The organism is Spongorhabdus nitratireducens, from assembly GCA_947387575.1.
In the GTDB taxonomy this organism is placed as follows: domain Bacteria; phylum Pseudomonadota; class Gammaproteobacteria; order Pseudomonadales; family Endozoicomonadaceae; genus CANDOC01.
Map to the genome: position 1 here is coordinate 115,344 of CANDOC010000010.1, position 57,671 is coordinate 173,014.

Genomic DNA, 57,671 nt, shown 5'->3' on the forward strand with positions numbered 1-57,671 from the left:
AAACGTACCCTGCCCGGCGTGCCCGCACGTTCGGCATTTACCAAAGATTCCATGACTTGGAAGCTGGTCACGCTATTGCCAACCCTGCTTGATCAGGAGGCTTTTGCGCCATTACGCCATTACCTTGAAGATGACCCGGATGGTATCCGCTGCTACCAGCTGGCTGGCAAGATAGCTGACACCTACGACCAATATCTGGTTTACCGTCCTGACTGGGTTCTGGACTGGGAAGCCGGAGACGACAGAACGGATATAACAGCCGACCAGCCCTGGCAACCCATACTCTGGCGCGCACTGGTCAAACATACGGCTGATTTAGGACAGTCTCACTGGCACCGGGCCAACCTGTACGAACAGTTCACTCAACAGCTACAAAAGAAGACAGCAACAGGCGTGCTGCCAAAACGGCTGTTTGTATTTGGTATTTCCGCGCTCCCGCCCAACTATGTCGAAGCATTAAAAGCTCTGGGGGAACATATTGAAGTTCACCTGATGATTACCAACCCCTGTCGTTATTACTGGGGCGATATCAAGGATCCAAAATACCTGGCCCGACTCGATGCACGTCTTTTGCCGTCCAGCCAGAAAACATCAGCCGCTGGTGAAGCTGGTAACCCGTTACTAGCATCAATGGGCAAGTTGGGACGTGATTATCTTCACCAGCTTTATGAACTGCCCGCCGGAGAAATTGACGCTTTTGTTGATATTGACCGGGATAATCTGCTGGCCAATATTCAGGCAGATATTTTAAATCTGGAAGATAACACCGAAGTTTCATCCCCTTTTACCATCAAGGATAATGACCACTCACTTTCACTACACAGCTGTCACAGCCCGATGCGTGAAGTGGAAGTATTGCATGATCACCTGCTGGGGCTGCTGGAGCAAAACCCTGCCCTGACACCTAAAGATATTGTGGTGATGATGCCTGATGTCGACAGCTACAGCCCCTGTGTTCAGGCCGTTTTCGGTAGTGCTCCGGAGCAGCGGTTTATTCCATTTTCAGTATCCGATCTGAGCACCACCACCGAACATCCGGTACTGGAAGGATTACTGCACCTGTTATCCCTCAATACCAGCCGTGCCAGTGCTCCAGAGCTGCTTGAGCTATTGGAAATCCCGGCCATTCTTGACCGTTTTGGACTGACAAGCGGTGACTTTGAGCTACTGCGAGAATGGGTTCCAAGCGCAGGTATTCGCTGGGGCTTGAATGAAGACCACCAGACAAGCTGTGACTTGCCAGCCCGAAACAGTAATACATGGGCATTTGGCCTACGTCGTATGCTACTGGGCTATGCTATGCCGGAAGCCGCCGGACTGTATCAGGATATCTATCCCTTTGAAGCTTCACAGGGAATGGCCGCCGAGCGGATTGGTCGGCTCGCAAGCTTTATTGAACAGATAGAATACTTGTCGGAAACACTGGAACAACCACGGTCTGCACCAGACTGGATTTTGTACATTAACCAGTTACTGGAAAGTTTCTTTACACCAGAAGCACATGAATATCCACTGGATCGAGTACGGCGCCACCTGGAAGAACTGAAACAACAGCTGGAAGATGCCGGTTATACCGATACCCTGCCGCTGCCGGTTTTATTTGATTATCTGAATGAACGACTCAGTAATGAACGAGGCAGTCAGCGTTTTCTGGCAGGACAGGTCAACTTTTGCACCCTGATGCCCATGCGTTCGATTCCTTTCAAGATAGTTTGCCTGCTGGGAATGAATGATGGCGCTTATCCCCGCAGTCTGCCGCCTACCGGTTTTGACCTGATTGCCCGACACACACAGCGGGGTGACCGCTCTCGCAGGGATGATGACCGCTACCTATTCCTCGAGGCTCTGCTGTCTGCCCGACAGCAGCTTTATATCAGCTATGTTGGCCGTAGCATCCGTGATGACTCCGAGCGCACACCTTCGGTTCTGGTAACAGAGCTACTGGATTACTGCTGCCGCTCTTGCACGCTGGAAAGCGATATCGATGCCAGTGACAAGCAGATTTCAGCCAAACTGCTCCAACAGCATACACTGCAGCCCTTTAGCCCCGAGTGTTTTAAACCGGATCATCAAAGTTATGCTGCCGAATGGCTACCTGCTGCTATCAGTCAGAATGCGGAGTCGACTGAATATACAACAGAGTTTTTGAATCAGGAGCTCCCTGCAGCCGAGGTTGTCAAAGAACTGGAGCTCAGTGAACTACTTCGCTTTTACCGCAACCCCTGCAAATACTTTTTCAACCGCCGGCTGAAAGTCTGGTTTGAAGCGGAAGATGAAACGCTGGAAGAACAGGAGCCCTTTAATCTGGACGGTTTACAGAGGTACCAGATTCTGGGAGGTTTACTTGAAAGCCAGCTTAAACACGGTAACACCGACGGTTATGAAGCGGCCCTTCAGGCTTCAGGACAGCTGCCCCACGGCCATTTTGGCGACATCCTGCTGGATGACCAGAAAGAAACCATCACCGAGATGTCAAAGGAGCTTCTGCCAGCAATACAGAACCCCGTTGACGATATAGAAGTCGATTTAGAGTTACAGACTAAACAAGGCTCTGTCCGTCTTACCGGATGGCTACGGGGCTGCTATGAATCAGGTTTGGTGCGCTACCGTACAGCCCAAATCAAGGGCACAGATATTTTGCGTGCCGGTATCGAGCATCTGGCCTGCTGTGCCAGTGGTCACGACCACAAAACCCTACTGGCAGGCACAGAAGATCAGATGATATTTCATCCGGTACCACCAGATGATGCCATTAAACACCTACAGTTGCTTGCTGAATACTATCAGTCAGGGCTTGATCAACCACTGCCGTTTTTCCCCTTAACTATCTGGGCCTGGTTAAAATCCGGTGAGGATGAAGAGACTGCTCACAAAGCATTTTATGACACCTGGAACAAACGGGGGGAATCACTTGATCCATACATTGCCCGTGTCTATCCGGTACTGGAAAGCGATGTTTATTCTCGAATGAAAAATCTCGCCGAAAAACTGATGAAGCCCGTAACACAGCTGACCAGTGACAATAAGTCAGGAGAGGCAGCATGAGCACACCTAAGGAAAATTCTGCTCCTGAGATTCAGGCTTTTCCGCTTAAGCCACTCAGCTTTCCCTTACACGGCCGCCGCCTGATTGAAGCCAGCGCCGGTACTGGTAAAACCTTTACCATTGCCAGCCTCTACCTCCGACTGGTACTGGGACATGGATCATTAGTTGATGGCCTGCCGACAGCCTATCCGGAGCCACTTTCCGTCGACAAAATTCTGGTTGTAACCTTTACCGAAACTGCAACAGCAGAGCTGAGGGAACGGATAAGAGCTCGCCTGCATGAAGCCCGACTGGCATTTTTGCGGGGAAAAAGCGACGACAGTATTATCCAGGAACTGCTGGATTCACTTGATCAGCATCCGGAACGGGCAAGGCTACTGCTGGCTGCCGAGCGTCAGATGGATGAAGCCAGTATCTTTACTATCCACGGTTTCTGCCAACGAATGCTGCGCCAACATGCCTTTGAGAGTGGCACCCTGTTTACCAGTGAGCTGGTGACCGACGAATCAGAGTTACTGCAACAAGCTGCAGCCGATTTCTGGCGTAAATACCTTTACCCTCTGCCTCGCCCTCTGACCGAGCTGGTGCTCGAAATATGGAGTTCTCCGGAAGAATTACTGCGTAGCATCCGCAGCTGGCTCGGTTTGACGGGGTTGGACACTACCGTTGAAGGTCTGCCCGAATCTCTGGATGATTTCCGGGAAAAGCACCTGAAGCCCGTTGAGGAGCTGAAACAACTCTGGTTAAAAGATCAGGATAATATTGAGAAAGCTATCCAGGATGCAGGGCTGCGAGCCAAGTGCAAACCAATTACACGCTTGGAATTAATGCGTGAGTTTGTTAAAAGCGATGATATCAGCCTGTATCTGGGAGGTACCAAAAGCAAGCCGGAAAGCTGGGAGATATACAGCACTCAAAGTTTGCAAAAGGCTCTGAAAAAGAATGCCACACTTCCCGAGCACCCGATATTCAGCAAAATCGACAGCTATTCGCAGCAGCCATTATCACTGAAGAAAGCGTTTTCGGCATTCTTGCAGCATCAAGCTTTATACTTTGTACGACAGTGCCTTGCACAGGCAAAAGATCAGCGGCGTCTTATCTCTTTCGATGACCTGCTGTCAAAACTCGATAAGGCACTGCAACAGCCCAATGGTGAACTACTAGGGCGCAAAATCAGGGAACAGTTTCCTGTTGCCATGATTGATGAGTTTCAGGATACCGACCCTCAGCAGTACAATATTTTCAGTCATATTTATCCTGCTTCTGACAACTCAGAAAACAATAGTACCGATAGTCTCCTGACCGGGCTGTTTATGATCGGAGACCCCAAGCAGGCCATTTATGCTTTCCGTGGTGCAGATATCTTCACCTATATGAAGGCTCGCCACGAAGTGGACGCTCACTACACTCTGAGTACCAACTGGCGTTCATCTTCAAATATGGTGAACGCAGTCAACCATCTGTTTACCACTGCAGCCTCCCCCTTTATTTACGACAGCGACATACCATTTCTGACAGTGGATTCGGCACCCGGAGCCGACACCAAATATCTCGCACTGGATGACCAACCTCTCCCCGCCATGCAGTTCTGGCTGCAGCCATCCGAAATTGCTGTCGGCAAAGGTGAATATGAAGACACCATGGCACTGGCGACAGCCAATGAAATAAACCGGCTGTTAACCGCTGCAGATCAGGGTCATTGTCATGTTTCAGCGGGTGGTCAGTCCAAGCCACTACTGGCAGGTGATATCGCAGTACTGGTTCGCACCGGGGCGCAGGGTAAAAAGGTACGAGATGCCCTTGCAGACCAGGGCATTGCCAGTGTTTATCTGAGTAACAGTGACTCGGTATTTGCAACACAAGAGGCTGTTGACCTGCAGCGTATTCTTGCAGCCTGCCTGACACCAACCAGTGAGCGAGCCCTGCGTGCGGCATTGGCCACACCACTGCTGGATGAATCAGCCTATTCACTGGATCAGTTGAACAGCAACGAACGTGCCTGGGAGCAAGCGGTAGAAGAATTCAGTCACTACAACGAGGTTTGGAACAAGCGGGGCGTACTACCCATGCTTCGGACAGTTATGGCCCGGCGCAAGATTGCAGAGCGCCTGCTACCTCAGCCGTTTGGTGATCGTCGTCTGACAGATTTGCTGCATCTAGGTGAATTACTGGCTACTGCATCTGCCGGCCTCGATAGCCATCATGCACTACTACGCTGGTTGCAGGAACACACCAGCGAACCCAACACCAATGCCGAAGAACAACAACTGCATCTGGAAAGCGACAGAAATCTGGTGCAGATCATTACTATCCACAAGTCCAAAGGGCTTGAATTCAATGCCGTTTTTCTGCCGTTTGCCTGCACCTGGCGCCAGAGCAAGGAAGCCCTGTTCCATGATGATACAGGCCAGCCAGTACTGGACCTGACAGCTTCCTCTACCGCTGTCAGTAAAGCTGACCGGGAACGTCTGGCGGAAGACCTGAGACTGCTCTACGTGGCACTGACTCGCCCGGTTCATACCTGTTACGTGGGTATTGCCCCGGTGAAAGGTGGCCCGGGCAAAAAAGGCCCCAAAACAGATCTGCCACTCAGTGCTTTTGGCTGGCTATTAAATGGTGGTCAGGAAATTAAAGCTCCGGGGCTGACTGAAAAAATGGGAACACTAAGTGAGCACCCGGCAATTACCTGCACCAGACCTCCGCTGCACTCAGCGGCCCCTTACCAACAGCCAGCTTCACCTGAACAGGAATTGCAGGCCAAAAGCTTTACCGGGCGGATTCAACGGGACTGGTGGGTTACCAGCTATTCAGCCCTGAGCCGCAGCGCTCATAGCGCCGGCAACCCGGACGCCAGCCTTGAAATTGCCAGACTGGATACCGAGGTGAGTCAGGAAACAGCAGCCACCGCTGCCGATGAGAAGACAATTTTCTCATTCCCGCGCGGCGCTGCACCCGGAACATTCCTGCACAGTTTATTCGAGCGGTTGGATGGTCAGGAAGGCCGCCCGGATTTCACTTCCGCACACGAACCAGCATTATCACCCTTTGTTCAGGATCAGCTGACTAGCAGCGGTATCAGTGAGGAATGGACAGAGGTGCTGGTACAACTGCTGCATGATGTACTGGATGCACCGCTGGATGATCAGGAGCTCAGTCTTCGCAAGCTTTCATCCAAAGACTGCAAAGTTGAAATGAGCTTTTTTCTGCCGCTTGGTAAGTTATCTGCACCTGATCTGAACCGCACAATTCAGGCTGAAGATCCGTTATCTGCATGTTGTGGAGCACTTGATTTCAGACAGGTGCAGGGAATGCTGAAAGGTTTTATTGATTTAACCTTTGTCCATAACGGACGCTGGTATGTTCTCGATTACAAGTCAAACCATCTGGGTGATGCCATTGAAAGTTATCACCCTGCAGCACTTGAGCAGGCTATGTGCGACCACCGCTATGATCTGCAATACCAGATTTACAGCCTGGCACTGCACCGGCTACTGCAAAGCCGGTTACCGGATTATGACTATGAAAAACACTTCGGCGGTGTCTACTACCTGTTCCTCCGGGGCATGAAAGCCGGTGACAGCAACAAGCCCGGTGTCTTTTATCATCGGCCGGCCATAACCCTGATAGAAAAACTGGATCTGTTGTTTAAAGGCAACCCGGACGATTAACCGGACTACCAGGAAGCTAAAGAATGCTTAACCAACTTGCTACTCTGGCCCGGCAAAATCAGCTGCGCCCAATTGATTACCAGTTTGCCCGGTTTATTCATTCACTGGATCCGGATCCTGTACTGACACTGTGCAGTGCACTGGTCAGTTATGAACTGGGAAGGGGCAATGTCTGCTTGCCTTTGGCCCCTGAATCACAAAAGAATCTGTTCGGTCTGGCCAGTGAACAAAGCAGTGTATTACTGGATATGGCCGGAACGGTTCAGTGGGAAGCTCATCTTGAGTCCAGGCCTCCGGTTGGCTCATCAACAGAGAAAGGTAAGCCTTTCATACTGGATCAGGGACATCTGTATCTGAACCGGTACTGGCGCTATGAGAAAAAAGTGGCTGACATTATCAACCAGCCAGCCGAGGCACCTGATGATCTCGATTCAATCAGGAAAACACTGGATCGGTTATTTGCCCGAAACTATGAGTTTATCTTTTCAAAGCTAGCAGGCGTGGCAACTGACCAGTGGCAACCATTTTTAGTCAACAGCCTTGATATCGAACAACCTGATCCGGTTGACTGGTCACAGGTTGAAAAAATCTGCTCGAAGGCAAAAAAGGGGACCGATCTGGAGGCTTTGGAAAAGCTGATACCACATCAGTATTGCCTGAACTGGCAGAAAGTAGCGGCTGCAGTTGCTGCCAGCCGTCCATTCTCGGTAATCAGCGGTGGCCCCGGTACCGGCAAAACCACGACTGTAACCCGACTGCTGGCGCTTTTGGTTGAAACTGGTATAAACCGGCAGAAATGCCCCGATATTCGTCTTGTTGCACCCACCGGCAAGGCTGCTGCCCGCCTGACAGAATCTATTGGCCAGGCACGCTCACAGCTGAACTGCGATGACAGCATCAAGCAGGCTATTCCCGCACAAGCCAGTACGATTCATCGTTTGCTTGGCGTACTTCCGGGTAAACCGGGTTTTCGTCATAACCGGGATAACCAGCTTCATCTGGACATTCTGGTTGTGGATGAAGCATCCATGATTGATTTGCCATTGATGGCTCGTCTACTGGACGCTCTTCCTGACAAGGCCCGACTGATTTTGTTGGGAGACCGTGATCAACTGGCCTCGGTTGAGGCCGGCAGTGTACTGGGTGATATCTGCGGTTTTGCCGATGAGGGCTATAGTCAGGGGCAAACGGCACAGTTGGAGCAACTGACCGGCTTTAATCTGCAACAATATTCAAAGTCATCCGGTGCTCCGGTTCGGGACAGCTTGTGCCTGCTGCGAAAAAGCTATCGCTTTGATGCCCGTTCAGGTATCGGTCAACTGGCGCGTGCCGTTAATCAGGGACAAACCCGCCTGTGTAACAGTGACGCTGTCAGCACCTATGAAGATGTTCGTATTCATAGCCTGAGCTCGGATAATTATCAAAAACTGTTAAAGCTGGCTGTTAACGGTTACCAGGCTTATCTGGAAGCAATAACCAAAGGTGTGAAAGAGAGGGAGATACTTAAAGCATTTAACGGCTTTCGTCTTCTATGCGCCTTGCGTGAAGGGCCTTTCGGTGTTGACGGATTAAATCAGGCTGTACTGAAATCTCTGAGAAAAGCACAACTACTTCCATCTGATGCCGGTCAGGACAGCAACTGGTATATCGGAAGGCCGGTAATGATCACCCGAAATGATCACGGCGCAGGGCTTTATAATGGTGATATTGGTATTACCCTCCCCGACGATGAGGGTCGGCTTCGGGTTATCTTTGAAATGCCGGACGGTCAGATTCGCAGCTTTCTGCCCAGCCGACTGCCGGAACACAATACCGTCTTCGCCATGACAGTGCATAAGAGCCAGGGCTCTGAATTCAACCACACAGTTATGATACTGCCTGACAAAATGAATCCGGTTCTAACCCGGGAACTGGTTTATACCGGCATTACCCGCGCTCGGGAACAACTTGATATTTATACTCGAGAAGAAGTTATGGCTCAGGCCGTACGCCAGAAAACCCAGCGTTTTTCAGGCCTGCCACATAAAATTCGGGCTATGGAAACTTGAGTCAAAGAACAGGCCTTTCTGACTTAAAGCAAGGCCTGTTCTTAATATAAACCCGCACTGTATCAGGGGATTCAAGCAGGCTCTGCCACCATTTCAGGCAGTTTCCAGTCAATCGGAGTAATTCCGTGTTGCTGCAGATACTGGTTGGTTTTTGAAAACGGCTTGCTACCGAAAAAGCCCCTGTAGGCCGAGAGCGGTGAAGGGTGCGGCGCTTTCAGCACTAGATGGCGGCTGGTATCGACTACTGCGGCCTTGCGCTGGGCATAACTGCCCCAGAGAATAAATACCAGATTTTCACGGTGTTCGTTCAGTTCGGCTATTACCCGGTCCGTAAACTGTTCCCAGCCCTGCCCCTGGTGTGATGCAGCTTGTTTATGCTCCACCGTTAAAACGCTGTTCAGTAGCAGCACACCCTGCTCGGCCCAGTGCTGCAAAAAGCCATGCTGAACCGGCGGAATACCCAGATCTTCCTGCATTTCCTTATACATATTAACCAGAGACGGTGGCGGCTGGATTCCTGGCTGTACTGAAAAGCAGAGGCCGTGCGCCTGACCGGGGCCATGGTATGGATCCTGACCAAGAATAACGACTTTCACCTGTTCAAACGGGGTCAGATCCAGTGCCCGAAAGTATTCACTACCCTTGGGATAAACTGTCTTTCCAGCCTGTTTCTGCTGCAGCAGAAACTGCTTCAGGTGCAGCATATGATCCTTGTTGAATTCATCTGCCAGCACCTGTTTCCAGGAAGGCTCCAGCCGTATCTCTGTCATGGTTATTTGTCCCTGATTCAGAATGTGCAGCGTACCGGACGCATTTTCTTGTCGGCCAACAGGCCACTGGCCTTCACCGCTCCACCACCATGCTTACTGCGCTCTTCCAGCACCAGAAAGCCCTGTTCGCAACGGGCAACTTGGTCAGCAGGACGGGAAGACAGTTTCTGCTCGGTACCCGGTGTCGCTGCCAGCATATTGAACTCGGCCAGATAGATGGCATCGTCTTCTGCAGAGTGACGTAGATAGCCTTTCATATCCAGCATCAGCACAGTGATTACAACAGCGGCGACGACCGCCAGAATCATCTGTTGGGCATGTCCGAGTTTCATAATATCCCCTTCTCAATGTTCTGCCATCTGTCTGTCACCTCCATAGCGACAGCAGGCGGCTATTAACATAACTGATAATTGCAGCTATTCATTGGCAGTTATAAATCGGCGCCTATGATAACGCCTGACAGGGGAAACATGAAAAAAGATCGGGGAAGGTCATCGTACAAGCCGGGTTTTATTTCGCTATAGCTAATTAAACCCGGCTCTCAATACAAACGGCGAGAAAGGTCTGAACTTAGCTTCTACCATCCATCGGCAGGCGCAGCATGCATTGCATCTGGCGTTTCAGCATCGCCATGATAACAGTGTCATCCAGATCGTCAGGGTCCTGCAGCAGCCCTTCATATTCAACCCGGTTAATCACGGCAAACAACAGTTTGGCATCAATATCCGGTTGGTCAGAACCCATACGGGAGAAGAAGGCTTTCAGGTCATTCATCAAAAATTCGTGATGACCAAATGCAATCGATCTCAGGTTATCGTTGCGCAGACATTCAAGGTGGAAAGCCTGTTCGGCCAGCAGGTGGTCACGCTGGTTACGCAGCTGATGCATCACATAATGAACCGCCAGCTCTGCCATCCGGTCAGCAAATTTACGGCGTGCATTTTCATCTTCACTCAATTCTGCCAGCGCTGCCTGCATATGCTGGCGCGACTCTTCCCAGAAAATTCGGTATTTATCAGCCCCCATTTCAACAAACAGGGTAAACATGTCAGTGATCAGGTCAGAAATATCTTTGAAGTAGTAGGTCGTTGCAGACAACGGCACTTCAGCTTCCTTGGCCACGGCACGGTGTCGTACGCCTCGAACACCGTCACGAACAACAATTCTCAGAGCTGCCTCAAGGATATTCCGGCGTCTCTGCTCACTACCGGCACGACTGGTTTTTCGCCCCTGATAGTGAAGTTTGTGATTTGCTGCACTTGCAGAATTTTTTGTACCCGCTGCGGTTGGAGAGCTCATTGTTGCTTCCATAGGGAGTGCCTTATTTGCCAATTCACAGTGACCGGCATTACACCGGAGAATTGTTCAGCTTTGTCAGCAAGCATCAGAAACCTGTCGTTCTGTTGCAGCCAACATCGCACCATAGTTTGAAGCTCGGTTTAAAGCTCGAACCAGCTTAGCCTGTTTCCACCATCCTGCCAGTGAGACAAAACATTCTACCCGGCAGTCTGTGAAAACCCGCACCAAAACTATAGACGACAATAACTTAATAAAAGGAGAGACCTACCCGCTATTTAGCAACAACTGGTTCGCTATAACTCTCGTTGTAGCCAGAGTTGCTGTAACGGGGCCCCTGCCTGTATGAAGGTGGGATCAGCATGATGCACTACAGCCACCCTGCCGTAATAAGACAGGGTAGCTGCAGGCTGCTTACAGATTAAAGCACTGTGTTGCTGTTAAGCTTCTTCAGTCTTTTCTGTATGGCTGTGTTCCGGACGCATGTGCGGGAACAGGATAACGTCACGAATGGACGCAGAGTCGGTAAACAGCATGGCCAGACGATCGATACCAATACCTTCGCCCGCTGTCGGCGGCAGGCCGTATTCCAGCGCACGAATGTAATCAGCATCGTAATGCATGGCTTCGTCGTCACCGGCTTCCATTTCAGCCACTTGCTGGCGGAAGCGTTCAGCCTGGTCTTCAGAGTCATTCAACTCGGAGAAACCATTGGCAATTTCGCGACCACCAACAAAGAACTCAAACCGATCCGTTACAAACGGATTATCATCACTGCGGCGAGCCAGCGGTGATACTTCCGTCGGGTATTCTGTGATAAAGGTCGGCTGGATCAGGCGTGTTTCGACCGTTTCTTCGAAGATTTCGATCTGAATCTTGCCCAGTCCCCAGATATCCTTGACAGTAATACCCAGCCCCTCTGCAACCTTCGTGGCGGACTCGATGTTGTCGATATCAGACGCCTTGAGTTCAGGGTTGAAGTGCAGTATAGACTCGAATACGGACATCCGCGCAAACGGCTTGCCGAATTCAAAGGTATGCCCCTGACATTCAACATCAGTGCTGCCGGTCAGGTCTACCGCCAGCTTGCGCAGCATATCTTCGGTCAGATCCATCAGGTCACGGTAGTCAGCATAACCCCAGTAGAATTCCAGCATGGTGAATTCCGGGTTGTGACGAGTGGACAGGCCTTCGTTACGGAAGTTGCGGTTTATTTCGAACACTTTCTCGAAACCACCGACAACCAGACGCTTCAGGTACAGCTCCGGGGCGATACGCAGATACATATCGATATCCAGGCTGTTGTGGTGGGTAATAAACGGACGTGCAGTCGCACCACCCGGAATCACCTGCAGCATCGGTGTTTCAGCTTCCATAAAGCCACGGTCACTCAGGTAACGGCGAATACCGTCAACCAGACGGGAGCGAATCTGGAAGGTCTTGCGCGCTTCCTGGTTCATGATCAGGTCGACATAACGCTGACGATAGCGCATTTCCATGTCGGTCAGACCCTTGTGCTTTTCCGGCAGCGGACGCAGTGCCTTGGTCAGCAGCTGGAAGCGCTCCATGTCGACGAACAGGTCGCCTTTACCGGAGCGCTGCAGGGTGCCTTCAACACCGACGATGTCACCCAGATCCAGGGTTTTAATCTCTTTCAGAACATCCTTATCCAGCACCTTGCGGTTCACATACAGCTGGATACGGCCACTCATGTCCTGCATTTCCATGAACGCGCCACGGTTCAGCATGATACGACCGGCTACGCTGACACGGATACCGGCTTCGGCCAGTTCTTCCTTAGTGGAATCCTTATGAGCCTGCTGCAGATCATCAGCCAGGTTTTCACGACGAAAATCATTGGGGTAAGCGTTACGCTTTTCCTTGATAGCAGCCAGCTTTTCACGGCGCTGGGCAATCAGGCGGTTTTCATCCTGCTGTTGTTCTTCAACAACCGGGGTGTCGTTACTCATATCAGTTTGTTCCAAAAGGGAGTGATCTAAGAGATCACCTGAAATGTCATTGTATGTGGAGACTTTTCAGATGACCTCTAAAGGACTTCAGAGCGAATGACCCGCGACGGGGCCATTCGGTTCAATCAGTTCGGAGCGGAATTACAGCCCCTGTTTCAGACTGGCTTCAATAAATTTATCCAGATCGCCATCCAGTACTGCATTACAGTTACTGGTTTCCACGTTGGTACGCAGATCCTTGATACGGGAAGCATCCAGTACATAGGAGCGAATCTGGCTGCCCCAGCCGATATCGGACTTGGAATCTTCAAGCGCCTGCTTCTCGGAGTTGCGCTTCATCATTTCCAGCTCATACAACTTGGCTTTCAGCTGCTGCATGGCCTTGTCCTTGTTCTGGTGCTGGGAACGCTGGTTCTGACACTGCACCACAATACCACTTGGCTCGTGGGTAATCCGGATCGCAGAATCGGTGGTGTTAACGTGCTGACCACCGGCGCCACTGGAGCGGTAAGTATCAATCCGCAGGTCGGACGGGTTGATTTCCACATCAAAGTTATCATCCACTTCCGGTGATACAAACACGGAAGAGAATGAGGTGTGACGACGGTTACCGGAGTCGAACGGAGATTTACGCACGAGACGGTGAACACCGGTTTCAGTCCGCAACCAGCCGAAGGCATACTCACCGGTAAACTGTACAGTTGCGGATTTAATACCCGCCACTTCACCGGCAGAAACTTCGATCAGTTCACACTTAAAGCCTTTCTTCTCACCCCAGCGCAGGTACATACGCAACAGGATGTTGGCCCAGTCCTGTGCTTCAGTACCACCGGAGCCAGCCTGAATATCCAGGTAAGCGCTGTTCGGGTCCATTTCACCGGAGAACATGCGGCGGAATTCCAGTTCACCCAGTTTTTCTTCCAGATGACCCAGTTCGGTTTCGACTTCTTCCACGCCGTCGCTGTCGCCTTCTTCAACTGCCATTTCCAGCAGCTCTTCAGCATCTACAGCGCCCTGCTCCAGTTCATCAATCGTCCGGACAATACCTTCCAGCAGCACCCGTTCACGACCCAGAGCCTGAGCATTTTCCGGGTCATTCCAGACGGCAGGATCTTCCAGTTCCCGTTCAACTTCTACCAGTCGCTCACTCTTGTGAGCGTAGTCAAAGATACCCCCTAAGCACGTCAGTACGCGCCTTGATATCCTTGATATTCTGTACGATCAGATTTGTTTCAAGCATGACTTCAACTATCGTCCGGATAATAGCCTGAACACCCCGCCACAACCCGTGAGTTCGAAAGAAATCACTGCGACCGGTACACCAGGATGAGCAAAAATCAGATTAGCCGGTAATCATATCGCATCCGGGTATTTCAAGGGAATAGAGAGAGCAATAGGTATCAGTCCATCAGGGCACCGTGTTTACCCTTGCCGAATTGCGCCTTACTTGATCTACATCATAAGCCTTTGTTACGTCCGCCATAGAATAGTCACCAGATTTCACACAAAACAACACACAAGCAGAAGAACCCCAGACTATGAAAAAGCTCTCTCTTGCTATCCTCGCAGCTACTGCCGTTATGGCTTCCGGTGCTCAGGCTTACCAGACTGGCGATTTTGTTGTGCGTGGTGGTGTTACTCAGGTTTCCCCGAATGTGGACAGTGGTCTGCTGAAGCAGAACAATCAGAAAGTCGCTAACGCCAAAGTTGACGTTGACAGTGACACTCAGTTGAGTCTGTCCCTGACCTACATGCTGACTGATAACCTGGGTGTAGAAGTTCTGGCAGCCACACCTTTCAAGCACAACCTGAAAGGTAAAGGTGCTCTGTCTGGTCTGGGCAACTTTGCAACTGTCAAGCACCTGCCGCCAACTGTCACCCTGCAGTACTACCCGATGGACAGCAATGCAGCATTCCAGCCTTATGTCGGTCTGGGTCTGAACTACACCGTATTCTTCAGTGAAAAGTTCAAGGGTGCTGGCAAAACTTCAAACTTCAAGAGCCTGGATCTCGAAAGCTCTCTGGGTCTGGCTGGCCAGGTAGGCTTTGACTATGAAGTTGCTGAAAACTTCAGCGTTAACGCTTCTGCTCGTTACATCGACATCAACACCACAGCGAAGTTTAAAAACGCTGCCGGTACCAAGTTCAAGATTGATGTTGAACTGGATCCGTGGGTTTACACCCTGGGTGTAGCTTACAAGTTCTAATCGAAAAGATTGGGGCCCAAAAAACGGGGTGCATATTCTGCACCCCGTTTTTTATTTCCGTATAAGATACTTACTCAGACTTTTCTGACTCCACCGCCTTTTCAATCAAAACCGGCTCGTCAATTTCCTTTGCAATCTCTTCAGCTATTCCCTCAGCAACATCACCAGTTTCCAGTTCTGCACTTTCCAGAATACTCTTCGGCAGTTCTTTCTTGACCCGCACCCCGAGATCAGTAAAGCGATTAGCCTGTGCTATCAGATTACCGCGGCCACGTGTCAGGCCATTCATGGCTTTATCGTAAGTAGCGTTAGCGGTATGCAGCTGCTTGCCCAGTTTCTCCATATCTTCAACAAAGATACGTAGCTTGTCGTATACCTTGCCGGCTCGGTCAGCCAGATCACGGGAATAACGATTCTGTCGTTCATGACGCCAGATATTTTCGATCGTACGCAAGGTCGCCAGCAGCGTGGTTGGAGTTACTACGATAATGTTCTGTTCAAACGCATCACTGAACAGTTTTTCATCATGCTGGAAAGCCGCAACAAACGCCGCTTCAATCGGCATAAACATCAGCACAAAGTCCAGAGAACGCAGCCCTTCGAGCTGGCTGTAATCTTTCTCGCTCAATGACTTGATATGGTTGCGCACAGCATCGACATGGGATTTCAGCGCAACCTGCTGCTCTTCTTCGGATTCAGCTGCCGCATAGGCATCATAGGCCACCAGCGATACTTTAGAGTCGACAACAACATCCTTTCCTTCCGGCAGGTGAATAACAACATCCGGCCGCAGACGACGTCCATCTTCTGAAGTAAAGCTACCCTGGGTGACATACTCTTCACCCTTGCGCAGTCCGGAACGTTCCAGCACCCGCTCCAGAATCATTTCACCCCAGTTACCCTGAGCTTTCTTGTCACCCTTGAGCGCCCGGGTCAGGTTAGCCGCTTCTTCATTGATTTTCTGGTTCAGGGAATGCAGCTGCTTGACCTGTGTACGCAGTGATTCACGGTCTTTCATGTCATTGACATGATGCTCATCAATCTTGCGCTGAAAGTCACCTAACTGAGTCTTCAACGGATTCAGCAGCTGATTCAACCCTTCCTTGTTTTGCTCGGTGAACTTACGGCTTTTGTCTTCCAGAATACTCTGCGCCAGATTCTGGAATTCCTGCTTCAGCTGTACCTTGCTTTCTTCCAGCAGCACCAGTTTTTCCTGAGCATTCTGTCGTTCTTTGGTCAGCAGCGTGTCCAGTTTTTCTTTCTCTGACAGCAGTGATGATTTTTCGTCCTGCAGTTTGGTTAACAGCTGCTCCAGCTCCTTCACCCGTTGCTGTCGACCTTCATCATTACCTTTCAGGGATTCCAGCTCGGCCCGAGCCGCCGACAGCATATTGCCCTGCTGCGCCATAGCCCGCTGGCTGTTTTCCACTTTGACTTGCATGTCTTCCAGCTGCTGTCGCGTCAGCTGCAGCTGCTCTTTCTCATGCTCTGCAACCGCCTGCAGGCTTTCCATACGACGCAGGGATTCTTCCTGCAGGTTATAACGATCCTGCAGCGCTTTAAGCTCTCCCCCTCTGCTGGTCACTTGTCGCATGGCTTCAGCCTCAAGTGCCCTCGCTTTCTGCTGCTCTGCATCCAGCAAGCTTATCTGCTTTCCCATTTGAACTCTGGCAATCAAATAACCCAATGCCAGAGCAATCACTGCCACAATGGCCTGTAATATCATGCTCTCAGTCATGCTAATTCCGGTCTAACATATTGATTAATAATGAATGAGTATCAGCCTACCGATTTAACACCGGAGCATCCAGTGACAATGACTAAAGAAGGAGACAGGGAATGATGATATTCAGATGATCTGTCGAAGCTTTACTTTTACCGTAACGTTCAGAGGCTCTTTTTCTGAAATATATGCCTCCGGATTATGCAGAATTTCAAGACCGAAACCTTCCGGATCAAGCTCATACCCTTCCTGCATCATGACATTATAAATAGCGTCCCAAAGCGCAATATAAGCCGTCTCACTGGCAATCTTCACATCGCAGCAGAGAAAGCGTCCGCCGGCAAAAGTCGTTACAGCAGCCCCGCCATGATTTGCCATATACCCGATAACAGCCTGCTGATAATCATACCCTTTACCCAGATCATCAGCCTGAGTCACGATACCAAGGGGACGCTGAGAGTAGTGCAACATCTTTTTTTGGTTGGCAGTAATATAATCTGGCCAGAACTGCTTCACCCCGTCACTGACCAGATGGAATTCATCAAGATCTTCAACCCGAAAATTAATTCGTGCTGCGATTTCTGCCTCCATACATCGTACCGGTTCATTTTCCGGATGCCCCAGCTTTAACAGCAGGTTTTCTACCTCCCCACCTCGTTTCATGGATGCGGATCTTATGTCTTTGGCCGTCATGCCAGTATCCCGCTTCAAGGCTTTGGCCAGCGACTGGGATGACGAAAAGCCACAAGACAGTGCGATTTCCGTTACTGTTTTATCGGGTGCTTCCAGCAGATATGAAATAGCCGTCTGCAGTCGTAAACGCCTGACGTACTGCCCCGGGGTTTCCCTGAAAACCAGCCGGAACATGCGATGAAAATGAAACGGCGAAACGCCGCATTTTTCAGCCACCTCATTCCATGATGGTGCAGGCATATCAGGCAGTGTTTCCCTGATGTAAAGAAATGCCGTCTCCATACGCTTGCGCCAGAGCGGCGCAAGCGTAGACATCAGATGTTCTTCCGGAATCAGGCTGTCAGGTTCAGGTGGGCTAACCATGTGTACTTTTACTATACCTCTTGTACTTATGCCTCTTGAGCTACAGACTGACGGGTACGGGTTTGATAGCGCCCGAATGCCAGTAGCACCGGAATCAGAATAAGGGTTATTGGTGTTGCAAACAGTTCCCCGAACACCAGCGAAACAGCGGCCGGCTTCAGGTACTGAGCTTGTTCGGAAGTTTCGCTCAGCAACGGTAACAGACCAAAAACAGTTGTTACTGTGGTCAGAAAAATCGCCCGCATCCGGCTCTTTCCAGCCTCAATCAATGCGGCCTTGACCGGCATACCCTCACCATAGAGCTGGTTAAATCGGGTCATCAATACCAGCGAGTCATTAATAACAACGCCGGTCATGGCCATCATGCCGAACATTGATAACAGACTGACAGGAAGCCCCATCAAACCATGACCAAATATGGCACCGGCAAAGCCGAAAGGAATAACGGACATGATAATCAACGGCTGCCAGTATGATTTCAACGGTACCGCCATCAGGATATATATCATCAGCAAGGTCAGAATCATGGCTTTACGAAAGCCGCTCTGTACTTCTGACATTTCTTCAAACTCGCCAACCGCACGAATTTTGACACCCGGATAGCGTTTTTCAAGAGCAGGCACCGTTGATTGTGCCAGTTGTGCCCAGATATCTTCCGGTGAACTGATCCGGCGATCATGTCGCCAGTAAACCGTTACGACTTCATCCCGGTTACGCCGGTGAATAACCTCAGGCTCCCGTACAAAACTGAAGTCGGCAATCTCTCCTAACGATACGAAGCTGTCAGCATCGAGATGTACTTTCGTTTCCTTTAGCTGATCCATGGTTCGCCGCAGATTTTCACCGAAGCGAATCAATACCCGGGTTTCCTCTCCCTTGTCCAGCAGTTTGTAAACTTCCAGATTGCCGTAGCCACCACCAATCAGGGTTGCCAGCTGCCTCTGGGTTACCCCAAGTTGACGTCCCCGTTCATTCAACCTGATCTGCAGCTGACGCTGCCCCCCCTTGCCATCATCAAAAACATCATTAACTCCGGGTAGTTTTCCGAGAGCCGCCTTCAAGTCTTTCGCAACCATCCTTGCCAGTTTTCGATCCGGCGCAGTAACCGCAATTGCAGTGCCTCCGGCAATTTGATCTGCCGACGCAAAGCGTGTGGCATAGCTGCCCTCGAGTTCACCTGCCGCCTGCTGCCAACTGTTTAACAGCTCACCACCGGGAATTTTTTCCAGCGCCTCCGGCGTCAACTCTGCGGTAATTTCTATATAAGCCGGACTGGTAACAGCCATCAACTGCTTACTGACCGGCTTTGCACTCATGTCGAACCGGGTCATCAATTCACCATTGACCCGGTTCAGAGCCTGTTCCAGCTGAACTGCATTACGACGAGTCAGCTCCAGCGGTGCGTCCTGATCCATCGTAACCTTCGCCGTCAAATAGCGTCCGGGAATCTCGGGAAAAAAAGCACTACGGATGGTGCCGGTAAATACCAGACCATAAGCCAGCGTTACCAGTGCAATAAACACAATCAAAACCGCCACACGGTTTTGTAATGCTGACTTCAGTACCGGCTGGTAGATTCGCTCGGAAAAACGATCAAGTCCTCTCAGGCAGAACCCTCGAGCTGTAGCCAGCCATTGCTGCAACTTGTTTGGCCTGGTATCACGGCGCTCAAAACATAGATGTGATGGCAGAATAAATTTACTTTCGACCAGTGAGAAAAGCAGCGCCAGAATTACAACAGCGGAAAACCCTGCCAGCAGTCGCGCCAGCTCATTTTCAATCCACAACATGGGCGAAAATGCGGCGATGGTCGTCAGTACACCATAGGTTGTCGCCACTGCTACCTTGTTCACACCATCCAGCGCTGCAGCTTTGGGGTCAGCAATCCGGCTTCTGGCTTCATGAATACTTTCACCAACAACTACCGCATCATCAACCAGGATCCCCAGCACCAGGATCATGCCAAACAACGTGATATCATTAATGCTGTATTCAAGCCCCTGAATCCCCATCAGTGACAAAGCACCTGCCAGTGAAACCGGAATACCCAGCGCGACCCAGAAAGCCAGTTTCACCTCCAGAAACAACCCCAGAATAATCAGCACAATCAACAGCCCCTGCCAGGCATTGGTACCCAACAGATCCAGCTGATCCTTGATATAGGGTGTCATATCGGCCATAACATCCAGCGATACAGTAGTCGGCATCTGTGGTTGAAGGTCTGCCAGCACATCAGCTACCGCAGCATTTACATCAAACAGATTGTCTTTTTTGCTGGTTGAAATCATCAATGAGATTGCAGACTGCCCCTGATAACGAACAATCGAATCGTCATCAGCATACCCCCGCCGGATATTGGCAATATCACCCAGCGTCACACTGCCATTTTCAGTATTAATTATTGGCAGGCCACGTAGCTCCACCAGATTATCGGCATAGCCATCGCCTCTTAAAACAAGATAACCCTGAGCTGTTTTCAGTAATCCGCTGCGGTACTGCAGTGACCAGTCATTAATCAGTGATGACAATTCCGACACGCCGAGACCATAACGTTCCAGCTGTTCGGGAAGCGGCTGAATAATCAACTGAGGTTCTCTTTTTCCCAGATTGGCTACCTGGGAAATGGCTTGATGCCGCTTCAGGCTTTGTTCAACCCTGATCGCCGCCTGCTGCAGGACGTCATCACTGACATCACCGGAAACCATCACAAAGGAAGCCAGATTGGTGAATTCATTACGATAAATCAGCGGCTTCTCGGCCCTGACAGGAAAGCCTGCAATACTGTTAACCTGGTTGCGAACATCTTCCATCAACCGGTCAAGATCTGTACCCGTGCTTTTACGCACAGTGACCGTTGATTCTCCCCGTGAAGACTTGCTGCTGATACGACTAATGCCCGGTACCGAGCTGATCGCATCTTCAATCCGCTGGGTAATACTTTCATCAACCTGTCGTGCAGTGCCTCCCGGGTAATAGACCGTGACCTGAAGTTCAGTCGCCGGCATCTGCGGAAAGCTTTCAACCCTCAGGGTTCCCAGCGACAAAACACCACTGATTAAAATCAGCGCCATCAACAGATTGGCCGCGACAGGGTTATCAAGAAACCATCCGGTTAACCACTTCACAGCACACCACCCTGATCTTCAGCCAGACCGGGCTGTACTTCCTGCCCCTCAAGCATGGAACTTAACGGATACCGTACAACCTGAAGTCGCTGTTCCGAGACATCAGGAATCCTGACCCAGACGGTTTCGGCATCTTCATACAGGGTTTCAACAGCCGTCTGCCGGAGCACGTTTTGCTGATCCACCCGCCAGATTTGTCCATCATCTGTCAGTACCGAGGACGGTAGTTCCAGCACTGATGCATAGCTTTGCCCGGAAAACAGTGCTGTGACCTGTTGATCAGGAAGCAGTTGAACAGTTCCCTGGTATGGCTGGGCAACTTTCAGCACCAGGCTTCGCTGCCGGGTTTTCTGGTCCCGTACCGGGCTGAGATAACGCACCTCAGCCGGCCAGCGCGCTCCAGTCAAAGTAATGACTTGCGCACGTGTCCCGGGCTGAATATCACCAAGCCTTCGCCAGATTTCTCCTGACAGTTCGACCCGCACATCAACCCATTCACTGGAAGCAATCTGAAAAACTTCAGCGCCGGCTTGCAACCACTGCTCAGGAGTAACCCTGCGTGACAGAATAATGGCATCAAATGGCGAGCTAATGCGGGTGTCATCGAGTTTTTGGCGGGCATTTGCCAACGCACTTCTGGCTGCATTTTCCTCCAGTTCAGCGGCGGCAACCTGGGGTTCATGACGCGCATAAGGCGTTTTCAGCCGGGCATTTGCCGTTTTCAAGGCAACAGTCTGTTTGTGTCTGGCAGTCACATAATTCAAATGTGCTGCAGCCAGACGACTGGAAGCCGCATCGACAGCAGCCTGATAGTCAACCTGCTGTTGCTGCACCAGCAAGGTTCCTTTTGCGATCAGTTTTCCCGGCTCAAGATCAGCAGGCAGGTTTTCAACCCGTCCTGACACGGATGTGACAACAGGTGTCGACCAGAACGCTTCGGTGACACCTGTCGCTTTTACAGTAAGCTGCTTTGATTCAGGAACAGCATGAATAACAGTGACTGGCAGTAGCTCCCTGTTTTGTTTTGACACTGAATTCTCGTGACTTTCGCCTGCCAGCAAGAGCCAGCAAATAACAACCACCAGCAAAACAACTGACACGATCAGCCATAAATAATTACGCGTACGCGAAGTCTGTTTCATACTGCTCTATCCCTGTTCAAGCATTGAAGGTTGAGGTTGTGCCTGGGAGCTATTCAGACGAGAGGTAATTTCATGCAGCCTGGTAAGACTTTGAAGCGTTACCGGCAACATAAATGTAGCCTCGGCATATTCCCAGGAGTAACTGATAACAGAAAAGATCTTGCCGGCGCTCATATTCGGCAAGCTGGCACAGAACCAGAGGTTAAAAATAATAAAGCCGGTGGTAAGCAGGAATATCAGGCCATAGACCAGCGCTTCAGTATCCGAAAGACGAATCTCCCACTTGTTCATCATACGGAGGTGAGCAGCCAGTCCCTTTCTTCCACCAGACTCCAGCGTACCGACCTGTCGCTCAACCTGGCTGTTCAACGCACTGTTCAGGTGATAGAAGCAGCCATGGAACAGGCCATATAGCAAAGCCATGCCCACAACCAACGCAATTGCCGCAGCTGCGAGCATAGCGTCAAATTGCCAGAGAATTATCAGCGCAACCCCAATCTGGACAATAGCCGTAATCAGGGATGGCACATTTTCTTCAAGAAAGTCGACAATTTCCCGGGCCATATCCAGTCGTGCATTACGGGTCGATACCTGTTCTGCTTCATGGCGCCGGTCCACCTCACATCCCAGTGCAACCCGAATACGGCCATAGGCTCGGGTGTCATAAAAACGACGAAGAACGACCAGTGCCGTCAGCGCAAGAAGAACCAGCCCCAGGCTGATCAGGGAACTGAAATCACCGGCCTGCAGTCCATCGATAGCCCGGCCGATAAACAGCGGAATCAGGGCCAGCATGATATTTTCAAGCAGCACCAGCAGCCAGGTAATAAAAATCCCGCCTTTGAAAGCTCTGAAGAGAAGAGCCAGATCAAGTCGCCCGGTTAATTGCATAGTCAGCGCAGTCTGTTCAAAATCAGGAGGTTAACCTGCAGCTACGATTGATGCGTGTCCAAGATTGCTATGATGGTTTCGAGCCCTGCTCAAGCCTTTGTTTTTATTCGAAGCATGTTAATCTTTGGAAAAATAAAAATGACTCAGGTTGACCCTAATGAGCTCGCCGCCCCTGATTAGTGATCGTCTATCCGGCCACGTACTGTGGTTAACACTTAATCGCCCCGACGATTGCAATGCATTGTCAAAAGCCATGCTTTGCTCACTATCAGAGTGTATTGAACGGGCGAACACAGATGACAATGTCAGGGTGATCGTAATCACCGGCAAGGGAAAAGTTTTCTCGGCGGGACATAACCTGAAAGAAATGTCCGGACAGATTGCAGGCTGCGAAGTTGATGATGCAAAGCGGATAGACGGTATTCTTGAGCAATGCACCCAGACCATGATGTCACTGATACGCTCACCGAAGCCTGTAATCGCCTGTATTCAGGGTACGGCCAGTGCTGCCGGATGCCAGCTGGTTGCCATGTGTGATCTTGCGATTGCTCAGCGGGAAGCCAGGTTCTGCGCACCTGGAGTTAACATTGGTACTTTCTGTACGACGCCACTGGTCGGTATTGGTCGCAATATTCATCGCAAACATGCAATGGAGCTGGCTCTGACCGGCGATATGTTCAGTGCTGAAGATGCCATGCGATTCGGGTTGATTAACCGCATTGCATCCGCTGAAAATCTGGAACAGGAAGTAGAACTGCTGGCACAGAAAATTGCCTCAAAATCAGCAGTTGGTATTCGCTCCGGGAAACAGGCATTTTACCGACAGATTGAGCAGCCGATGGAAGAAGCTTTTCGTCAGGCCGGCAAAGATATGCTCCAGGCCATGCTGGCCGAAGAATGTAATGAGGGCATAAGTGCCTTTATGGAAAAACGTAATCCGAAGTGGTGGGGACTCGAATAATGGACGTACATAACTGGGACCTGCCCTCACCTTATATTCTCAAGGTCTCCGTCAGCGGCGAGCATCTCGACCGGCTGCAGCATGTTAATAACACAGAATATCTGCGCTGGCTGGAAGAAGTTGGTTGGCATCATATTACTGATCTCGGGGCATCCTGGGAGGTCTGGAAGCAGGCTGAACGGGCAATGGCAACCCATGTTTCCCATATCAATTATCTGGCGGCCGCTGTTGCCGGTGATTTTCTGCGCGTGGGCACCTGGCTGGTAAAATGCGATGGTCTTCGAGCCACACGACGGTTTCAGATTATTCGCGATAGTGACGGTGCAACACTGCTACGGGCCGAGATTCAGTATGTCTGCATTGATATTAAAACCGGCCAGCCCCGGCGCATGCCACCCTCCATGCTCAAGCCTCATCGCAAGGCAATAATCTGGAGCGAAAGCCAGCTACAGGCTCTACCTCTTGTTGAATAATCTGACCGGAAATATTTATGTTACTGGAATCTGTCATCGGCCATCGAGGCTGCGCAGCCCTTGCGCCAGAGAACACTCTTGCCGGTATAAGAAAAGCTCATGAACTGGGTATCTCTGCGGTTGAAATCGATGTTGTGTTAACAGCCGACGGACAGCTGGTTATCCACCATGACCGGACCGTTAAACGCTGTACTGACGGCCGCGGTGAAGTACTATCCCTTACCCTTGAACAGTTGCAACAACTGGATGCCGGTAGCTGGTTTGCGCCGGAATATGCCGGGGAAAAGATACCTACACTAAAAGATGCGCTGCTGTTGATTCAACAACTGAGGCTGAAGCTTAATCTGGAAATCAAGATGCATCGGCATGCTCCGGAGCAGCTGGTTGAGCCTGTAATCGGGCAGCTGCAACAATGCTGGAGCGACACTCGTAACCTGGTGATATCCAGTTTTGATCACCAGGCTCTGAAACTGTGCCACCAGCTTGCCCCCGAATACAACATCGGCCATCTGTTTGAAACACTACCATCAGATTGGGAAGCGATGGCAGCAGCAGTTCATGCCAGAAGCATTCATGTCTGTCACAAAAAACACAAGACTGCTCAGGCAGAGGCGATAAAAAAAGCCGGTTACGAGCTTTATGTCTACACCGTCAACCATACCGATAATGCAGATCACTTCTTCAATATCGGCGTTGATGGATTATTCAGTGATGAGCCACACCTGATTTCTCCACCAGCGGAAACAAAATAACCCAGGTGCATTTCAGCCAATCTGGGCGTCAAGAAAATGGCCATACTCAACACTTTCTGAAGCCATTGTATTGACGCCCTGAACTTCAGCATCCCTGCGGTTTTGGGCATTGTCATCAATCAGCCATACATCCAGCGTGGTAATATCGTAATCCGGTGGTAACAACAAATCCCGATCTTCTAGGCTACGCTGGATTTTTAATCCCTTGTTGCACGACGGATAATAGTTGCGCCACAGGTAATCCCACTGTTCAAAGCTTGCGGCATTATTAAAAAATTTCCCCAACAGCCAACAAGTTTCGTGTTGGCTGTAATTAGCCGCTGTAATGAACGCAACAGAGCATTTATCAGGACTGGTGCACGCATAGGTGAAAAATGCGATATGACGGGCGCGGTAAAGCGGGTAATAGTAATCGCCATTGAAGGCTATACCCGCCTCTTTGCACATCGCCTGAGACTGGGATGCAGACAACATCTCAAGTCGGCTTTCAATGGCCCACAGGGTCTCATCCAGATCAAAGAAATAATGCCTCATCACATATACTCCCTGATCCGGATCGAGCCGAATCACGCAATATAACGCCGGTACGGAGGCAATGAGTCCAGAATAAGCCGCCCGTAACGACGGGTAACCACACGACGATCCAGTAATGTAATATAGCCGCTGTCGGTTTCGGAGCGCAGCAAACGACCACAGGCCTGCACCAAACGCATGGCTGCATCCGGCACACTGATTTCCATAAAGGGATTACGCCCCTGCTCTTCAATCCACTCGGAGAGTGCAGCCTCGACCGGATCATCCGGTACAGAAAACGGCAGCCGGACAATAACCACATGCTCGCAGTACTGCCCGGGCAGATCGACACCTTCAGCCAGACTGGCCAGACCAAACAGAATACTTTGCTGGCCATCATCAATATGTCGACGATGTCGTCTCAGTAGTTCCTGCTTGGAATAGTCATCCTGCAACAGGATTCTGTCCTGCCACTTTTCCGGTAGCAGGGCATAGACATCTTTCAACTGACGACGGGAGGAGAACAGCACCAGTGAACCGGGGGTATTATCCAGCAGCCGAGTTAGCTGTTCTGCAACTTCCTCACTGTGGCCATCACTGGTGGGTTCATGCTCCATCGCCGGAATATTCAGTACAGCCGCCTGATCATGCTGGAACGGGCTTGGTACAACTTCACAGCGTGAGTCTTTGGGAATGCCGGCTCTCATCCGGTAGCGATCAAACTTGCCCAGCGCAGTCAGGGTTGCGGACGTCACAATTGCACCATGGCAGTGGTTCCAGAGCACCTGCCTCAGGGTTTTCGCCGCCAGGATCGGGCTGCTGGCAACTTCCAGATCTTCGCTGCCACCAAAGGTCATATGTTTCAGCCAGCGGGCAACCGGCGGCTCGCCACTCTCTTCATTTTCAACAATGGAATAGGCCATCCAGAGTTCATGGCAATTATCCAGCCGGCGAGCGATGGCACCGACTGCTGGAAACAGGGCTTCAGCTTCCCAGCTGTCAATCCCGTCCAGCTCGCCATCCATTGCATCCTTGAAGTTATCACTGGCCTTGCTGGCCAGATCCAGCGCCTTGCTGAAACCGGCTTTCAGTACTTCAGCCTGAGCGCGGACTTCTTCCGGCACCTTCCCGCCAGGAAAGCGATATTGGACAACTGTCGAGCGTTCGGTTTCAGTCGCATCACCAAATTCAGCGACTGACAGCAACAGGCTTTTCATCAATCCCAGCTGCTCTTTCAAATCGCCAAAAGCCGGTTCCAGTTGTTCCAGCCGCTCACCAATCACTCCGGGTAATGCATGCCGGGTCAACATTTGTTTTACATGCCGGGAGGCAGTCTCCAGCCAGCTCATGGTAGCGTTAATACGGGTATGACTGGCGAAATGGCCGATAGCTTTGTCTGGCAGGTGGTGGCCTTCGTCGAAAACATAAATACTATCTTTGGGCGACGGTAAAATAGCACCACCGCCCAGAGACAGATCAGCCAGCACCAGATCATGATTGGTTACGACAATATCGGCTTTTGTCAGCCCTTCCCGCGCCTTAAAAAAGGCACATTGCGAGTAATGAGAACAGCGTCTGCCAGTACACTGGCTGTGGTCTGTGGTAACTGTTTGCCAATCAAGATCGTCAATGGATTCCGGCCAGCTGTCCCGCTCACCATCCCATTTGGAAGTCGCCAGCTGTTCCAGCATTTTCTGAAACAGTTCCAGCGAGGGTGAATCTTCGGTATCAATTCTGAAGCCTTCTTCGGCAAACAGATCGGCCATAGCCTGGTTTGACTGCTGTGATTCCAGCAGCTGATCCAACTTGCTCAAGCAGATATAGCGGCCACGCCCTTTTGCCAGCAAGGCTCTGAAATCCATTCCGGTACTCTGACGAATATCCGGCAAATCCTTGTAAATCAGCTGTTCCTGCAGTGCGACAGTTGCCGTTGAAATAATCAGCTTCTTTTTCTGATGTTGTGCCACTGCCAGTGCCGGCAGCGCATAACCAACGGTTTTACCGGTACCGGTGCCCGCCTCGATGACGACAACAGCGGGGTCACCGGTTCGCACACCTTCATCGTCAGTTTTGATAGCCGCAAGATTCCGAGCCACCTCCGCAATCATGACTTTCTGACCATTACGGGCCCGCAGTGATTTATTTTCCAGAAATGTCCGGTAAGCCTGCTGGATGGTTTTCTTCAGTTGATCAGTCAGCATTCACAATAAGCCATGATAAAAAACAAATAAGCCTTCAGGTCAGAAGCCCTGCCAGAAAAAGGTTTCAGTTTGCACTCTGTCGAGCATTTCCAGTCTGCAGTTGCAATGTGGCCATATGGAACACTCCAAAAATCAGCACCATAACAACGTTCTTGCCGAGCTCACCACTAGCCATCAGGGCACGGCGCCACAACACGGCCTCAATCCCGAGAATAAAAACAATCGCGAGACCAGCCACCGGAATAATGGTGTTAAAAGGCGACACAAATACACCAAACAGACTGATAACTACCATCAACCAGAACCCGACTGTGACCAGCTTGCCCAGACCGAGCATTTTATTCATTCACGTATTCCTGCTTCATATTTATCGATTATTTTTCTTGTGCCTGTAACAGGCAGACAGCAGCATGCATCACACCTGCAGCTGTGAAAAATCAGTCATCAAGAAAGGCCAGTTTAACAGACAGGAAACCGAAGGCCATGCGTGCCAGCCTCCGGTCTTTGAGGACAAACAACCAAATGAGAGAAGCGATTTACAGCAGATTCACTGCCTGTTCCAGAATACGGGTGACCCGGATCATCCCGGTATTCACTACCTCCATCATACTTTCCAGGGTGATGGACTCATCGTCTCCCAATCCTGCAGCAGGGTTCACAACCAGACTAACACCGGCATAATCAATGTCCAGCTCCCGGGCCAGTGCTGCTTCCGGCATGGCTGTCATACCGACGATATCACAACCATCACGTCCCATCCGGTGAATCTCTGCTGCCGTTTCCAGTCGTGGCCCCTGGGTGCAACCGTAAACCCCGCCATTGCTGACATCAATCCCGGCTTTTTCTGCGCCCTGAATCAATGCTGCACGAGCTGCACCTTCGAACGGCGCCGAGAAATCAATATGCTGGTTACCGGCCAGCGGCTGCTCGGGATGATATTGGGCAAAGGTATGTTCCCGCCCCCAGGTGTAATCAATCACCTGATCAGGAACACAGATATGCCCACCTGCCAGCATGGAGAGACTGATACCACCCACAGCATTCACAGCCATGATATGTTTTACCCCAAGCAGATGCAGGGCATAAATATTGGCGCGATAGTTAATCTGATGGGGTGCCAGCTTATGTGGCTGGCCATGCCGGGCCAGAAACAGCACCTCCTGTCCGGCTACAACACCAAGTTGCAGCTGGCCAGATGGCTGACCAAAGGGTGTTTCCTGAGTTATTGTGTCTTTCAGCTCCAGTGATTCAAGCTGATTGAGACCGGTACCACCAACAATTGCAATTCGAGCCATTTCCGACATCCTGCCCGATCATTTTGACCGTAAAAACAGCCATTATAGTGCGAGATATTTTTGTCGCACAAAATATCAAACACATCCTGATGTTCTTGCCATTCCAGCAGCACCGACGTAGGGTGCGGGCCATGAATATGCCGAATGCTACTGACACCCACCACGACAGTTCAGACAGTGATATGTGTGGTGCTACCGAAGCTGCACCAGAAACGCTGCCGGTACTGTTTCAGGATGATTACCTGATTGCTATTAACAAGCCTTCCGGCCTATTGGTACACCGCTCCATGATTGATCGCAATGAAACCCGCTTTGCCCTGCAGCTGGTCAGGGACCAGATAGGGCAACGGGTTTATCCGGTACATCGTCTGGATAAACCAACTTCCGGTGTATTATTGTTTGCACTGTCCAGCGATATTGCCAGAACAGTTTCAGAACAATTCTCCAACGGTAGTGTATCCAAAACCTATCTGGCTATCGTTCGGGGTTATGCGCCGGAAAAAGGCACGATTGACCACGCACTTAAAGAAAAGCTCGACAAAATGACGGACCGTAAAGCCCGTCAAGATAAACCAGCTCAACCTGCTGTTACCGATTACCGGACACTGGCCAGAGTTGAACTGCCACTGCAGATTGATCGCTATCCCTGCAGCCGTTACTCCCTGGTAGAAGCCTGCCCCCGTACCGGCAGAAAGCACCAGATAAGACGACATATGAAACACATTGCCCACCCGATTATTGGCGATGCCAAACACGGCAAGGGTAATCATAACCGCTATTTTGCTGAACACTTTGATGCTGACAGATTGCTGTTGGCTTGCACCAAAATGTCGCTGCAGCATCCTGTTACTGGTTCGCCACTGACACTGAATGCACCACTGGATGATGTATTTCTGTCGCTGCTTGACCGCTTTGGCTGGAATCAGAGCTTGTCTTTTGAAGAAAACCATCTCTGATTGAAATACAGGTATTTTTAAATGAGCCCAACCGAAACAAATTGTTATTGTGGCAGCAATAACAATTATGAAAACTGCTGCCTTCCCTTCCATAATCAAAGTGCCAAACCGGAAACTGCAGAGCAGCTTATGCGCTCGCGTTACAGTGCCTGCTGTCTGAAGAAAGTAGACTACCTTCTCGCAACAACCTGGCCGCCGCACCAAAACCAGCTGGATGCTTCCGAACTTTCCTCCTGGCTGGATCGCACTCACTGGCATCAGCTGACAATAGTGCAAACAACCCAGGGGCAAAGTAATAACAGCCGTGGCACTGTTCAATTTAAGGCCAGCTTTTCCGAGCCTCCTTCAAAAGTTCAGCAGGAACATGACGAGCACTCGGATTTTATAAAAGAGAAAGAGCAGTGGTACTTTATTCATCCCGGCCTGACACCTCTGCCACCCGCTGTATCAGTAACTGTTGGGCGTAATGACCCTTGTCCCTGTGGCAGCGGCAAAAAATTCAAGAAGTGCTGTATGTAATACTTTATCGGGCCCGGTTGCCGGGTCCCGTGCAGTCGATGAAACTAACTTGTATCCCGCCCAAGAGCCTGATGGCCACCCAATAGTCCACACTTTGTAAGCTGTTATTCACAGAATTGAAAAAACAGTCTAAAACCTTGGTCTAATACTCCTTTTCATTATATAGCGATACACTCCCAGCCAATCATCAATCCAAGCGTCAGGGAGGTCGCCATGATTTCAGGAGCAGGTTCTGGTCCTTTATATCCGGTATTTGACCCCGGCGTATATGCCGGACCGGATCGACAGGATGTCGCCAACTTTGAGGAAGAAAAAGGGGCTTTTCTGGCCCAGCTCATAACCCAGAATGTTCAGGCTATTCCGTACAAGGAAAAGATACTACGTTCGAAACGACGCCTGAAGCGAAAGCGCAAACGGGTGAGCAAAAAAGCAGAAGCCGCAAAGCTGCACTTTCTGCGACACAACATGCCTCAGGGTGAGGCAGATCATGAAGAACGGGTATTTGCCTGAGCCAGAGACAGTTAAAACTGTCTCTGGACGGCAGCAACCGGTATCATTAGAAGGATTTAACTTTAACAGATTTCAGGTTCCAAATGCCTGCAGAGACTCCTTCTGACGCGGACTCCGGATCCGCTCGCAAACAGAAAAGCCGCTCTTCCGGATATCTACATCGTCGGCGGCGTGAAAAAAAATCCCGGGGCCAGGCCCAGGCTCAGGCCTGGGATATTTCCCAGTTCGAAGTACCGGTAGAAGAAGGCAAAACCCGCTTTCATGACTTTCAGCTGCCGGGCTCGCTGATGCGAGCCATTCATGAGTTGGGGTATCAGTACTGTACGCCGATTCAGGCTGAAGTACTGGGTCATACCCTGAAAAGCCATGATGCCATTGGCAAGGCTCAGACCGGCACCGGTAAAACCGCAGCGTTTTTGATCTCGGCGATCAAGCAGCTGCTGGAAATCCCGCCGCCGGATGAGCGTTATCTTGGTGAACCCCGCCTTGTAGTGCTGGCCCCTACCCGGGAGCTGGCACTGCAGATCAGCAAGGATGCCGAAGCCCTGACTCGCCATACCGACCTTCACGTCGTCAGTGTTGTCGGAGGCATGGAATACGACAAACAGCTTGCCCAGATCAGTCGCGACTATGTTGACATCATTGTTGGCACACCGGGCCGTTTGCTGGACTTCTGTGAACGTCGAGACCTCTATCTCGATCTGACCGAAACGCTGGTTATCGATGAAGCTGACCGCATGCTGGATATGGGCTTTATCCCGCAGGTTCGCCGTATTGTGCGCATGACCCCACGTCCGGGTGACCGTCAGACGCTGCTGTTCTCAGCGACCTTTACCGACGAAGTATTGCGTCTTGGTGAGCAGTGGACCTGGCAACCGGTTAAAGTCGAAATCGAGCCGGAGAGCGTGGCAACTGATACTGTTGACCAGAAGTTCTATATGGTTTCCGGTGAAGACAAGTACAAATTGTTATGCAACCTGGTTGAGGGTAAGGCGCAGGAAGACGGAAAACCGCTGGAGCGGGTTATCGTCTTTGCCAATCGTCGTGATCAGACCCGCCGCCTAACCGAAAGGCTGCAACGCAAGGGTATTGTCTGTGACATGCTGTCTGGAGAAGTGCCTCAGAAGAAGCGGGTTCGTACCCTGGAGAACTTCCGGGAAGGCAAGATTCAGGTGCTGGTTGCCACCGATGTTGCGGGTCGGGGCATCCATATTGATGGCATCAGTCATGTGATCAACTTCAATCTGCCGGAAGATCCGGAAGATTATGTTCATCGTATTGGTCGTACCGGGCGGGCTGGTACGACAGGAACATCAGTCAGCTTTGCCTGTGAAGATGATTCCTTCCTGATTCCTGAGCTGGAACAGCTGCTGGGTGACAAGGTTAACCTTGAATATCCGCCTGAAGAGCTGTTAGCTCAATAAAATGTCCTGTCTTCAGCAGGGCCTTTTGACAGGCCTTGCTGATTTCATATTGCTCCTCTTCCCTTCTCTCTGGCCTTACTGGCAGTCCTCCCAAGAAAATAATTCACACTTTGCCTTTTCCCTTTCAAAACAGAACCTTAGATCCAAAAACCATCCCAAAGAGCAAATTTTTCCATCAGCCATCGCTTGCCGCTGCCGATTATCTCGATTAATAATCAGATATAAGTGGTGCATAAAAATATCTGAACAAGATGGCTTGGCCCCGATGACCGTGAAGCTGTCTGTTATCAGAGTCAAACCTGAAGGTCATGGCCTGACGACCCATGAGCATATGCGGTTTTTCTGCAGGAGCGTTTCAGTGAGAAATGCTTTGAAGAACCGGGGTTTAAGCTAAAAAGGAGCTGCCGCCTATGGATGACAACGCAGTCAGACTCGAATCAAACACTGCTTCCCCATCCACCGCTTACGTTCTCGATAGTAATGTCCTTATACACGACCCCAACGCGCTTCTGAACTTTGAAGAGCACAAAGTCATCATCCCCATCACAGTGCTGGAAGAACTGGATAAACTCAAAAACGGAAAACAGACGATTGCTGCAGACTGCCGCCAGGCAATCCGCCAGATAGATCATGTACTGGGCAGCGCCGAACCTTCCGAGATTGAGCACGGTGTCCCGATTCGCCGGGGCGACAAAAGCCCACCATTGGGTACTGTTTCCATTCTGATGCACCATGCACCGGAAAACGTCACTACGCTGCCTTCCCGCAGCAACGACAACCAGATCATCAACGATATCAATCACTACCAGTCGCTGCACCCGGATCAAACCGTGGTACTGGTCACCAAAGATATCAATATGCGCCTCAAGGCCAGAGGCTGCGGTATTTCCAGTGAGGATTATCAGAACGATCAGCTGGTTTCTGATGTCAAACTGTTAAACAAGGGTTATCTGGAAGTACCGGGTAACTTCTGGTCCCAGGTAGAAAAGGTGGAAACCCACCAGTTGGACCGAGGACAGACACTTCATACCCTCCCTCGCGAAGGCCTGCTGGAGGAGCTGCTTCCCAACCAATTTATTATTGATGAACAGGGATTCTGCGGCAGGGTCATCGAGCAGGATAAGGACACCATTACCTTGCTGGATCTGCCCCGTGAGCACTTGATGAATCAGGAAGCCTGGGGTTTGAAGCCACTGGATATTCATCAAGCCGTTGCACTACAACTGTTAATGGATCCGGATATTCATCTGGTAACCCTGACTGGCTCTGCAGGTTCGGGTAAAACCATTCTGGCTCTGGCTGCTGCGATTGAGATGACCGTAGCCAGCAAGCAGTACCGACGCATTATCGCGACCCGCTCAACTCAAGGGCTGGATGAAGATATCGGTTATCTGCCAGGTACAGAAGCCGAAAAAATGGAGCCCTGGCTGGGTGCTATTACCGATAACCTGGAAGCACTCCACAGCGAGGACGAATCAACCAACGGTAGTGTGGACTATATTCTGGGGCAGGTTCCGCTGCACTTTAAGTCCCTTAACTATATTCGGGGCCGCAGCTTCCAGCAGAGTCTGATTATTATCGATGAGGTTCAGAACCTGACACCGCACCAGATAAAGACCATCATCACCCGTGCCGGCCACGGTAGTAAGGTGATCTGCCTGGGTAACCTGGCACAGATCGATACGCCTTATCTAAGTGCTGCGAGTTCTGGTCTGACTTATTTGACCGAGCGTTTCAAGAAGTTTGATCAGGGTGGCATTGTGCAGTTGAAGGGTGTTCCTAGATCACCTCTTGCTGCTTATGCAGAGGAAAACCTGTAATAAAACTAAAGAATCATTTATTACAATATAAAACGTCTGGCTAAAACCAGACGTTTTTTTTATTTCTGAAGATTTATCAACTTTGATCTGTAATTTCTATTCCCAGCTTTTTAATAAGCTCCGGGTGAAGCCAGTCGACCAGAACTGTATTCGATTGAAATCCATTCACGTATTTTAAAAGCAGTCGGTGAGTTCTGCTGTAATCATGCTCCTGAATTGAGCATAACAGCTCATCCAGAACAAACATCAATGTATCCCAGGGAATCATTTCTTCTTTTGCCTGACAGACCTTTGGGTGTTCGGTATAGGAGATTTCCTGACCTATCAGAAGCTCTTCAAACAGCTTTTCACCAGGTCTCAGTCCGGTATAAACAATATCAATATCACCATCCAGATCGAATTCATCCCGAACACTGAATCCGGATAGAGTGATCATTCGCTTGGCAAGCGTATCAATTTTTACAGGATCTCCCATATCCAGCACAAAGACATCCCCTCCTTTACCCATACTACCAGCCTGAATCACCAGAGAAGCAGCTTCCCGAATTGTCATGAAGTAGCGGGTAATATCCTTGTGAGTAACCGTAACAGGACCACCCGACCTGATTTGCTCACGAAATAAAGGAATAACAGATCCACTTGACCCCAGAACATTTCCAAAACGTACCATACTGAAACAAGTGTTATTTTCGACTGTACAGTTCCCACTGTTTGGATAAAACTCCCGAGAGTGAAACAGTTTGACTTCTTTCTGTTCATTCAGTGCCTGCAGTACCATTTCAGCCAACCTTTTTGAAGCCCCCATAACATTTGCAGGCCGAACGGCCTTATCAGTAGAAATCAGAACAAATTTATCGACTTTTGCAATGATGGCAGCTTGGGCAGCATAGAGAGTCCCTATTACATTATTTCGCAGCCCTTGGGACAGATTGTGTTCTACTATAGGCACATGCTTATACGCTGCAGCGTGATAGACTGTTTCAACACAATAAGTAATCATGATATCTAGCAACCGCTGGGCATCATTTACTGAGCCAAGAACGGGAATAATTCGAATTTTAATATTTAAGTGCTGCTCTATAGCAGTAAGCTCTTTTTCAATTTCATAGAGGTTATATTCAGAGTGTTCAAAAAGAACGAGGACTTTAGGTCCAATCTGCAAAATCTGACGGCATAATTCCGACCCTATAGAGCCACCCGCACCAGTCACCATTACAACTTTATTCAAGATACAGGCATCAAGCAGTTCAGGAATAGGGTTGACCTCTTTGCGACCCAGAATATCTGCTGTATCAACCTCCTGAATTGCATCTATTTTTAAGCGACCACTAGCAATATCCATCAAGCAGGGCATACTTCGGATTGGAATTTCATACTGCTCCAGTTCACAAATGACCCTGTGACGTTTGGAGTGGCTGCCTGGAATCGCAAGTAGTATCTCCTGTGCCATTGTCCTTTTTAGTGCATGAAGAACATCGGTGTCTGCAAAGACATGCCGTTTTTCAATAACCTGACCACAAAGTTGAGGATTGGAATCGATGAAGCCAACAGGTCTAAACTCACGTCCTTTATCGAGAGCAGCCATTAACTGTATCCCAGCGTCACCCGCGCCATAAATAAGAACAGGCTTACCCCACTCTTGCTGTGGAATGAACATTTTGCGCACGAAAGCCGGTAACCAGTGAGCATTGATTTGTCCCAACAGCCAGCTTTGAGCCAAAAACCTGACACCGAGCATCGAAATAATCAGAAATACTCCATAAAGAAAGGCAGCCGTACGGGGGAATCTGATCTCAGGAGAAATAAAGAAAACTGCAATCACCAACCCAATTGCAGCAAAAAAGGAAGATTGCACTATAGCTGCAATTGTCCATGAACCAATATATCTCAATACAGCTTGGTACAATCCGAGCTTAATAAATACAGGTATTGCAATGACGGGGGCAAGAAGAAAAAGAACACCATAATCTTGTATTGGTTCAAGAAATCTCTCTGGGTCTAAACGGAGATAGAGCGCTAGCCAAAGACAAAAGAAGACAATGCAGATATCACACAGAAGAGCTATCACTCGCTTTGCGTTTCTTGGCAATGCCTTGAAGTAGTCTCTCATATATATTTTCTATACTCAGTAGCCAGCCACACTAAAATTCTATTGAGTTAAGACTTTAATACACTACAACTATCTTGCCCGTATTTGACAACGGTACTTATACACAATGGCCAACAATACGACTTTGAACACAGGCCAAAACTATAGTTCAAACTAATCCTGTTATCTTTCTGCCACTACCCCGAAAAAGATGAACTTTCCCTTCTAAAAGAAATCCTTTTTCAGCCATAAAGGCAAGTAGAAATTGATTCTTGCTTGCTTCAAATAATATTTCCAGAAGTGTCAATATTTTTTAATATACAGCAGCTATTTCTAGACTATGTCATAGATAGCATTACCGAATGCTTATTTTGAGGTGTTGCATCAGTAAAGAGAAACTATCTAATGAGAGGGAGGTCCTGCACCAGTCAGAATCATCAACATGGTACAGGATTTAAGGCCCAGATTAGTGCTGCAGAATCTGGCTGAGGAAAAGCTTAGTTCGTTCAGACTGGGGATTGTTGAAGAAACTTTCAGGCTCATTTTCCTCAACAATCTGTCCCTCATCCATAAAGATCACCCGGTCAGCCACTGTCTTGGCAAAGCCCATCTCATGGGTCACACAGAGCATTGTCATACCCTCGTTTGCCAACTCAACCATAACATCCAGCACCTCCTTGATCATTTCCGGATCCAGCGCAGATGTCGGCTCATCAAACAGCATCACTTGGGGGTTCATACAGAGACTGCGAGCAATCGCTACCCGCTGCTGCTGCCCACCGGAGAGCTGGCCCGGGTACTTATCAGCCTGGTCGGGAATGCGGACCCGCTCCAGATACTGCATGGCAATGGCTTCAGCTTCCTTGCGAGGCTGTTTTCGAACCCAGATTGGTGCCAGCGTACAGTTCTCCAGCACCGTCAGGTGGGGAAACAGGTTAAAGTGCTGAAAAACCATCCCCACTTCCATTCGAACCTGCTCGATATCCTTCAGGTCATTGGTCATTTCCCGACCATTAATAATAATGTCGCCCTGCTGATGCTCTTCCAGCCGGTTGATACAGCGAATCATGGTTGATTTGCCGGACCCTGAGGGGCCGCAGATAACTATTCTCTCGCCCTTACGAACAGTCAGATCGATATCACGCAGTACATGGAAATCTCCATACCATTTATTCAGCTTGCGCAGCTCAATCATGGCTGAATCTGAACCCGCCATTTCGGCATTATTTACACTTGTCATCATTATGTTCCTTATGCCTTGTGGCCGGTATTAAGCCGCTTCTCCAGCGACTGGCTGTAACGGGACATGCTAAAGCAGAAGAACCAGAATACAAACCCGGCAAACACATAGCCCTCAATCGCAAAGCCCAACCATTTAGGGTCAGCCAAACCAGCCTGAACAATGGCAAGCAAATCAAACAGCCCGATAATAAGCACCAGACTGGTATCCTTGAACAGGGCAATAAAGGTATTCACGATACCGGGGATAACCATTTTCAGTGCCTGAGGCAGGATAACCAAACGCATCATTTTCCAGTATCCCAGCCCCATTGCTGCTGCTGCCTCATACTGCCCTCTGGGAATCGCCTGCAATCCGCCCCTTACAACTTCAGCCATATAGGCAGACTGAAACATTACGATACCGATCAAGGCCCGCACCAGCTTGTCGAATACGACTTCCTCAGGCACAAACAGCGGCAGCATAACCGACGCCATAAACAGTACAGTGATCAGCGGAACGCCACGCCAGACTTCAATAAATGTGGTGCAGAAAAACCGGATCACCGGCATCTCTGAACGCCGCCCCAGCGCCAGCAGCACACCGAAAGGCAAAGCCGCAACAATGCCAACCAGTGCCAGCACCAGAGTCAACATCAGGCCACCCCATTTATGGGTGTCAACCATTTCCAGTCCCAGTCCACCGCTCAGAAGAAAGAAGCTGGAAATCGGGAATATCGACAGGGCATAAATCACCCCCCATTTTTTCCCCGGCATCGACTGAGGCATTAACCACAGCAATAACAGCCCTGTTTGCAGAAACACCAGATCGACCCGCCAGCGCAGATCCTCCGGATAGAAGCCGTAGATAAACTGTTCTATTCGAGCCGTTATAAATACCCAGCAGGCACCACCATCACAGGCACTGCGATCAGAACCAAACCAGTCTGCTTCGATAAAACTCCAACTGATAACCGGTGTCAGACCGATATATAGCAACCACCCAGTCACCACGGTCAGTACGGTATTGGCAGGAGAGGAAAACAACTTCTGCCTCATCCAGCCCCAGATGCCCCTGTTTGAAGCCGGAGCAGGCCGGGCAGCAACAGGATTTTCATTAACAATCATGTCTATCCCCCTTATCGCTCGGCCAGAGCCATTTTCTTGTTAAACATATTCATCAACAGCGATACCAGCAGACTCATCAACAGGTAAACCGACATCGTGATCAGAATGATTTCTACCGCCTGACCAGTCTGGTTCAGCGTGGTGCCGGCAAACACCGCAACCAGATCCGGATAACCGACAGCCGTCGCCAATGAAGAGTTTTTAATCAGGTTCATATACTGGCTGGCCAGCGGCGGAATAATGACTCGCATCGCCTGGGGAATAATAACCAGCTGCATGGTACGGCTTTTGGGAAGGCCCAGTGCAAAAGCGGCTTCCGTCTGACCTTTGTTTACGGCCTCAATACCGGAGCGCACATTCTCTGCAATATATGAAGCGGTATACAGTGTCAGGGCAATCAGCAAGGCACACAGCTCGGGAATAACGGCATAGCCACCGCGGAAGTTAAATCCTTTCAGTGCGGGAACTTCCCAGTGAACCGGTTGCCCCGTCATAAACCAGGCCAGTAATGGCAAGCCAATGACAATAACAGCAGCGGTATAAAATACCGGGAAGGTTTTTCCGCTTGCCAGCTGACGCTGCTCTGCCCAGCGTTTGATTACCCAAACGGAAGCTATGGCCAGCAACAGTGCCACACCAATCCAGATAGCTCCTTCCTGAAATATTGGAGCAGGAATATAAAGGCCACGGATATTCAGAAAGAACGTATCGTACAGATCAAGACTCTGACGGGGTGACGGCAACGTTCTAAGAACAGCAAAGTACCAGAACAGAATCTGTAGCAGCAGCGGGATATTACGGAAGATTTCAACATAGGCACCGCAGACACGGGCCACCAGCCAGTTATTGGACAGTCGCCCGACACCGACCAGAAAGCCAACCACTGTCGCCAGAATAATACCCAGCACTGAAACCAGAATGGTATTCAGCAAACCGACAATAAAGGTTTTGCCAAAACTATGGGTTTCGTCATATTCAACCAGACTCTGGATAATGCCAAAACCTGATTCCTGACTGAGAAAATCAAAACCGGTAGTAATACCGCGCTTCTCAAGATTACTCAGGGTGTTCTCAACCACCACAAAAGCCAGCCCGAGAATGGCAACCGTGACAATAATTTGAAAAACAAGGGCCCGCTTGTCCGGGTCATTCCAGAAATAGTGGCGGGCAGGAGCGGGCATTGTATGCTTTTCCTGCATGACAGACTCCTGTTACCTGTGCTCTATCAGCACAGGTACAGCTAAAGAGGATGTTATTCTAATGTGAAGACAGCCCGGACAAGCTGATTATGTAAGGCTGTCCGGGCTGCAATACCGTATGACTTAGCGAATCGGCGGCGCGTACTGGATACCACCCTGATTCCACAGGGCATTGATGCCGCGTGCAATCTTCAGCGGTGAACCTTCACCAACATTACGCTCAAATATTTCGCCATAGTTACCGACCTGCTTCACAATCTGGTAAGCCCAGTCATCGGCCAGTCCGAGGCCCTTGCCCTTAATACCTTCCTTACCAATAAAGCGGCCTACAGCCGGATTGTCAGACTTTTTCTGGCTGTCGATATTGGCAGAAGTCAGCCCCATTTCCTCAGCATTCAACTGGGCAAACAGGCTCCATTTCACGATATTGAACCACTGGTCATCCCCTTGACGCACAACCGGTCCGAGCGGCTCTTTGGAAATGACTTCAGGCAGTACCATTGCCGAATCCGGCTTTTTCAGTTTGATACGCAGTGCATACAGCTGGGACTGGTCCGAAGTCAGCATGTCGCAGCGACCCGCCTCAAACCCGCTAATGGTCTGATCTGAAGTGTCGAACACCACCGGCTGATACTCCATCTTGTGCTGACGAAAGTAATCCGCCAGGTTCAGCTCGCTGGTTGTACCGGCCTGGATACAAACCGTTGCACCATCCAGCTCAAGCGCGCTCTTCACCCCCAGATTTTTTGATACCAGAAAGCCCTGACCATCGTAATAATTCACACCAGCAAAGTTCAGACCCAGCGATGAATCCCGGGTCAGCGTCCAGGTGGTATTGCGGGACAGCACATCAATTTCCCCCGATTGTAGTGCTGTGAATCGCTCTTTGGCGGTGAGTGGAATGAATTTGACCTTGTCAGCATCCCCCAGTGTTGCTGCAGCAACAGCCCGACAGGTATCTACATCCATACCTTTCCAGTTACCTTTGTCATCAGGGCTGGAAAAGCCGGGTAGACCTGTGTTTACACCACATTGCAGATAGCCGCGCTCCTGCACGGATTCCAGAGTTGAAGCAGCCTGAGCCGAAGAAATCACTGAAAAAGAGGTGGTAAGTGCCAGCGCTGCCGCCAGCCCCGTGGCTTTTCTCATGACTACGATCCTTGAATATTCTTATTTTTATACTGCGTATTTTTATAATTGTTTCAGACAACAGTCGAAGAGAGAGGAGGCAAAATCCAATTAAGACTGCATACCTGAGGCCCTACCTTAACCCGATTATTTTGCTGATTGCAATCAACAAAGAAGCCTTCCAGACCGCATTATTCCTGAGTAGTACTGCTGCTTTATGCACAGATAACAACAGATATTCCGGACAGTAATCACAGGTTGGTTCAGCCCCTTCCCTTTTGTTACACTGCCGCTTTTGCAGTATCCATCGGCTATAAGACGTTGAAACAGATGACCGAAATCCTGACCGGACATTACCGGGGCATTATTGAAACCCTGGGGGAAGACCCGAACCGTGACGGCCTGCGCGGCACTCCGGAGCGGGCCGGCAAGGCAATGGAATTCCTGACCCGAGGCTATCACCAGACTCTGGAAGAGATTGTTAACGGCGCAGTATTTGAATCCGACAATGAAGAAATGGTCGTGGTCAAGGATGTAGAGCTCTACTCCCTGTGCGAACACCATATGCTGCCCTTTATCGGAAAGTGCCACATCGGCTACTTCCCCAGCGGCAAGGTACTGGGGCTGTCCAAATTTGCCCGCATTACCGATATGTTCGCCCGCCGCCTGCAGATTCAGGAAAACCTGACCCGTCAGATTGCCGAAGCGGTTCAGGATGTTACCAATGCCCGTGGTGTCGCCGTTGTGATTGAAGCCAAGCACCTGTGCATGATGATGCGTGGTGTTGAGAAGCAGAACTCTTCCATGACTTCTTCTGTCATGCTGGGCCAGTTCCGGACTTCTCTATCCAGCCGTCAGGAATTCCTGAATTTCATCAGCCGATAAACGGTATCGATCTGCCACACCAGCCTGTGTGGCAGATCATGATTTACCATTCCAGAATAACCTTTCCTGACCGCCCGCCCCGCATCACTTCAAAGGCCTCAGCATAGTCGTCCACGGGAAAACGGTGGGTAATAACCGGATCCAGTTTAAGTCCGGACTGCAACATACTGGTCATCTTGTACCAGGTTTCAAACATTTCCCGGCCATAGATACCCTTGATTTGTAACCCCTTGAAAATCACATGATTCCAGTCGATGGTAGTGTCACTGGAAGGAATACCCAGCAGAGCGACTTTACCGCCATGGTTCATATTGGCCAGCATCTGTTGAAAGGCTTGCCCGTTACCGGACATTTCCAGTCCCACATCAAAACCTTCCTGCATCCCCAGACCGACCATCACATCATCAAGTGATTCACGTGCCACATTAACAACCGCAGTTGCTCCCATCTGTTTAGCCAGGTCCAGCCTGTAGTTGTTCACATCTGTGATCACCACATGGCGGGCACCTACATGGCGGGCAATAGCGACTGCCATAATGCCAATGGGACCAGCACCGGTAATCAGCACATCCTCTCCAACCAGATCAAAGGAAAGCGCGGTATGCACAGCATTACCATAAGGGTCAAAAATAGACGCCTGATCATCACTGATATCATCAGGTATCGGAAATACATTCACTGCAGGAATCGACAAGTACTCAGCAAAGGCTCCCGCTCTGTTCACACCTACGCCAACGGTATGATTACAAAGGTGACGCCGCCCAGCCCGACAATTACGACAGTGGCCGCAGGTAACATGTCCTTCGCCGGACACCCGCTGGCCTTCATTTAATCCTTTTACACCGGCTCCCATCTCGACGATTTCACCGACAAACTCATGACCTGCGGTCATACCGACAGGAAAGGTTTGCTGGGCCCAGTCATCCCAGTTGTAGATATGGATATCAGTGCCACAGATGGCGGTTTTGGTGATTTTTATCAGTACGTCATTATGACCAACTTCCGGTGTTGGCTTGTCATCGATCCAGATACCCATTTCGGGTTTCAGCTTGGCCAGAGTTTTCATTGAATCTTCCAGTCAGTGAACAGAACCCAGACACCCGGCACCGGCAAAAAACAAAGGCTGCCGTCTATCTGATGCCGGAAATATATCGTCAGACCGTGTTACAAAGGTTATTTACAGAGGCCACGGCACAAAATCAGACAGATAATTACTAAGGGTATGAAATGGAGGCTAAAACGCAAACTTGGCTTGGGTATGGGGATAGAGTGAAAGAAGAGCGGAAAGAAGATAAATAAAACCGGACTGTTAAAAGCCCGGCTTTATTGCCTTGGTCTGAATACCTTAGCTGATAATACCCAGCTCGCGGCCAACCTTGGCAAAGGCAGCGATAGCTTTTTCCACATGCTCACGGTCATGTGCAGCAGACATCTGGGTACGGATACGCGCCTGACCCTGCGGTACTACCGGGAAGGAGAAACCGATGACGTAGATACCTTCTTTCAGCATCATGTCAGCAAATTTCTTGGCCAGAGATGCATCACCCAGCATAACCGGAATAATTGCGTGGTCAGCACCTGCCAGTTCAAAGCCCAGCTTGGTCATCTCTTCACGGAAGAACTTGCTGTTTTCACGCAGCTTGGCGCGCATCTCGTCACCTTCTTCCAGCATCTCCAGTACCTTGATGGATGCACCGGCAATGGTCGGAGCCAGAGTATTGGAGAACAGGTACGGACGGGAGCGGTTACGCAGCCAGTCAACAACTTCCTTTTTAGCAGCAGTGAAGCCGCCGGAAGCACCACCCAGCGCCTTACCCAGAGTACCGGTGATGATGTCCACACGGTCCATTACACCACAGTGCTCGTGAGTACCACGGCCTTTATCACCGATAAAGCCAACAGCGTGAGAATCGTCAACCATAACCAGTGCACCGTACTGGTCAGCCAGATCACAGACGCCCTTCAGGTTGGCAATAATACCATCCATGGAGAACACACCATCGGTAACGATCAGTTTGGTGCGAGCTCCGGCTTCATCAGCGGCTTTCAGCTGCTCTTCCAAAGCCGCCATATCATTGTTGGCATAACGGAAACGCTTGGCTTTACACAGACGCACACCGTCGATGATGCTGGCGTGGTTCAGGGCATCACTGATAATCGCATCTTCAGGCCCCAACAGGGTTTCAAACAGACCAGCGTTAGCATCGAAGCAGGAGGAGTACAGAATTGTGTCTTCCATTCCCAGGAAGCTGGAGATTTTTTCTTCCAGCTTCTTGTGTACATCCTGAGTACCACAGATAAAACGTACAGAAGCCATACCGTAGCCGTAGCGATCCAGAGATACCTGACCTTCGCGAATCAGCTCAGGGTGGTTAGCCAGCCCCAGGTAGTTGTTGGCGCAGAAATTCAGTACATGCTCGCCGCTCTGAACCGCAATATCAGCCTGCTGCTGGGAGGTGATTACACGCTCTTCCTTATACAGCCCGTCAACCTTCAGCTGTTCCAGCTTTTCCTGCAGTTCGGTGTAGAAAGACTCTTTCATTTTGCCTCCGGCAAATACAACTAATAGCCTGCCACAACAGCACGGAATGTGCGCCTTGGCTGCCGGAATAGTCAGCAGTTTTCGGGGCTTCGGACAGGCACTTCAAAACGCTGCATAGTGTAATTCAGCCTTGCCCTGTAAATAAATGGACACGGATCATATTTTTTCGACTTCGCAGGTTTATATCACTAAAGACCGTGGAATGAGCATACTAGAAAAGCTGCTGGATGATACTAATGCAGCTATCTTTCACTGTTATAGCTTAAAACTGGCCAATCAAAAATGGCATACGGGATCGAACACCAACAACATCTGGGAAATCTATTAGCTCACCTCTAGGCGAGCTGATTTTGCTTTGTACTTCACGTCGATGACAAAGAGCATATATAACAAAGGTCTGATCAGCCTCCCCGAGAAATTGAAATAAATCTATCTCCAAGGAATTTCATTACGTTATGCAGTGCATCAACTGTATCAGACTTTTTAAAACAATTACCTGTATAATCGACAGTAGAATAATGTTTTACCGAATAATGCTGTGCTTCTATCAATACTTGTTTCACACATGCTTTAAATTTAGTGCTACTACCAGCCTCAGACTGGATTTTAGACAATGCACAAGATAGCTCTCCCGCACTAAACACACAGTTAGCATCCACCAGAAAACTTTCACCTTTCCTAATCAGACCAATCAGAACTTTGTATATAGGAGGCGGCATGCCTTCATCGAAAGCATCAACCATACCCTGCGATAGCAGGCCAATAACTTTCGCTATGTGATGAATATCTCCAGCTGTAGAATCATACATATCTTCTTCGCTAGAAAGCCCGTATGACTGCAGCTTTGCTACACTAGGCGGATACTGAGAGTAGTGTTCTATCTGACGACAAAATACATCCATAAAATACTCACCCAATATCCTTGATATTGAACGACACAATTTCTTAAACTCATCTACCGCTTCATCTGGACGAATAACTGCTGAGTAAACAGTATCCTCCACAGGAGTATTAAACTTTTCCAATGCTCGTCTCACACTATCAAAACGGCTATGCAGCTCAGTGGAGCCTTGATAGGGATAAAGCCAGTAATCTTGACTTATTGATGACATATATGTAGCAACATCAACTACAACTGAAGCATATCCTGGATTAACACACCCCCACCCGCTACCGAGCCTCAAGACAAAGCTCAACGATTCGAATGCTGCAACATGTACAGGGTGATCCCAGTCGTCAAGATGCTGCAAACTAGCGAACATCCTGGACGTGTATGCTCTTGGCATAACACCTCGCCGACACATAACTTTCATTATTGAAGAAATATGTTCTAGACAGCGATCGAATTCTTCCTCACTCATTCGCCTTACATGCCGGTGAATTATTTTTGGCAAATACACTCTGAGATCTGTTCTGCACTGTTTGTTTTCAAAATCTTTGTATGCAGCCCCCTTTGAGTGCGGTGCCATAGTTTTTGAATGCATATCAACTGTATGGTCCAAGCAACCTGGAGGAATCTCAAAACTCGCTGTACCAGCTTTCATATCCACATATTCATCACGTGTTACTTCAACCTGTTCTTTACAGAAACCATCAATCATTTCAGAATTAGACTGTCGTCTTACATCAAGCAGAGATACTGCACAACCAATGTTCTGAGCAGAGCCGTATAAAGGAGGGGCCATCACGGAAAATGTTGTATGAACCGTGCCCGAATCTCCAGAAAGAGCCATTTCAGGTGGAACAATTCTGCTCCCCAAAACAGCACTTTGATTATCAAAACCTGTAGCCACTCGAACGGAGCTACAGTCACTACTGGCTACAGAAGCCCTGCTACTATGAAAATCGCCACTACCTGACAAATGGCGATCAGAACCTATTGAAGAGCAATATCCGGATAGAGACGTTGTATCTGGATCACCACTGTTAGCTCGAAGCCTTTGCGGCCATACAGGTTTACGCTCACGAGAAAGCGACCCCCGTCCCGAACTACCTGCACTGTCATGATCCGATGTAGATGTGTACAACGGGTTCCAACCAGGTATATCTACCGCACTAGAGATATGCAGCTTACCAGGCAACAAACTATCAGAGCTTCTCTTGCCCCTCATAACACCTTGAATGTTTGAAAATGCATTATAAGAGCAAAAGGTGTTCTTCAGTTTTTCTTTAAGCGATGAAGGTAACTGCTTAGATGTGTAATCATCCAGAGATAGGCTTTTCTGTTTTAAATGTATCAAGAACCTCGAACTACATTCCTGATCAAGTACATCAAGGTATTTGGAAGGCACAGATATCAAATCTACCAGAAATAACTCAGCACTAGACGCTGCATCAAGAACCAGACTTGATACAATCAAATCCTGACTTGGCTCAGGAAGCCTGCTGATCTCATGCCATTTATCAGTATTCGAAACCTGAAAAATTTCATAACAACTTTTTGGGTTCTTCTTTTTTCCTCGTTTTTCCACGATAACAAAAACACATTGAGGCTTCCTACCTTCCATGGGAAAACGAAGAAGAACCTTTACGTGCTGTGCATGCCTATCAATATTATGCCGTATACCTTCTGGAAGTGATGAGGATAGCCGGTCGCTTATCAGCATGACATCTTGATCATAAGATCCAGATATTAATTCTGAGTGGACAATATCAAATTCAGAGCCTGGATGTGTCTTATATAAATATAATGGCGCAGTATTGTAGGTCATTAATGCAGGCAGTGTTTTTGATATAAATAAAGTACAAAAAAGAAGAGGGCGAAAAAGGCATATAGAAAAGTGATAATAGTGTTTGTTGTTGTGCACGAACACACCCCCCTTCTGGAACATAGATCATAAAATATTAATGCAGATAATCCGAATAAGAATATAGATCAATCCAGAAGGAATATGCTTTTAATGTTTAAAGATCCCTGAAAGCCTCCAGTGCATCTTTACGTGAGGACTTTAAATCCACCATAGGCTGCGGGTAATCAATCAAGTTAGCTTCTGATGATTCCCAGGGGGCATGAAGCACCCGTGCTGAGCAACCTGAAAGTTCAGGAACAAAATGACGAATATATTCCCCATCTGGATCAAATTTTTTACTCTGGGTTACCGGGTTAAAAATACGAAAATAAGGCGCCGCATCTGCACCACAGCCTGCAACCCACTGCCAACTCGCACTGTTATTAGCAAGATCCGCATCAAACAAGGTATCCCAAAACCACTGAGCCCCTTCACGCCAGTCAATCATAAGATTCTTGATTAGAAACGAGGCTACAATCATTCTGACCCGGTTATGCATATAACCGGTTTGCCAAAGTTCTCTCATTCCCGCATCAATGATGGGATAGCCGGTCTGCCCATTTTTCCATTTCTGTAATGCTTCATCATCTTTACGCCAGGGGAAGCTATCAAACTTGGACTGAAAATTTTTCTCAGGTAGCGTCGGAAAGTGATACAGCAGATAATATGAAAACTCACGCCAGCCTAATTCTGATTGAAAGTGATCCAGCTGTTTTTCCAACTGGTCAGACATTCCGTTCATCTGCGATTGATGCCAGACCTGATGAGGTGAAATCAGGCCAAAATGCAAATAGGGCGAGAGTCTGGAAACAGACTTCATTGCCGGAAAGTCCCTGCCAGCCTTATAATTCTGAAGGCCACTCTCAAGAAAGTGTTCCAGTTGTCTAGATGCTCCCTGCTCGCTGATATCCCAGTGTTGCAACATGGGCTGATACCAATTGATTTTCGGCAGCAGATTTAACTGCTCAACAGATTCCTGTTTATCAGGTGTAATCAGATTGAGGGACTCAGGGGCAGGCAATGGCATTCTCGGTGCTGCCGCAGCAAGACATCCTTTACGATAAAACGGGGTAAATACTCGATAAGGCGTCTGATCCTTTTTGAGAACTTCCCAAGGCTCCCAAAGCAGGGAACCATTGAAGCTCTCTACTTCAACACCTTGATTACGCAGGCTGGATTTTAATTGGGTATCACGATGGATACGCCAGGGTTCATAGCAACGGTTCCAGAAGACAGATTTGATCTTGTATTGCCTTACCAGCTCGGGAATCAAACTGGCAGCCTTGCCTTGAAGGCAGAGAAGGTTTCCGTGCAGGGATTTATCAAGATCCTGCAAGGCACGGTGCAACCAGACTTTGCTGGCTCCACCCATAGACCATGAAGTCTCTTCATCATCCAGAATGTAGACCGCCAGAACACGTCCTTTTTGACACCCAGCCTGTAATGCCGGGTTGTCTTCAGTGCGTAAATCCTGACGAAACCAGACCAGTGAAGTGTAATAACTCATGATCAGACTGTATTCCGGTAGTTTTGTCCTTTTCAGTAAAGGTTCACTGAAAAACTACCGGAGTACAAGTCAATATCCTGCTTTTGTTACAGGGTTTCGAAGCTACCTACGATTTTCTCAAAGATTTCCAGATCCCGGTCATAGTAATGCAGCTCGGGAGCACTGTAAGACAGTTCATAAAAACCATTCTCCCGGCTCAAGCCATACGCCAGAGTATTGAGTTTCAGGCCTTTGGGAGTTACTACCTGCAGTTTCATCCGGAAGCCCGCCTCTCCTGCGAGCATAGCCGGCTGAAGTTCGAGCTTCTTCACTTCCACACCTTCATGAGTCTTCTTGAACTCAGCCAGATAGTAATCCGCCAGCTCTGTTGGCAACAAATCAGGTGAACTGGACTTTTCTATGCTCTTAAAAGCATTCTTGTGGTCTACACGGTTCATGATAATCCGGTGCAGGCCGGGTCCTTCCTCGGTCAGCAATATACCCTTGTTATTAACCGGCCCCATAACCCAACCAATGGGTGCCTGTACTTTAAAAGAGCCATCCTTACTGACCAGCTCTGACTTCTTCACTACCGACCAGCTGGCACAACCGCTCAGCAGCAGAATCAGTGCTGCCAGAAATCCATATTTTAACTTATTGATATTCATTAATTTGTTGCCTTATCAATCATATCCAGATATTGCTGCACGAATGCAGCATCTGCAGCTTTTGGTGCCAGCACCAAATACTGCCTCAGCAGATTGCCTGCTTCCGGATAGTTTTTTTCTTTCAAACTGAGAAGCCCTAAAGATTTATAGGGCAAGGGAAATGTTTCGTAACTTGAAAGCAGCGAGCGATAAACCTTTTTGGCCTCATCAAGATCACCTTCTTCATTACGAAGCCGGTGGGCCTCGGCCAGATAGAAGAGATCTACTTCTGGATAAAGAGCCTTTTGTGACGGAGCTTCAAAGGTTGCAATAATCTCATTGAACCGCCCGGTCTCGAGCTTGTCGATCAGTACCTGCTGTCTTAAATCAACGACATAATCCTGATAAGCACTCGCATTGATATCCCGAGGCGTCGAAGCAACTGCGTTTTCACTTAGAGCCTTGAAGCTTTTGATTCGCTCCTGCAGCTTGGGGTGAGAAGAAAAGAACAGTGGCGATTCGGCGTCACTGGCCTTTGCTTCCCTCGCCATGGCCTCAAATGCAGCATATGACTGTGCAGGATCATAACCAGCGGCAATCAGACGCTTGTAGCCTTCAGTATCAGCCTCTCGCTCAAGATCCCTGGAATAGCCCGTTACCGTGGTAGCAAGACCCAGCGTTGCCAGCAAAGGTCCACCCGCAAGCGCACCAGCCATGGCAAGTGCTGAGGACAGCTGATTAACCTTGCGCTGCTTTGCCGAATGCTTGTTTATAAAGTGAACACCTTCGTGCGCCAACACTGCAGCCAGCTGTGCTTCATTCTCCATTGCAGCAATCAGCCCGGTGTTCACATATACACCACCGTTCGGCAATGCAAAGGCATTCAAAATCGGCTGTTTCAGAATATATACCCGAATACTGCCTTTAAACTCAGGATACAAACGATCCATAATACCCTGAAGGTATGCCTGCATCGCCGCATCGCCCTCAAGCCTGTCACCTTTCTCAAGCTGTTGTTCGAAACGTTCGGCGGCATGCCAAAGACGATTCTCTTCCCCAACGGCTTCAATCGGGCCATCGCCAGTATAGGGTTTGATATTACTGGTGACGCATCCCGAGAGAATCAGAGCAGGTAAAAGAGGAAACAGTTTCTTTTTCATAGTGTTTCCCTGTTGGATTACAGCTTCGGAAACTGTCCCAGTGTTTCTGAAACCATATCCCGGGCACCCGACTGTTTTTTCAGACTAAGACTGGTACTAAGGGCAGTATTGGTCCAGACAACATCGCCTGTTTCAATATCAATCAAGCCAGTATTCAGTACAGTTACACCTCCAGGTATTACCACACCAAATGCTGCAGCAACAACCATACTGGCAACCCTTTCTTCACTGGAAATAAGATCAACACCAGACACCAGTAACACCTGGTCAGCTCCGGTTTCCTGTTTCAGGAATTTAAGCCCCTTGCCTAACGTGTCATCCGGCTTCTTCAGCTCTTCCTTAAAGGCTTCTATATTTCGGATTGAAAGCGAATTACCGGCAACAACATCATACAGGGCAACATGCTGATCTACCTGATCCTGACTTTGCTTGGAGAAAACCGGAGGTACAACGATTTCAACATTATTCAGATTGTTCTTGATGTAAGACTTGATTTCACTATTAACGAGTTTTTTACCCTCTGCTGACCACTCAGGTACTTCTTCCACAGCGGTCATTCCCAGCTCACTGATTCTGATATCAGCAGGCAGGATCAGTACTTTCGTGATACTGGCTTCAGCAGGTTGAGAATCATGAGTATCAAAGGCTAAACCTGACTCTTTCCCGACTTCTTTTTTATCATAGGCATGATGAACATCATTATTGACTGTCGACACACAGCCTGAAAGCACTATCAGTCCCGCAACCAGCGCGGCGGCCTGCAATATGCGCATTATCTACTCCATTATTGTTTTGAGCACTATTCTGTAACAGTACGACCAACCCCAAAGGTCTTTTCCTGATTACAGACAAGCCCCACATCTTAGAGTAAAAATACAGTGCTATGTAAGTGTTTTGAAAAGTTACTGACAATTGTCGTAAAAGTTACAATCAAAGAAGCCGAAACAGAATATCTGTTTCGGCTTTTAGAAAGATCGCCAGATATTGCTATAACTTAATCAAACACTGCGCTCAGTAGATCCTCCAAAGCAAGAGCACCATCCGAAGCAAAAACGTAATCAGCCTTAACATCACCTGAGACAACTACCAGCAAGCCAGCATTTTTTAATGTATATGCCTGGTCGATTTCGTCAGGTTTGATAACAACACTCAACCCACCCCGATTGAAAAGCTGACGCTCCAGTTTCAAAGACCGCTCTTCGGCAAGATTTCCAGTAATACTTATAATTGCGCCACTATGTCCAAGCCGAGCCTTTCGTTCAGCCTGAGTCACGGGTAATACAGCAGTATCTTCAGTTTCTGCATCCTGCAGCATACCTGCCGCAACCGTTGCATTGGTCAAACGGTCAATAACAATAAAGGCTCCAGTCGCCCGGTTATTTTTATAGGCATCAAAAGGCAGTGGCCGATCAAGACTCAAACTGCACTGAGCAATTTCATTCAGCTGCAGTTGATCTGCTTCTGTTTGTTCAAGGGTATTAACATCAATCCGGTACTGGATGGCAGAAACCGTTCCACTGGCCATCAGTGATCCGGCCTTGATGGTGTACTGTTTGCCCGGTTTCATGGCTTCTTCAGCCATCCACACCAGCTTTGCATTCAGGTCACGACTGAGTTGTGGCGGGTTATGAGGGTGCACCAGCATATCACCACGACTGATATCGATTTCATCTTCCAGCGTAAGTGTCACGGCCTGACCTGCAGCTGCAATGTCGAGATTACCATCGTAGGTAACAATGCTATCAACCCGGCTGGTTTTGCGTGATGGCAGCACCATCACTTCATCTCCGGGTTTCACTTCACCGGAAGCGATGGTTCCGGCAAAACCTCGAAAGTTCAGATTAGGCCGGTTTACATACTGCACAGGCAAACGGAAATCTGCGAGATTACGATCGGAGCTGATCTGCACAGTTTCCAGAATATTCATCAGCGTCGGGCCCTCATACCAGGGCGTATTTTCACTGGGGCTGACCACATTATCGCCATCAAGCGCAGAGATCGGCACAAACTTCACATCTCCCAGCGACAGCTTCTCAGCAAAGTCGAGGTAGTCATTCCGAATCTCTTCAAAACGGTCTTTGGAAAACGCCACCAGATCCATCTTGTTCACAGCAACCAGAATATGGCGAATACCCAACAGGGAGGCAATAAAGGTATGACGGCGGGTCTGGGTCATCAGGCCATGACGGGCGTCAATCAGAATAACCGCTAAATCACAGGTCGATGCACCGGTGGCCATATTCCGGGTGTACTGCTCATGCCCCGGGGTGTCGGCAATAATAAATTTCCGTTGCTCGGTAGAAAAATAGCGATAGGCAACGTCAATGGTAATGCCCTGCTCACGTTCGGCCTGCAGGCCATCCACCAGCAGCGCCAGATCAACATTATCGCCCTGGGTACCGGACTTGCGACTATCGTTGGTAACCGCTGCCAGCTGGTCCTCATAAATCATTTTACTGTCGTGCAGCAGACGACCGATCAGGGTACTTTTGCCGTCATCGACACTGCCGCAGGTCAGCAGTCGCAGCAGATCTTTCTGCTCATGCTGATACAGATAGGCTTCTATATCCTTCTCAATCAATTCAGACTGATGACTCATTTCTTTAGGCTCCGAAACTGTTTCTTAAATTTTAAAAACTGATGAAATGAGCGAAGGGTCAGAAGTAACCTTCCTGCTTTTTCTTTTCCATTGAGCCGGCACTGTCATGATCAATAACTCGCCCCTGTCGTTCGGATGTTTTGGTCAGCAGCATCTCCTGAATAATTTCCGGCAGGGTATTCGCTTCTGATTCCACGGCACCTGTTAGTGGATAACAGCCCAGTGTTCTGAACCGTACTGATTTCATTTCCGGCTGTTCATCTTCAGCCAATGGCATCCGGTCATCGTCAACCATAATCAGAGTGCCATCACGCTCAACTACCGGGCGTTGCTGGGAAAAGTACAGGGGGACAATTGGAATCTGCTCAAGGTAGATGTATTGCCAGATATCCAGCTCGGTCCAGTTGGACAGCGGGAATACACGAATACTCTCGCCTTTTTCAACTTTACCGTTATAGACATTCCACAGTTCCGGACGCTGGTTTTTAGGATCCCAGCGATGATTACGATCACGGAAAGAATAAACCCGTTCTTTAGCCCGTGACTTTTCTTCATCGCGGCGGGCTCCACCAAAGGCTGCATCAAAACCGTACTTGTTCAGTGCCTGTTTCAGCGCCGCGGTTTTCATGACATCGGTATGTTTGGCACTGCCATGGGTAAAGGGGCCAACACCCTGTTCCACACCGTCGGGGTTGGTATGTACCAGCAACTCAAGCCCCAGCTCTTCAACCCGCTTGTCACGAAACTCGATCATTTCCCGGAACTTCCAGGTGGTATCCACATGCAGCAGCGGAAACGGCGGTTTGCCCGGGTAAAACGCTTTCATTGCCAGATGCAACATCACTGCTGAATCCTTACCAATGGAGTACAGCATCACCGGGTTATCAAACTCGGCCGCAACTTCACGGATAATATGAATACTCTCGGCTTCCAGTTGCTTGAGATGCGTCTGTACCGCACTGGAAGCTGTCGAGGCAGCTTCAGAGGAATGTTCAGCAGGCATGGCAGTGTCTTGTCTTTTAATCTTATGAAGTCCACTGAAAAAGCTTCTTTTAATACAGGCTTTTTCAATGGACGGAACTATTTACAAGGCACTATATCAGCGGGAAATTATTATAAGAACACGATTAAATATAATAATTTTGCATAACAATATCACCCGAAGCACTATTCTCCGGGTGCATTAGTTAGAGGCTATTTACCTTAGACCGGGTTATCAATATCAATAAACAGATGCTCAATACCACAGTCAGCAGCCAGCCAGTCACCGACAGCCTGAACCCCATACCTTTCTGTAGCATGATGCCCGGCAGCAATATAATGAATGCCACACTCTCTGGCCGTGTGAACCGTCCGCTCTGAAATTTCACCACTGATAAAGGCATCCACGCCCAGTGCCAGTGCATGGTCGATATAATCCTGAGCGCCACCCGTACACCAGGCAATACGTTTCACCGGATGTTCTCCACCGGCAATTAACAGCGGCTCCCGGTTCAATCCTGAAGCAATCTGCTTTCCAAAATCAGCCAGAGCAACAGGCTTATCCAGCTCACCTTCAAAGCCAATATTCTGGCGATTCTGGGGTTCCAGAGGCCCGGTAATTTTCCAGCCAAGGATATCTGCCAGTCTGGCGTTATTACCCATGGTCTGGTGAGCATCCAGCGGCAGGTGATATGCAATCAGGCTGATATCATGTTGCAGCAGTTTCTGAATCCGGCGGCGTTTCATTCCGGCAATGGCAGCATCTTCCCCTTTCCAGAAATAACCATGGTGCACCAGAATCGCGTCGGCTTGCTGCTCAACCGCGGCATCAATCAGTGACTGACAGGCTGTCACCCCCGTAACCAGCCGTTTGATTTCTGACTTGCCTTCAACCTGTAAACCGTTCGGGCAGTAGTCGCGGTAGCGGTCCGACTCGAGTGTTGTGTCGAGTTTTTGAATCAGTTCACTCAGAGAAATTGCCATGTTTATCTTGAATCCCGGTTTGAATCGTTTCAGCGGCTGATATTATACCAATCAGCGTTATTCGCCTCCGCCCCAACTGAGCGCTAGCGATTTATCAGTGAAAGCGTTGGATTTCCATTACTGCATTGGCAGAGGGATATGAAGAAATTTTTAACATATATTGGCATGCCTGCACTGGCAGGACTGGTAGTCGGCTTTCTGTTACTGCTATTGGTTCCCGAGTTTTCAGCGCCACTGAGGAATTATCTGGCAAGCCAGATTCCGGCAGCCCCCCAGGGCGATGTTGTGTCCTGGCGTGATGCCGTTGACCGGGCATCGCCTGCAGTTGTCAGCCTTTATTCACAGCGGCCACCATCATCCAGCCGTTATCAAGAGTATCGTCCTCCCGCCAGCCTGGGTTCCGGCGTTATCGTCAAGGAAGATGGCTACATTCTGACCAACAACCATGTTGTTAACCGTGCCGGTCAGATTCTGGTAGCTCTGAAAGATGGCCGTGAAACCAGTGCCACCATCGTGGGCATTGATGCCGAAACTGATCTGGCCGTACTTAAAATCAACCTCAGTGACGCCCCGGTCCTTCCGCTTGCAAATTCAGACCCGATGCGTACCGGTGATGTGGTACTTGCGATTGGTAACCCTTTCCGACTGGGACAGACAGTGACTCAAGGCATTGTCAGTGCCCGGGGAAGAGAACTTCGCCTGAATACCTATGAAGACTTTATTCAGACCGATGCAGCTATTAACCCCGGTAACTCCGGCGGTGCTCTGGTCGATGCTCGTGGTAACCTGATCGGTATCAGCACGGCTCTGCTGTCACGGGATGGTGGCAGTCAGGGGCTTGGCTTTGCCATCCCGTCCAATCTTGCCCGCTATGTGCTTGAGTCCATTATCAGTGAGGGTCGGGTTATTCGTGGCTGGCTGGGGATTGAATCCCAGCCGATAACGCCTGATCTGGCCAAAGCGCTGGGAGTTTCTCCAACTGATGGCATTATTATTGCCCGGGTTTATCCGGATACACCGGCCAGCCAGGCAGGCCTGCATCGTGGAGATGTTATCCTTTCCATTAATGGTCAGGGAGCAGGAGATCCCCGCAAGGTCATGAATCGTGTTGCTCTGCAGATGCCCGGTGACAAGATAAACATGCAGGTATTACGGGATGGAGAAAAAAGAGAAGTCGAACTTGTTGTATCCGTTCGTCCCAATGTAGTTCAGTAAATCAGATAACCCTGCAGGTAAAAGACAAAACACTTTTACCTGCAGAACTTCCGGAATATTAATTATTTCCTCTGACGCAGCTGATAGTGACCGGTTGTCACACTCACCACTTCACCCTCGGTATTTTTGAGTTCTGCTGATAGCGTAAATTCTGATTTGCCATTAGCTTTCGCTTCTGAACCAATCCGCTCAATTTCTTCAGCAGATAAAGACACTTCACAGGTAAGCGCAGTTGTAGCGGGCTTGAGAAACTGAATCGTCATCTCTTTCACAATCGGAAAGTAGCGTGTCATATCAAAGCTGGTCATGCACAGCACACCACCGGGAAGTTCACCCAATGTGAACTGAGCTCCGGCATACATAGTACCGATATGATTCAGATTGGGTTCCAGCGGAATTTCCAGTCGGGTTTTACCCGGCTCGGAAGCCAAAAGCTTGATTCCGCATCGCTCAACAAACGGAATGCCTTCTTCCACCAATTTTCTGACAAATTCAGCAGACATAGAATGCTCTCTTGTTGTTTTTATTGTTATTACGTGAATGCCGGAGTTTCCCGGCACTCAGAGCAGGACAACAAATTATTCAGAAATAATTCGATATTCAGCTGACCGGGCATGGGCTGTCAATGACTCACCTCGGGCCAGCACTGAAGCCACCTTGCCCATTTCCGAGGCGCCATCTGGAGCAAAGTGAATAATCGAACTTTTCTTCTGGAAGTCATAAACCCCCAACGGTGATGAAAAACGCGCAGTACCTGATGTTGGCAAGACATGGTTGGGCCCTGCACAGTAATCACCCAGCGCTTCAGCCGTATACCGTCCCATAAAGATAGCTCCGGCATGCCGTACACCATCCAGCCAGCTTTCCGGGTTTTCAACCGACAACTCCACATGCTCGGGTGCGATACGGTTAATCACAGCCAATGCTTCTTCCTTGCTGTTCACCTTGATCAGGGCACCACGGCGGCTCATGGAGGCGGCAATAATATCTTTACGCTCCATGGACGGCAGCAGGCGTTCAATACTACGCTGCACCTGATCCAAGAAATCACCATCTTGAGAGATTAAAATCGCCTGCGCATCTTCGTCATGTTCAGCCTGGGAAAACAGATCCATGGCAACCCAGTCAGGATCGGTTTTGCCATCGCAGACAACCAGTATTTCGGAAGGACCGGCAATCATGTCTATTCCGACCTGACCAAACACCTGTCGTTTCGCCGTAGCAACATAGATATTGCCGGGACCGACGATTTTATC

The 57,671-nt window shown here is 49.4% G+C and carries 45 protein-coding genes (2 of these 45 cut by a window edge); 14 read left to right on the forward strand and 31 right to left on the reverse strand.

Going from position 1 to position 57,671, the window contains the following annotated elements; translation table 11 throughout:
* The 3 genes in view from recC to recD are tightly spaced (at most 23 nt apart) and all read left to right on the forward strand, a layout consistent with a single transcriptional unit that may run on beyond the window.
* On the forward strand, positions 1-3,045 hold the 3' portion of the coding sequence (gene recC / locus ACYZZ0_RS17915; protein WP_461538016.1) for an exodeoxyribonuclease V subunit gamma. Its footprint begins 219 nt before the window's first position; only the last 3,045 of its 3,264 coding nucleotides appear in the window; its start codon lies off the left edge, out of view; its stop codon occupies positions 3,043-3,045.
* Complete coding sequence (gene recB / locus ACYZZ0_RS17920; protein WP_461538017.1) at positions 3,042-6,713, forward strand: exodeoxyribonuclease V subunit beta; 3,672 nt, start codon at positions 3,042-3,044, stop codon at positions 6,711-6,713. Before recC ends, recB begins: the two co-directional genes overlap by 4 nt.
* A 23-nt stretch (positions 6,714-6,736) precedes the next feature.
* Positions 6,737-8,761 (forward strand): exodeoxyribonuclease V subunit alpha, encoded by a 2,025-nt coding sequence (gene recD / locus ACYZZ0_RS17925; RefSeq protein ID WP_461538018.1) that lies wholly within the window; start codon positions 6,737-6,739, stop codon positions 8,759-8,761.
* A gap of 71 nt (positions 8,762-8,832) precedes the next feature.
* On the opposite strand, the gene ung is transcribed toward recD, so the two are convergent.
* The 5 genes from ung to prfB all read right to left on the reverse strand — a co-directional run bounded on the left by ung (position 8,833) and on the right by prfB (position 14,037).
* On the reverse strand, positions 8,833-9,531 hold the full coding sequence (ung, locus tag ACYZZ0_RS17930; RefSeq protein ID WP_461538019.1) for a uracil-DNA glycosylase: 699 nt from the start codon (positions 9,529-9,531) through the stop codon (positions 8,833-8,835).
* A 17-nt stretch (positions 9,532-9,548) separates the two neighbouring features.
* Positions 9,549-9,863, reverse strand: coding sequence for a hypothetical protein (locus ACYZZ0_RS17935; RefSeq protein WP_461538020.1), 315 nt, complete (start codon positions 9,861-9,863; stop codon positions 9,549-9,551).
* Positions 9,864-10,101: 238 nt separating this feature from the next.
* A complete protein-coding gene (locus ACYZZ0_RS17940) occupies positions 10,102-10,830 on the reverse strand; it encodes a TetR/AcrR family transcriptional regulator (RefSeq protein WP_461538021.1) in 729 nt (242 codons plus the stop codon).
* 437 nt (positions 10,831-11,267) lie between these two features.
* Positions 11,268-12,797, reverse strand: coding sequence for a lysine--tRNA ligase (gene lysS, locus ACYZZ0_RS17945; RefSeq protein WP_461538022.1), 1,530 nt, complete (start codon positions 12,795-12,797; stop codon positions 11,268-11,270).
* A gap of 141 nt (positions 12,798-12,938) precedes the next feature.
* Positions 12,939-14,037, reverse strand: a protein-coding gene (prfB, locus tag ACYZZ0_RS17950) for a peptide chain release factor 2 (RefSeq protein ID WP_461538023.1) whose coding sequence is annotated in 2 segments (ribosomal slippage) — positions 12,939-13,961 and positions 13,963-14,037 — 1,098 coding nt in all. Because the reading frame shifts where the segments join, the coding sequence is not laid out codon by codon here.
* 298 nt (positions 14,038-14,335) lie between these two features.
* Between prfB and ACYZZ0_RS17955 the strand changes: the two genes are divergently transcribed.
* The gene (locus tag ACYZZ0_RS17955; protein ID WP_461538024.1) at positions 14,336-15,004 is read left to right on the forward strand and encodes an OmpW/AlkL family protein; all 669 of its coding nucleotides are present in this window, start codon (positions 14,336-14,338) and stop codon (positions 15,002-15,004) included.
* 70 nt (positions 15,005-15,074) lie between these two features.
* On the opposite strand, the gene ACYZZ0_RS17960 is transcribed toward ACYZZ0_RS17955, so the two are convergent.
* From ACYZZ0_RS17960 to ACYZZ0_RS17980, 5 genes are all read right to left on the reverse strand, one after another.
* Positions 15,075-16,742: a DNA recombination protein RmuC gene (locus ACYZZ0_RS17960; protein ID WP_461538025.1), complete on the reverse strand. Its 1,668-nt coding sequence runs from the start codon at positions 16,740-16,742 to the stop codon at positions 15,075-15,077.
* Between the two features lie 111 nt (positions 16,743-16,853).
* Positions 16,854-17,783 (reverse strand): helix-turn-helix domain-containing protein, encoded by a 930-nt coding sequence (locus ACYZZ0_RS17965; protein ID WP_461538026.1) that lies wholly within the window; start codon positions 17,781-17,783, stop codon positions 16,854-16,856.
* 26 nt (positions 17,784-17,809) lie between these two features.
* Positions 17,810-20,908 (reverse strand): efflux RND transporter permease subunit, encoded by a 3,099-nt coding sequence (locus ACYZZ0_RS17970; protein WP_461538027.1) that lies wholly within the window; start codon positions 20,906-20,908, stop codon positions 17,810-17,812.
* Entirely contained in the window at positions 20,905-22,050 is a 1,146-nt protein-coding gene (locus ACYZZ0_RS17975; protein ID WP_461538028.1) for an efflux RND transporter periplasmic adaptor subunit, read from the reverse strand. Before ACYZZ0_RS17975 ends, ACYZZ0_RS17970 begins: the two co-directional genes overlap by 4 nt.
* Before the next feature lie 6 nt (positions 22,051-22,056).
* Positions 22,057-22,941: an ABC transporter six-transmembrane domain-containing protein gene (locus ACYZZ0_RS17980; protein ID WP_461538029.1), complete on the reverse strand. Its 885-nt coding sequence runs from the start codon at positions 22,939-22,941 to the stop codon at positions 22,057-22,059.
* A 157-nt stretch (positions 22,942-23,098) separates the two neighbouring features.
* On the opposite strand from ACYZZ0_RS17980, the gene ACYZZ0_RS17985 reads away from it, so the two are divergent.
* Genes ACYZZ0_RS17985 through ACYZZ0_RS17995 form a run of 3 tightly spaced genes read left to right on the forward strand, consistent with a single transcriptional unit; the run spans position 23,099 to position 25,127 of the window.
* Positions 23,099-23,902 (forward strand): enoyl-CoA hydratase, encoded by an 804-nt coding sequence (locus tag ACYZZ0_RS17985; RefSeq protein WP_461538030.1) that lies wholly within the window; start codon positions 23,099-23,101, stop codon positions 23,900-23,902.
* Positions 23,902-24,375: an acyl-CoA thioesterase gene (locus ACYZZ0_RS17990; RefSeq protein WP_461538031.1), complete on the forward strand. Its 474-nt coding sequence runs from the start codon at positions 23,902-23,904 to the stop codon at positions 24,373-24,375. The genes ACYZZ0_RS17985 and ACYZZ0_RS17990 overlap by 1 nt, the downstream gene beginning before the upstream one ends.
* A gap of 17 nt (positions 24,376-24,392) precedes the next feature.
* Positions 24,393-25,127, forward strand: a complete 735-nt coding sequence (locus ACYZZ0_RS17995; RefSeq protein WP_461538032.1) for a glycerophosphoryl diester phosphodiesterase — start codon at positions 24,393-24,395, stop codon at positions 25,125-25,127.
* Positions 25,128-25,139: 12 nt separating this feature from the next.
* Here ACYZZ0_RS17995 and ACYZZ0_RS18000 read toward each other — a convergent pair whose 3' ends face one another.
* The 4 genes from ACYZZ0_RS18000 to ACYZZ0_RS18015 form a co-directional block, all read right to left on the reverse strand.
* Complete coding sequence (locus ACYZZ0_RS18000) at positions 25,140-25,661, reverse strand: hypothetical protein (RefSeq protein ID WP_461538033.1); 522 nt, start codon at positions 25,659-25,661, stop codon at positions 25,140-25,142.
* 32 nt (positions 25,662-25,693) lie between these two features.
* Positions 25,694-27,841 carry an ATP-dependent DNA helicase DinG gene (gene dinG / locus ACYZZ0_RS18005; protein WP_461538034.1) on the reverse strand — a complete coding sequence of 716 codons (2,148 nt, stop codon included), beginning with the start codon at positions 27,839-27,841 and terminating at the stop codon, positions 25,694-25,696.
* A gap of 64 nt (positions 27,842-27,905) precedes the next feature.
* Complete coding sequence (locus ACYZZ0_RS18010) at positions 27,906-28,187, reverse strand: DUF1145 domain-containing protein (RefSeq protein ID WP_461538035.1); 282 nt, start codon at positions 28,185-28,187, stop codon at positions 27,906-27,908.
* 190 nt (positions 28,188-28,377) lie between these two features.
* Positions 28,378-29,136: an S-methyl-5'-thioinosine phosphorylase gene (locus tag ACYZZ0_RS18015; protein WP_461538036.1), complete on the reverse strand. Its 759-nt coding sequence runs from the start codon at positions 29,134-29,136 to the stop codon at positions 28,378-28,380.
* A 131-nt stretch (positions 29,137-29,267) separates the two neighbouring features.
* On the opposite strand from ACYZZ0_RS18015, the gene truC reads away from it, so the two are divergent.
* From truC to ACYZZ0_RS18040, 5 genes are all read left to right on the forward strand, one after another.
* Positions 29,268-30,092 carry a tRNA pseudouridine(65) synthase TruC gene (gene truC, locus ACYZZ0_RS18020; RefSeq protein WP_461538037.1) on the forward strand — a complete coding sequence of 275 codons (825 nt, stop codon included), beginning with the start codon at positions 29,268-29,270 and terminating at the stop codon, positions 30,090-30,092.
* A 21-nt stretch (positions 30,093-30,113) separates the two neighbouring features.
* Positions 30,114-30,611 carry a YchJ family protein gene (locus tag ACYZZ0_RS18025; RefSeq protein ID WP_461538039.1) on the forward strand — a complete coding sequence of 166 codons (498 nt, stop codon included), beginning with the start codon at positions 30,114-30,116 and terminating at the stop codon, positions 30,609-30,611.
* A gap of 213 nt (positions 30,612-30,824) precedes the next feature.
* Positions 30,825-31,121, forward strand: a complete 297-nt coding sequence (locus tag ACYZZ0_RS18030) for a hypothetical protein (RefSeq protein WP_461538040.1) — start codon at positions 30,825-30,827, stop codon at positions 31,119-31,121.
* 83 nt (positions 31,122-31,204) lie between these two features.
* Positions 31,205-32,545 (forward strand): ATP-dependent RNA helicase RhlB, encoded by a 1,341-nt coding sequence (rhlB, locus tag ACYZZ0_RS18035; RefSeq protein ID WP_461538041.1) that lies wholly within the window; start codon positions 31,205-31,207, stop codon positions 32,543-32,545.
* A gap of 410 nt (positions 32,546-32,955) precedes the next feature.
* Positions 32,956-34,365, forward strand: coding sequence for a PhoH family protein (locus ACYZZ0_RS18040; RefSeq protein WP_461538042.1), 1,410 nt, complete (start codon positions 32,956-32,958; stop codon positions 34,363-34,365).
* Positions 34,366-34,441: 76 nt separating this feature from the next.
* Here ACYZZ0_RS18040 and ACYZZ0_RS18045 read toward each other — a convergent pair whose 3' ends face one another.
* The 5 genes from ACYZZ0_RS18045 to ACYZZ0_RS18065 all read right to left on the reverse strand — a co-directional run bounded on the left by ACYZZ0_RS18045 (position 34,442) and on the right by ACYZZ0_RS18065 (position 41,148).
* Complete coding sequence (locus ACYZZ0_RS18045; protein ID WP_461538043.1) at positions 34,442-36,475, reverse strand: polysaccharide biosynthesis protein; 2,034 nt, start codon at positions 36,473-36,475, stop codon at positions 34,442-34,444.
* 445 nt (positions 36,476-36,920) lie between these two features.
* Entirely contained in the window at positions 36,921-37,649 is a 729-nt protein-coding gene (locus tag ACYZZ0_RS18050; protein ID WP_461538115.1) for an amino acid ABC transporter ATP-binding protein, read from the reverse strand.
* Positions 37,650-37,705: 56 nt separating this feature from the next.
* A complete protein-coding gene (locus tag ACYZZ0_RS18055) occupies positions 37,706-38,800 on the reverse strand; it encodes an amino acid ABC transporter permease (RefSeq protein ID WP_461538044.1) in 1,095 nt (364 codons plus the stop codon).
* 11 nt (positions 38,801-38,811) lie between these two features.
* A complete protein-coding gene (locus tag ACYZZ0_RS18060; RefSeq protein WP_461538045.1) occupies positions 38,812-39,999 on the reverse strand; it encodes an amino acid ABC transporter permease in 1,188 nt (395 codons plus the stop codon).
* A 123-nt stretch (positions 40,000-40,122) separates the two neighbouring features.
* Positions 40,123-41,148 (reverse strand): amino acid ABC transporter substrate-binding protein, encoded by a 1,026-nt coding sequence (locus ACYZZ0_RS18065; RefSeq protein ID WP_461538046.1) that lies wholly within the window; start codon positions 41,146-41,148, stop codon positions 40,123-40,125.
* 309 nt (positions 41,149-41,457) lie between these two features.
* Here ACYZZ0_RS18065 and folE point away from each other — a divergent pair, with 309 nt between their 5' ends.
* Complete coding sequence (gene folE / locus ACYZZ0_RS18070; RefSeq protein WP_461538047.1) at positions 41,458-42,012, forward strand: GTP cyclohydrolase I FolE; 555 nt, start codon at positions 41,458-41,460, stop codon at positions 42,010-42,012.
* 43 nt (positions 42,013-42,055) lie between these two features.
* Here folE and tdh read toward each other — a convergent pair whose 3' ends face one another.
* From tdh to ACYZZ0_RS18120, 10 genes are all read right to left on the reverse strand, one after another.
* Positions 42,056-43,078: an L-threonine 3-dehydrogenase gene (gene tdh / locus ACYZZ0_RS18075; protein WP_461538048.1), complete on the reverse strand. Its 1,023-nt coding sequence runs from the start codon at positions 43,076-43,078 to the stop codon at positions 42,056-42,058.
* A gap of 279 nt (positions 43,079-43,357) precedes the next feature.
* On the reverse strand, positions 43,358-44,554 hold the full coding sequence (locus ACYZZ0_RS18080; protein WP_461538049.1) for a glycine C-acetyltransferase: 1,197 nt from the start codon (positions 44,552-44,554) through the stop codon (positions 43,358-43,360).
* Positions 44,555-44,955: 401 nt separating this feature from the next.
* Positions 44,956-47,361 carry a hypothetical protein gene (locus ACYZZ0_RS18085; protein ID WP_461538050.1) on the reverse strand — a complete coding sequence of 802 codons (2,406 nt, stop codon included), beginning with the start codon at positions 47,359-47,361 and terminating at the stop codon, positions 44,956-44,958.
* 97 nt (positions 47,362-47,458) lie between these two features.
* Positions 47,459-48,850, reverse strand: coding sequence for a cryptochrome/photolyase family protein (locus ACYZZ0_RS18090; protein ID WP_461538051.1), 1,392 nt, complete (start codon positions 48,848-48,850; stop codon positions 47,459-47,461).
* Positions 48,851-48,936: 86 nt separating this feature from the next.
* The gene (locus ACYZZ0_RS18095) at positions 48,937-49,497 is read right to left on the reverse strand and encodes a hypothetical protein (protein WP_461538053.1); all 561 of its coding nucleotides are present in this window, start codon (positions 49,495-49,497) and stop codon (positions 48,937-48,939) included.
* On the reverse strand, positions 49,497-50,636 hold the full coding sequence (locus tag ACYZZ0_RS18100; protein ID WP_461538054.1) for a M48 family metalloprotease: 1,140 nt from the start codon (positions 50,634-50,636) through the stop codon (positions 49,497-49,499). Before ACYZZ0_RS18100 ends, ACYZZ0_RS18095 begins: the two co-directional genes overlap by 1 nt.
* A gap of 17 nt (positions 50,637-50,653) precedes the next feature.
* Positions 50,654-51,409 carry a hypothetical protein gene (locus ACYZZ0_RS18105; RefSeq protein ID WP_461538055.1) on the reverse strand — a complete coding sequence of 252 codons (756 nt, stop codon included), beginning with the start codon at positions 51,407-51,409 and terminating at the stop codon, positions 50,654-50,656.
* 221 nt (positions 51,410-51,630) lie between these two features.
* The gene (gene cysN / locus ACYZZ0_RS18110) at positions 51,631-53,235 is read right to left on the reverse strand and encodes a sulfate adenylyltransferase subunit CysN (RefSeq protein WP_461538056.1); all 1,605 of its coding nucleotides are present in this window, start codon (positions 53,233-53,235) and stop codon (positions 51,631-51,633) included.
* 58 nt (positions 53,236-53,293) lie between these two features.
* A complete protein-coding gene (gene cysD / locus ACYZZ0_RS18115; protein ID WP_461538057.1) occupies positions 53,294-54,238 on the reverse strand; it encodes a sulfate adenylyltransferase subunit CysD in 945 nt (314 codons plus the stop codon).
* A gap of 200 nt (positions 54,239-54,438) precedes the next feature.
* Positions 54,439-55,200, reverse strand: coding sequence for a Nif3-like dinuclear metal center hexameric protein (locus ACYZZ0_RS18120; RefSeq protein WP_461538058.1), 762 nt, complete (start codon positions 55,198-55,200; stop codon positions 54,439-54,441).
* A gap of 138 nt (positions 55,201-55,338) precedes the next feature.
* Between ACYZZ0_RS18120 and ACYZZ0_RS18125 the strand changes: the two genes are divergently transcribed.
* A complete protein-coding gene (locus ACYZZ0_RS18125; RefSeq protein ID WP_461538059.1) occupies positions 55,339-56,415 on the forward strand; it encodes a S1C family serine protease in 1,077 nt (358 codons plus the stop codon).
* A 62-nt stretch (positions 56,416-56,477) separates the two neighbouring features.
* Here the strand turns inward: ACYZZ0_RS18125 and ACYZZ0_RS18130 are convergent, their stop codons facing one another.
* Positions 56,478-56,918 carry a YiiD C-terminal domain-containing protein gene (locus ACYZZ0_RS18130; RefSeq protein WP_461538060.1) on the reverse strand — a complete coding sequence of 147 codons (441 nt, stop codon included), beginning with the start codon at positions 56,916-56,918 and terminating at the stop codon, positions 56,478-56,480.
* Positions 56,919-56,993: 75 nt separating this feature from the next.
* A protein-coding gene (hisD, locus tag ACYZZ0_RS18135; RefSeq protein ID WP_461538061.1) for a histidinol dehydrogenase crosses the window boundary here: on the reverse strand, positions 56,994-57,671 show its 3' portion. Its footprint extends 639 nt past the window's final position; only the last 678 of its 1,317 coding nucleotides appear in the window; the start codon falls outside the window, past its right edge — the gene reads right to left on this strand; the stop codon is at positions 56,994-56,996.

Coding starts and splice junctions, on each gene's coding strand:
- recB (WP_461538017.1), top strand. CDS start 3,042: ATGAGCACACCTAAGGAAAATTCTGCTCCTGAGATTCAGGCTTTTCCG.
- recD (WP_461538018.1), top strand. CDS start 6,737: ATGCTTAACCAACTTGCTACTCTGGCCCGGCAAAATCAGCTGCGCCCA.
- ung (WP_461538019.1), bottom strand. CDS start 9,531: ATGACAGAGATACGGCTGGAGCCTTCCTGGAAACAGGTGCTGGCAGAT.
- ACYZZ0_RS17935 (WP_461538020.1), bottom strand. CDS start 9,863: ATGAAACTCGGACATGCCCAACAGATGATTCTGGCGGTCGTCGCCGCT.
- ACYZZ0_RS17940 (WP_461538021.1), bottom strand. CDS start 10,830: ATGAGCTCTCCAACCGCAGCGGGTACAAAAAATTCTGCAAGTGCAGCA.
- lysS (WP_461538022.1), bottom strand. CDS start 12,797: ATGAGTAACGACACCCCGGTTGTTGAAGAACAACAGCAGGATGAAAAC.
- ACYZZ0_RS17955 (WP_461538024.1), top strand. CDS start 14,336: ATGAAAAAGCTCTCTCTTGCTATCCTCGCAGCTACTGCCGTTATGGCT.
- ACYZZ0_RS17960 (WP_461538025.1), bottom strand. CDS start 16,742: ATGACTGAGAGCATGATATTACAGGCCATTGTGGCAGTGATTGCTCTG.
- ACYZZ0_RS17965 (WP_461538026.1), bottom strand. CDS start 17,783: ATGGTTAGCCCACCTGAACCTGACAGCCTGATTCCGGAAGAACATCTG.
- ACYZZ0_RS17975 (WP_461538028.1), bottom strand. CDS start 22,050: ATGAAACAGACTTCGCGTACGCGTAATTATTTATGGCTGATCGTGTCA.
- ACYZZ0_RS17980 (WP_461538029.1), bottom strand. CDS start 22,941: ATGCAATTAACCGGGCGACTTGATCTGGCTCTTCTCTTCAGAGCTTTC.
- ACYZZ0_RS17985 (WP_461538030.1), top strand. CDS start 23,099: ATGAGCTCGCCGCCCCTGATTAGTGATCGTCTATCCGGCCACGTACTG.
- ACYZZ0_RS17990 (WP_461538031.1), top strand. CDS start 23,902: ATGGACGTACATAACTGGGACCTGCCCTCACCTTATATTCTCAAGGTC.
- ACYZZ0_RS17995 (WP_461538032.1), top strand. CDS start 24,393: ATGTTACTGGAATCTGTCATCGGCCATCGAGGCTGCGCAGCCCTTGCG.
- ACYZZ0_RS18000 (WP_461538033.1), bottom strand. CDS start 25,661: ATGAGGCATTATTTCTTTGATCTGGATGAGACCCTGTGGGCCATTGAA.
- dinG (WP_461538034.1), bottom strand. CDS start 27,841: ATGCTGACTGATCAACTGAAGAAAACCATCCAGCAGGCTTACCGGACA.
- ACYZZ0_RS18010 (WP_461538035.1), bottom strand. CDS start 28,187: ATGAATAAAATGCTCGGTCTGGGCAAGCTGGTCACAGTCGGGTTCTGG.
- ACYZZ0_RS18015 (WP_461538036.1), bottom strand. CDS start 29,136: ATGGCTCGAATTGCAATTGTTGGTGGTACCGGTCTCAATCAGCTTGAA.
- truC (WP_461538037.1), top strand. CDS start 29,268: ATGAATATGCCGAATGCTACTGACACCCACCACGACAGTTCAGACAGT.
- ACYZZ0_RS18025 (WP_461538039.1), top strand. CDS start 30,114: ATGAGCCCAACCGAAACAAATTGTTATTGTGGCAGCAATAACAATTAT.
- ACYZZ0_RS18030 (WP_461538040.1), top strand. CDS start 30,825: ATGATTTCAGGAGCAGGTTCTGGTCCTTTATATCCGGTATTTGACCCC.
- rhlB (WP_461538041.1), top strand. CDS start 31,205: ATGCCTGCAGAGACTCCTTCTGACGCGGACTCCGGATCCGCTCGCAAA.
- ACYZZ0_RS18040 (WP_461538042.1), top strand. CDS start 32,956: ATGGATGACAACGCAGTCAGACTCGAATCAAACACTGCTTCCCCATCC.
- ACYZZ0_RS18045 (WP_461538043.1), bottom strand. CDS start 36,475: ATGAGAGACTACTTCAAGGCATTGCCAAGAAACGCAAAGCGAGTGATA.
- ACYZZ0_RS18050 (WP_461538115.1), bottom strand. CDS start 37,649: ATGATTGAGCTGCGCAAGCTGAATAAATGGTATGGAGATTTCCATGTA.
- ACYZZ0_RS18055 (WP_461538044.1), bottom strand. CDS start 38,800: ATGATTGTTAATGAAAATCCTGTTGCTGCCCGGCCTGCTCCGGCTTCA.
- ACYZZ0_RS18060 (WP_461538045.1), bottom strand. CDS start 39,999: ATGCAGGAAAAGCATACAATGCCCGCTCCTGCCCGCCACTATTTCTGG.
- ACYZZ0_RS18065 (WP_461538046.1), bottom strand. CDS start 41,148: ATGAGAAAAGCCACGGGGCTGGCGGCAGCGCTGGCACTTACCACCTCT.
- folE (WP_461538047.1), top strand. CDS start 41,458: ATGACCGAAATCCTGACCGGACATTACCGGGGCATTATTGAAACCCTG.
- tdh (WP_461538048.1), bottom strand. CDS start 43,078: ATGAAAACTCTGGCCAAGCTGAAACCCGAAATGGGTATCTGGATCGAT.
- ACYZZ0_RS18080 (WP_461538049.1), bottom strand. CDS start 44,554: ATGAAAGAGTCTTTCTACACCGAACTGCAGGAAAAGCTGGAACAGCTG.
- ACYZZ0_RS18090 (WP_461538051.1), bottom strand. CDS start 48,850: ATGAGTTATTACACTTCACTGGTCTGGTTTCGTCAGGATTTACGCACT.
- ACYZZ0_RS18095 (WP_461538053.1), bottom strand. CDS start 49,497: ATGAATATCAATAAGTTAAAATATGGATTTCTGGCAGCACTGATTCTG.
- ACYZZ0_RS18100 (WP_461538054.1), bottom strand. CDS start 50,636: ATGAAAAAGAAACTGTTTCCTCTTTTACCTGCTCTGATTCTCTCGGGA.
- ACYZZ0_RS18105 (WP_461538055.1), bottom strand. CDS start 51,409: ATGCGCATATTGCAGGCCGCCGCGCTGGTTGCGGGACTGATAGTGCTT.
- cysN (WP_461538056.1), bottom strand. CDS start 53,235: ATGAGTCATCAGTCTGAATTGATTGAGAAGGATATAGAAGCCTATCTG.
- cysD (WP_461538057.1), bottom strand. CDS start 54,238: ATGCCTGCTGAACATTCCTCTGAAGCTGCCTCGACAGCTTCCAGTGCG.
- ACYZZ0_RS18120 (WP_461538058.1), bottom strand. CDS start 55,200: ATGGCAATTTCTCTGAGTGAACTGATTCAAAAACTCGACACAACACTC.
- ACYZZ0_RS18125 (WP_461538059.1), top strand. CDS start 55,339: ATGAAGAAATTTTTAACATATATTGGCATGCCTGCACTGGCAGGACTG.
- ACYZZ0_RS18130 (WP_461538060.1), bottom strand. CDS start 56,918: ATGTCTGCTGAATTTGTCAGAAAATTGGTGGAAGAAGGCATTCCGTTT.